Here is a 56,646-nt window from a genome sequence, read left to right as displayed (position 1 = left end):
AAGGCACGGAGCTGTTGAACGCTTTTTTCCGCAGCGGGCTAAACTGCACGGTACTGGCGTTAACCCTGAATACCTGCGCCTATACCACTGAAATTTTCGCCGGCGCGATCCGCTCAGTACCCGCCGGAGAAATTGAAGCGGCGCGGGCCTACGGCTTCTCGTCAGTCAAACTGTATCGCTGCATTATTCTGCCTTCCGCGCTGCGGATTGCACTGCCGGCCTACAGTAACGAAGTGATCCTCATGCTGCACTCTACCGCGCTGGCGTTTACCGCTACGGTACCGGATCTGCTGAAAATCGCCCGCGATATCAACTCGGCCACCTATCAGCCGTTCACCGCGTTTGGCATCGCCGCGGTGCTCTATTTAATTATCTCGTATGTGCTGATTAGCTTGTTCCGTAAAGCGGAAAAGCGCTGGTTGCAGCATATCAAACCTTCTTCGACGCATTGAGAACGCCATGTCCGACAATAAATTAAACGTTATCGATCTGCATAAACGCTATGGGGAACACGAGGTGCTGAAGGGCGTCTCGCTGCAGGCGAAAGCCGGGGACGTTATCAGCATCATCGGTTCATCGGGTTCCGGAAAAAGTACCTTTTTGCGCTGTATTAACTTCCTTGAAAAACCGAGCGAAGGCACGATCGTCGTCAGCGGCCAAAATATTGGTCTGGTACGGGATAAAGACGGCCAGCTGAAGGTGGCCGACAAGAACCAGTTGCGCCTGCTGCGCACCCGGTTGACCATGGTGTTTCAGCATTTCAATCTGTGGAGCCACATGACGGTGCTGGAGAACGTCATGGAGGCGCCGATTCAGGTGCTGGGCTTAAGCAAACAGGAAGCGCGCGAACGGGCGGTGAAATACCTGGCCAAGGTCGGGATAGACGAACGTCAGCAGGCGAAATATCCGGTGCATCTTTCCGGTGGCCAGCAGCAGCGTGTCTCTATTGCCCGCGCGCTGGCGATGGAACCGGAAGTGCTGCTGTTTGATGAGCCGACCTCCGCGCTGGATCCGGAACTGGTGGGCGAAGTGTTACGCATTATGCAGCAGCTGGCGGAAGAGGGAAAAACCATGGTGGTGGTGACCCATGAAATGGGCTTTGCCCGCCACGTCTCTTCACATGTCATTTTTCTGCATCAGGGTAAAATTGAAGAAGAAGGGCATCCGGATGCGCTGTTTGGCGCGCCGAAAAGCCCGCGCCTGCAGCAGTTTCTGAAAGGTTCGCTGAAATAATCGGCTCATCCGGCGTCTGCGGACGCCGGATGAGCTTCCCGCTCCAGCCGATAGATCCAGTCATCGTAATCGACGCCGTTCAGATGATAGGCTTTCTCCAGCACCTGGGTGCGCACAAAGCCTTGCTTCTCCAGCAGGCGCGATGAGCCACGGTTTTCACCCAGCACCCAGGCATTGATGGCCTGCACCCCCAGGGTGGTGAAACCATACTCGCAGACCGCCCGCAGCGCTTCGCTGGCATAGCCTTTTCCCTGAGCCTGAGGCAGCAGCGCGTAGCCGACGTCAGCTTCGTGCGGATTTTTCGGGCTGATGCGGAGCCCAATATCGCCCAGCGCCTCGCCGAATTTATCGCGCAATACAAACACCCCGGGATCGGCACAGCGACTGACGAAGACGCTGCGCAGCGCCTCCTCGCTTAACACCTCCCCCATAAAACGCATCACCTGCGGATCCTGGCGCAGGCGCAGAAAAAAGGGCCAGTCATCGGTAACAAAGCGGGTAAGCGAAAGGCGTGGTGTGGTGATGGTCGTCATAAAGCAGTCAATACGCAGAAAGAAAAGCCTACCTTAGCACTTTGCTTTGCCAGGTAACACCGGCGAACCGGCCGGCTGGCGGTGAATTCAGGCGATTAAGGGCGCTGGTTGTCCTGAATATGGCGATGCTGCAGCGCCAGGGTGAGGCCATCAAGGCGTGGAGCATGAGCCAGCAGAATGGAATCAGAGGAGCCAATGCTCCCCTGTGTCAGCCATTAACTCAGCACATCCTTTAGCGCTTCGTCCAGATCGTACCAGCGGAAGGCGAAGCCGGCGGCCTCCAGACGCTTTGGCAGCGCGCGCTGGCCGCCGAGCACCAGGACGGCGGATTCCCCCATCAACAGGCGGATAGCGGCGGCGGGAACGCGGAAAATCGCCGGTCGATGGAGCGCATGACCCAGCGCATGGGCGAACTGCTCGTTATGCACCGGGTAGGGAGAAACCATATTGAACGGACCGCGCAGATCGTTATCCAGCAGCCACAGAATGCCGTTAACCATATCGTCGATATGGATCCAGGCCAGGTACTGTCTGCCATTGCCGATAGGCCCGCCGAGGCCGAGCTTAAAGGCGGGTGTCATTTTGCCGAGAATACCGCCCCGCGGAGCCAGTACCACGCCGGTGCGCAGCAGGCAGACGCGGGTGCGCTCGCTTTGCGCTTCGCAGGCAATTTGCTCCCAGCGGGCGCACAGCTTATGGGTAAACTCATTGTGCGGTGGCTCTTCTTCGGTCACCACCACCTCGCCGAGGTCGCCATAGTAGCCGATGGCAGACCCGCTGATCAGCACGGAGGGAGGGGTGTCGCTGGCGTGGATCAGGCCCACCAGCCGCTGCGTGAGATCCCAGCGGCTATGGCACAAGCGTTGTTTCTGCTCGGCCGTCCAGCGTTTATCAGCGATGGGTTCACCCGCCAGGTTGATGACGGCATCAATATCATTGAGGTGGTGATGGCCCTCGAAATCGCGCCACAGGGTGACGCGCGGATCGAGACGGGCGCGGGCGGTATCCGGATGTCGCGTGGAGACCGTGACGCTATGCCCGAGCTCCAGCAATCTGGGTATCAGATGTCGGCCAATCAGGCCGGTACCACCAGTAAGCAGGATCTTCATACCACCTCCCTGACATGGTTAGCGACGCCAGCTCATGGTCATGGACACCGAGTCGGCATAGCGCAGCGCATGAAGTTTATCAATCTCCACTTCAGCATATGTGACCCAGTGATGTTCGCATGCGATATTCAGCACATCCTGAGTTAATTTTTCCAGCAGCGAAAAACGGCCATTCTCAAGATGGCTGATTATGCGCTTGGTAATGGTGCGATAGTTCAGCGCATCATTGATGTCCTCGCTGTCGCGCGCTTTATCGGCAGGGTAGTGAATGGCTACATTCACTACCACGTCCTGGCGGTTGGCGATCTCTTCCTCTTTAATACCAATAAAAGTCCGCAGGCGCAGGTTCTTAATACGAATAATGGCGTCTGGTTGAGACATTGCAGGCTTCCTCCGTGGTGTAAGTCCTGCAATCATACAACAAAGCGCGACGGGCGAGCAGGGGGTTAATAAAGCTGAATTTTTAACATCGCTTCCGCCGTTGCCGGCCGCTGCTTAATGCGCTCATACCAGTTGTGCACCGCCGGATAGTTCGCCAGATCGATACGCTGTCGGACATGGCAGTTCACCCAGGGCCAGGCGGCGATGTCGGCGATACTGTAGTGGTCGCCGCCAAGCCACGGGCTGCATCCCAGACGCTGATTTAGCACCCCATACAGTCGTTGGGTTTCCACCTGAAAACGTTCAATAGCGTAGGGCACGGTTTGCGGCGCGGAGTGGGAAAAATGTTGATTTTGCCCCAGCATCGGCCCCAGCCCGCCGACCTGCCAGAACAGCCACTGCAGCGTGACGTAGCGTTCCCGCAGCTCGCCGCTCAGCAGCTTACCGCTTTTTTCCGCCAGATAGAGCAGGATGGCGCCTGACTCGAAAACGCTCAACGGCGCCCCGCCGTCAGCAGGCATGTGGTCGACGATAGCCGGAACTTTATTATTCGGCGAAATCGCCAGAAACTGCGGATGAAATTGTTCCCCTTTGCCGATATCGACCCGAATTAGCCGATAGGCTAGCTCCGCCTCTTCGAGGAACAGGGTGATTTTGTGGCCGTTTGGGGTGGGTGCATAGTAAAGATCGATCATAATATTTCCCGCCGTCGTGGGTCGCAAACTGTTCGAGTATAGGTGAAGCTGCGCCACCCGGGAGAAATTCCGCAAGCGACCCGGCAGCCAGGCGACGAGTCGTCCGCGCTCGAGCAGTGACATCGCCTGTAAGACAGGCTATGTTGGCTTATTGTCCTGTCTACCACCCTTGAGGAAGCTATGAGCCAGCCTGTCATTACCCTGTGGTCCGATGCCGATTTTTTCTCACCGTACGTGATGTCTGTCTATGTCGCTCTGCAGGAAAAAAGCCTGCCTTTTACCCTTAAAACCGTCGACCTGAACCGCGGCGAACATCTGCAGGCGGGCTGGACAGGCTATGCCGCCACCCGTCGCGTACCGCTGCTGGAGGTTGATGATTTCGCGCTAAGTGAGTCTTCGGCGATTACCGAGTATCTGGATGAGCGTTTTGCGCCGCCGGAGTGGGAGCGCATCTACCCGCATGATCTGCAAAAACGAGCCCGCGCCCGGCAGATCCAGGCCTGGCTGCGCAGCGATCTGATGCCAATTCGTGAAGAGCGATCCACCGCCGTGGTGTTTGACGGGGCGAAAATGCCGGACCTCAGCGAGGCCGGCAGGCAATCTGCGGAAAAGCTGTTTGCCACCGCCACCACGCTACTGGCCCACGGCGGGCAAAATTTATTTGGCGAATGGTCTATTGCCGACGCAGACCTGGCGCTGATGCTCAATCGCCTGGTTCTCAATGGCGATAAGGTACCGGAGGCGCTGGCTGATTATGCGTCTTTCCAGTGGCAGCGGGCCTCAATCCAGCGTTACGTGGCACTTTCCGCCAAACGCTGAGGCTGATAACCCGCCGCGCTTCCGCTATCATAGAGGCATCGTAACCAGTGGAGATGGAACCTATGAAGCTGATGTTTGCCTCCGATATTCATGGTTCGCTGCCCGCCACGGAACGCGTGCTTGAACGGTTCGCGCAAAGCGGCGCCAGGTGGCTGATCATACTCGGCGATGTGCTCAATCACGGTCCGCGCAACGCGCTGCCTGAGGGGTATGCGCCGGGTGAGGTGGCGGAGCGGTTGAACAGCGTGGCGGAACGCATTGTTGCCGTTCGCGGCAACTGCGACAGCGAAGTGGATCAGATGCTGCTTCGTTTTCCAATCACCGCGCCCTGGCAGCAGGTGCTTAGCGAACGCTATCGCCTGTTTCTGACCCACGGGCATCTCTATAGTCCGGATAATCTGCCGCCGCTGGCCGCTGGCGATGTCCTGGCATATGGCCATACTCATATACCGGTCGCGGAAAAACGCGGCGCAATTTACCTCTTTAATCCCGGCTCAGTGAGTATCCCGAAAGGGGGATATTCCGCCAGCTATGGGCTGCTGGATCAGGGGCGGCTGCAGGTTTTAGCACTCAATGATAATCAGGTTATTGCAGAGGTTGCAATTTACCCGTAATTTAGCCCTCAATCATAAAGACGCGCCGCGAGAGCGCATTTAAAGTAAGGTTTCCTGATGGCGGAACAGAATCATTTGGCAAGCACAGAATGGGTCGATATTGTTAATGAAAACAATGAGGTGATAGCACAGTCCAGCCGCGAGCAAATGCGCGCGCAGTGCCTGCGCCACCGGGCGACCTATATCGTCGTTCATGACGGAATGGGGAAAATTCTGGTGCAGCGACGCACCGAGACAAAAGACTTTCATCCGGGCATGCTGGATGCCACCGCTGGCGGCGTCGTGCAGGCTGATGAGCAGCTGCTGGAATCGGCCCGTCGCGAGGCGGAAGAGGAGTTAGGCATCGCCGGGGTGCCGTTTGCCGATCACGGCCAGTTTTATTACGAAGACAAATTCTGCCGCGTCTGGGGAAGTCTGTTCAGCTGCGTCTCCCACGGGCCGTTCGCCCTGCAGGAAGAAGAGGTCAGCGAGGTGTGCTGGTTAACGCCGGAAGAGATCACCGCCCGCTGCGATGAGTTCACGCCGGACTCCCTGAAAGCGCTGGCGCTGTGGATGACCCGCAACGCCGGTAATGAGTATGATGATGCGGAAGAGAGCGAGCGCGAATAAAGATCGCAAACGCGCGACAGCAATCGTCGCTCGCCTCCTGACGACAAAAAGGCAGCCATTCGGCTGCCTTTTGCTTTGACCACAGCGGCAGATTACTTCTGCTGCTGAGCCGATTGGATCGCGGTCAGTGCGATGGTATAGACGATATCGTCTACCAGCGCGCCACGGGACAGGTCGTTGACCGGCTTGCGCATACCCTGCAGCATCGGCCCGATGGAGATCAGGTCGGCAGAGCGCTGTACCGCTTTGTACGTGGTGTTACCGGTGTTCAGATCCGGGAAGATGAACACGGTCGCGCGGCCAGCTACCGGTGAGTTCGGCGCTTTGGACTTCGCTACGTCAGCCATTACCGCGGCGTCATACTGCAGCGGGCCGTCGATCATCAGGTCAGGACGTTTTTCCTGCGCCAGACGGGTCGCTTCGCGGACTTTCTCGACATCGCTACCCGCGCCGGAGGTACCGGTGGAGTAGGAGAGCATCGCCACGCGCGGTTCGATGCCGAAGGCAATCGCGGATTCAGCGGACTGAATAGCGATTTCCGCCAGCTGCTCGGCGGTCGGGTCCGGGTTGATCGCGCAGTCGCCGTAAACGTAAACCTGTTCCGGTAGCAGCATGAAGAACACGGAGGAGACCAGCGAGCTGCCCGGCGCGGTTTTGATCAGCTGCAGCGGCGGACGAATGGTGTTGGCAGTGGTGTGAACCGCGCCGGATACCAGACCGTCGACTTCGTCCTGTTCCAGCATCAGGGTGCCGAGAACCACGTTGTCTTCCAGCTGCTCACGCGCGACCGCTTCGGTCATGCCTTTGTTCTTACGCAGTTCGACCAGGCGACCCACATAGCTTTCGCGAACCACTTCCGGATCGACGATTTCAATGCCGGCGCCAAGCTCAACGCCCTGGGCCGCGGCTACGCGGTTGATCTCATCCGGGTTACCCAGCAGGACGCAGGTGGCGATCCCGCGTTCGGCACAAATCGCCGCCGCTTTCACGGTACGCGGTTCGTCGCCTTCCGGCAGAACGACACGTTTGCCGGCTTTGCGCGCCAGCTCGGTCAGCTGGTAGCGGAAGGCTGGCGGAGAGAGACGGCGGCTGCGCTCGGAGGTCGCGGTCAGCGATTCGATCCAGTCGGCGTTGATGTAGTTGGCCACGTATTCCTGAACTTTCTCGATACGCTCGTGATCGTCAACCGGTACTTCGAGGTTAAAGCTCTGCAGGCTCAGGGAGGTCTGCCAGGTGTTGGTGTTGACCATGAATACCGGCAGGCCGGTCGCGAAAGCGCGTTCACACAGCTTGCTGATGCGCGCGTCCATTTCATAGCCGCCGGTCAGCAGAATGGCGCCGATTTCCACGCCGTTCATTGCCGCCAGGCAGGCCGCAACCAGCACGTCAGGACGGTCTGCGGAGGTAACCAGCAGAGAACCAGGGCGGAAGTGTTCCAGCATGTGCGGGATGCTGCGCGCGCAGAAAGTCACGGATTTCACGCGGCGGGTATTGATATCGCCTTCGTTGATGATGGTCGCATTCAGATGGTGCGCCATGTCGATCGCGCGGGTCGCGATCAGATCGAAGCTCCATGGCACTGCGCCCAGCACCGGCAGCGTGCTGCCTTTCTGCAGCTGAGCCGGGTCAATCTTCACGATTTTTGCTTTCGACGAGTCGTCGAAAATTTCCGACAGGTCAGGACGGGTACGGCCCTGATCGTCGACAGGGGCATTCAGTTTGTTGACGATAACGCCGGTGATGCTGGTATTTTTGGCGCCGCCAAAGCTGTTACGGGTCAGTTCGATACGCTCGTTCAGCTGTTCTGGCGTGTCGGTGCCCTGAGACATCACGAAGACGATTTCAGCGTTCAGCGTTTTGGCGATTTCAAAGTTCAGCGCCTGGGCGAACTGATGCTTACGGGTCGGTACCAGGCCTTCCACCAGCACCACTTCCGCGTCCTGAGTATTCGCGTGGTAGTTGGCAATGATCTCTTCCATCAGCACATCTTTCTGATTGCTGGAGAGCAGAGACTCAACATGGCTCATCTTCAGCGGTTCAGCGGCGGTGGTGGTGGAGGAGCTGGCGCGAACGATGGTGGTGGTCTGGTCTGGGGCATCGCCACCGGAACGCGGCTGGGCGATAGGTTTAAAGACGCTCAGACGAACGCCTTTGCGTTCCATAGCGCGGATCACACCGAGGCTGACGCTGGTCAGACCTACGCTGGTACCGGTAGGAATTAACATGATAGTACGGGACACGGTATATCCTCTTTCGTTACCGCCAGTATCAGGCGGGATACAAAACAGCACCGCCAGCTATCCGTCATATTTCAAGTTGCACGTGCGTTGGCTCTACTTGCTCACCCCGGTGGCGTACGCGCTGTACGCGGCCGGGGTTTTGCTGTGTCGCCGCCTTCCTGCAGCTCGAATTATTGCGGGTCAGGGCTGGCGATGTGGAATTATGCGGTCAGACGGCTGGCGTCTTGCGCGATGACCAGCTCTTCGTTGGTCGGGATAACCACGGCAGGACGGGTGCCTTCTTTGTTGATGAAGCCAGACTTGCCGAAGCGGGCAGCAAGGTTACGCTCATGGTCAACTTCAAAGCCCAGTACGCCCAGTTTGCCCAGCGACAGCTCACGCACCATCGCGGCGTTTTCACCGATACCACCGGTGAAAATAACGGCGTCAAGACGGCCGTCCATCAGCGCGGTGTAGGAACCGATGTATTTCGCCAGGCGGTGGCAGTAAACGTCCATTGCGCGTTTAGCGTCGGCTTTTTCCTGATAGTTGTCTTCCACGTAGCGGCAGTCGCTGGTGACTTCGGTCAGACCCAGCAGGCCGGACTCTTTGGTCAGCATTTTGTTGATCGCGTCAACGCTCATGCCCAGGGTGTCGTGCAGATGGAAGATGATGGCCGGATCGATGTCACCGGAGCGGGTACCCATCACCAGGCCTTCCAGCGGGGTCAGACCCATGGAGGTGTCAACGCATTTACCGTTACGGATAGCGGAAACAGAACCACCGTTGCCGAGGTGGCAGGTGATGATGTTCAGCTCTTCCACCGGCTTGTTGAGGATCTTAGCGGCTTCCTGAGTCACGTAGAAGTGGCTGGTGCCGTGCGCGCCGTAACGACGAACGCCGTGCTCTTTGTACAGGCTGTACGGCAGGGCGTAGAGATAGGATTCTTCCGGCATGGTCTGATGGAACGCCGTATCGAATACAGCCACGTTTTTGTCTTTCAGGTGCGGGAAGGATTTCAGCGCTTCAGCGATGCCGATCAGGTGTGCCGGGTTGTGCAGCGGTGCGAAAGACGCGGCGTCTTTAATACCCTGAATTACGGACTCGTCGATCACCACGGAGCTGGTGTATTTTTCACCGCCGTGTACGATACGGTGGCCGATTGCGGTCAGCTGAGCAGACAGTTCTGGTTTTTGTGCCAGAATAGTGTTAACGATAAAGTTCAGCGCTTCACTGTGCGCGGCGCCCGCGCCTAACTCGGCTTCTTGTTTGCTGCCGTCCATTTTCCATTTGATACGGGCTTCCGGCAGGTGGAAGCATTCCGCTAAACCGGACAGATATTCGTCGCCGTTCACGGCGTCAAGGATAGCAAATTTCAGAGAGGAGCTACCGCAGTTCAGAACCAGTACTAACTTACTCGACATGGAAGTACCTTTTTATGATACGTGGCTAAAAAAACGTCAGTGTGTCATTAGCGTAGCGCAGGATGACCTCGACATTTATGATTAACATCATGCCTTGTTCTGTTTTCGGGCACGATGAGAGAAGTACATTTGATTTTATGCCATTTTGCATAATTTTCAGCCAATGGCAGAATATGCGATAATTTGACTAGCCTGGCAAAGAGTCTAACCGCCCTTTCAGGCGGGCACAGGATACCTGATTGCGGCATCCTTTGCCAAAATCTTTTGAACGATGTCATGCATAGTTGGTGTTTTGCACGAATTTTTTAAGTTTTATATGTAAAGTTGAGGTAAAGCCATGTCGACCCCTGAGAAACGCCCCGTTAGCTTCTTTAGCTTGTTCAACCGCGGGCAGCATTACGCAAAGACCTGGCCTCTCGACAAGCGCCTCGCGCCGGTGTTTATTGAAAACCGCATTATTCGTGCCACCCGCTATGCCATCCGCATCATGCCGCCAATCGCCATTTTTACCCTCTGCTGGCAGATAGCTCTTGGCGGCCAGCTGGGCCCCGCCGTCGCTACCGCGCTGTTTGCGCTGAGCCTGCCGATGCAGGGACTCTGGTGGTTGGGTAAGCGTTCGGTGACGCCGCTGCCGCCCTCCATTCTTAACTGGTTCTATGAAGTGCGCGGTAAACTGCAGGAGGCGGGGCAGGCGCTGGCACCGGTCGAAGGCAAGCCCGATTATCAGGCGCTGGCTGACACGCTTAAGCGCGCCTTCAAACAACTGGATAAAACTTTCCTTGATGATTTGTAATTCACTACGGAAAACGCATATAAAAGAAGGCGCATGATTTATGCGCCTTCTTTATTTCACGCCCTACCGTGCTACAGGAGTCACAACATGGAAATGACCAATGCGCAGCGTCTGATTTTATCCAATCAGTACAAAATGATGACGATGCTCGACCCGGATAATGCGGAACGCTACCGTCGTCTGCAAACCATCATAGAGCGTGGGTATGGGCTACAGATGCGTGAACTGGACCGCGAGTTTGGCCAGTTGACGGAAGAAACCTGCCGTACCGTTATTGATATCATGGAGATGTACCACGCGCTGCACGTCTCCTGGACCAACCTGAAAGACGCGGCGGGTATCGATGAACGCCGGGTCACCTTCCTCGGGTTTGATGCCGCCACCGAAGCGCGTTATCTCGGCTATGTGCGTTTTATGGTCAACGTTGAAGGCCGCTACAGCCATTTTGACGCCGGTACCCATGGCTTTAACTCGCAGACCCCGATGTGGGAGAAATATCAGCGGATGCTGAGCGTCTGGCACGCTTGCCCGCGCCAGTATCATCTGAGCAGTAATGAAATTAATCAAATTATCAACGCCTGAGGGAGGTGCCCGTGCAGTGTAAAGGTTTCCTGTTCGATTTAGACGGGACGCTGGTGGATTCCTTGCCGGTGGTGGAGCGTTCATGGTGCAAGTGGGGGGATCGTTTCGCCATTGACCATGATGAAATTCTCAGTTTTATTCACGGCAAGCAGGCCATTACCTCCATTCGCCATTTTATGCCGGGGCGCAGCGAGGAGGATATCCAGGCCGAATTTCGCTACCTCGAGCAGATAGAAGCCACTGATATTGAGGGTATCGTCGCGCTGCCGGGGGCATTAGCCCTGCTGAATACGCTCAATGAGGCCGGGATCCCGTGGGCGATTGTCACCTCCGGCTCGATTCCGGTTGCCCACGCGCGTCACCGCGCGGCGGGCCTGCCGATGCCTGAGGTGTTCGTCACCGCCGAGCAGGTGAAACACGGCAAACCGGCGCCGGACGCCTATCTGCTGGGCGCCGAGCGGCTGGGTCTGCCTGCCGGGGAGTGCGCGGTGGTGGAAGATGCGCCGGCGGGGCTCCTCTCCGGACTGGCGGCCGGCTGTCGCACTATCGCGGTCAACGTGCCCGCCGATGCCCCTCGCCTGGATGAAGCCGACCTCGTGCTGAGCAGCCTGGAAGATCTGGTGGTTGAACGCCAGACTGACGGCGTGGTAAATGTGCGTCTTAAAGCGTAAACCCATGATTTCGCCCCGCGTCGTCGGGGCTTTTTTATGCCACTATGTCGACTCCCACTTGTGACAAGGAAACGTTGTGAACGGTGAATTGATTTGGGTTTTATCCCTCCTGGCCATCGCGGTTGTGCTGTTTGCTACCGGCAAGGTGCGCATGGATGCTATCGCCCTGATGGTCATTGTCGCCTTTGTCCTCAGCGGAACGCTGACGTTAAATGAAGCTTTTTCCGGATTCAGCGATCCTAACGTGATCCTGATTGCCGCCCTGTTTATTATCGGCGATGGCCTGGTGCGCACCGGAGTCGCCACCAAAATGGGGGCATGGCTGGTGAGCGTAGCGGGGAACAGCGAAACCAAAATGCTGATCTACCTGATGCTCACCGTCGCCGGTCTGGGCGCGTTTATGAGCTCCACCGGGGTGGTCGCCATTTTCATCCCGGTGGTACTTAGCGTCTCGGCGCGGATGAATACCTCGCCATCGCGGCTGATGATGCCGCTGAGCTTCGCCGGGCTTATCAGCGGGATGATGACCCTGGTGGCGACGCCGCCCAACCTGGTGGTCAACAGTGAATTGCTGCGCGAGGGACTGCACGGCTTCAGCTTTTTCAGCGTCACGCCGATTGGCCTGGTGGTGCTGATCCTGGGCATCGTCTATATGCTGGCGGTGCGCTTTATGCTGAAGACGGATAATGGCGACTCCGCACGCGATGGGCGAAAAAGAAGCACCTTCCGCGATTTGATCCGCGAATATCACCTCACCGGCCGCGCTCGCCGGCTGGCCATCCGCCCGGGTTCGCCGATGATCGGTCAGCGGCTGGATGATTTAAAGCTGCGTGAGCGCTACTGCGCCAACGTGATCGGCGTTGAACGCTGGCGGCGGTTCCGCCGGGTAATTGTCAACGTCAACGGGGTATCGGAATTTCGCGCCCGCGACGTCCTGCTGATCGATATGTCCGCCTCCGATGTCGATTTACGCCAGTTCTGCGGCGAGCAAATGCTTGAGCCGATGGTATTGCGCGGCGAGTATTTTGCCGATCAGGCGCTGGATGTGGGGATGGCGGAGGTGGCGCTGATCCCGGATTCAGAGATGATTGGCAAAACGGTGCGTGAGATAGCCTTCCGCACCCGGTTTGGTCTCAATATCGTCGGCATGAAGCGCGATGGCAAAGCGATGGATGGTTCGGTGGTCGATGAGCCGCTGCAGCTCGGCGATATCCTGCTGGTGGTCGGCAACTGGCGGCAAATTGCCCTGCTGGCGAAGCGCGGCCGGGATTTCGTGGTACTCAATATGCCGGTTGAGGTCGATGACGCTTCGCCGGCCCACAGCCAGGCTCCGCATGCGATTTTCTGCCTGGTGCTGATGGTAGCCCTGATGCTCACCGATGAAATTCCCAACCCGATTGCCGCGATTATCGCCTGTCTGCTGATGGGCAAATTCCGCTGCATCAATGCCGAAAGCGCCTACAAGGCGATCCACTGGCCGAGCATTATTTTGATTGTTGGGATGATGCCGTTTGCCCTGGCGCTGCAAAAAACCGGCGGGGTGGATCTGGTGGTGAAGGGACTGATGGATGTCGCCGGAGGCGAGGGGCCTTATCTGATGCTCGGCTGCCTGTTCGTGATGTGCGCGGCGATTGGGCTGTTTATCTCAAACACCGCCACGGCGGTGCTGATGGCGCCTATTGCCTTAGCGGCGGCGAAGTCAATGGGCGTCTCACCCTATCCTTTTGCCATGGTGGTGGCGATGGCGGCTTCGGCGGCGTTTATGACCCCGGTCTCCTCGCCGGTTAACACCCTGGTGCTTGGCCCGGGCAAGTACTCATTTAGCGATTTTGTCAAAATAGGCGTGCCCTTTACCATACTGGTGATGGTGGTCTGCGTCCTGCTGATCCCGGTACTGTTTCCGTTTTAAGATATTCTGGCCGGGTAGAGCACAACCGCCGCCCGGTCAGAATCTTACAGCGGCGAATCCTGGCTAATTTCGTCCAGCGACAGCTGGAAGCTTGGGACGAACACCTGCATAAAGTAATCCATCTCCGCGCTGCGCCGCGATGCCAGGGTCTTTTCCAGCCGACCTTTGGCCAGCAGAAATTCGTTATTGCCTGCAGACAGCTCTTCGAGGCACTTCAGGTAAGCGCAGAGGGCGTCAGCCTGTTTGACGATCGACTGCTCTTCCTCACTGTAGTGATGCTCATCAATCAGCGGCTCGAAAATATCGCGCAGCTCGTCAGGGACCATATCCACCAGCTTTTGCTGAGCAATTTTTTCAATCGCCTTATATTCCTGGGCAATCTGCGAATTGAAATATTTCACCGGAGTAGGGAGATCGCCAGTTAGTACTTCCGAGGCGTCATGGTACATCGCCAGCAGGGCGATACGCTCGGCGTTGACCTGGCCGCCAAATTTGCGGTTTTTAATCGCCGCCAGCGCATGGGCGACCATCGCCACCTGCAGACTGTGTTCGGAGACATTTTCGGTGCGCACGTTGCGCATCAGCGGCCAGCGGTTAATCAGTTTCAGGCGGGAGAGGTGGGCAAAGAAATGACTCTGACTCATAGGGACCCTTAATCAGTGACAACATCGGGTTCCATTGTGCGCAGGGATCGCCGCCGGATGCAAATGCCGGCGGCGGCGCGATTAAAGCTGATGGTAGCCGGAGAGGAAGCGGCCAAAGCGGGAGATAGCCATCTCCAGGTCGTCTTCGCGCGGCAGGGTCACGATGCGTACGTGATCCGGCCACGGCCAGTTAAAGGCGGTGCCCTGCACCAGCAGGACTTTCTCCTGCAGCAGGAAGTCGAGCACCATTTTCTGGTCGTCATGAATATTGAAGCGTTTGGCATCGATTTTCGGGAACATATACAGCGCGCCTTTTGGCTTCACGCAGGAGACGCCCGGAATATCGTTGATAAGCTCCCAGGCGCGGTTGCGTTGTTCATACAGGCGTCCGCCGGGGATGATGAATTCGCTGATGCTCTGATAGCCGCCCAGCGCCGTCTGGATAGCATGCTGGGCCGGCACGTTGGCGCAAAGACGCATTGAAGCCAGCATCTCCAGCCCTTCGATATAGCCCTTCGCGTGTTTTTTCGGGCCATTCAACACCATCCAGCCCTGACGGAAGCCGGCAACGCGGTAGGTTTTCGACAATCCGTTAAAGGTCACCGTCAGCAGGTCCGGCGCCAGGGCGGCAATAGAGTGATGCTGGGCTTCGTCGTAGAGGATCTTGTCGTAAATTTCATCGGCGAAAATGATCAGATTATGCTGACGAGCGATCTCCACGATCTCCTGCAGCAATTCTTTGGAATAGACCGCGCCGGTGGGGTTGTTAGGGTTAATGATCACGATCCCGCGGGTGCGCGGTGTGATTTTTGCGCGGATGTCGTCCAGATCCGGAAACCAGTCAGAGGATTCGTCACACAGATAGTGCACCGCTTTGCCGCTGGAAAGCGACACCGCCGCCGTCCACAGCGGGTAGTCCGGGGCGGGAACCAGCATCTCATCGCCGCTGTTTAACAGCGCCTGCATCGCCTGCACAATCAGCTCGGACACGCCGTTGCCGATATAGATGTCTTCCACCGTGACATCGCGCATACCCCGGGCCTGGTAATGCTGCATGATAGCTTTACGCGCCGAGTACAATCCTTTCGAATCGCAGTAACCCTGGGCGGTAGGCAAATTGCGGATGACGTCGACGAGGATCTCGTCAGGGGCCTCGAAGCCGAATGGCGCCGGGTTGCCGATGTTCAGTTTCAGAACCTTATTGCCTTCTTCTTCAAGACGTTTGGCTTCTTTCAGAACCGGGCCGCGGATGTCATAACAGACGTTCTCTAACTTGCTGGATTTTTCGATGGGGGACATGAATCTTGACCTTTTAGCTGTTATCGCCACTCCCTGCCGTGGAAGTCAGCACGGAACAATGTACTCCCCCTCCCCGCTGTTTTGAAGGCTTTGCAGGAGAAGATTTTGCTAACGCCGGATTTTAAGTGCAATTGATTTATCTACCGATTGCGGATTTGGTCTGTAGCTTATGCCTTTTTATGTCGATTTTTTGGTCTTAAATATAGATTTAATAGCGATTTTGCCATCATTTATCTCGTTTGTTTGCCCGGTAATATGGGGAGGGAGAAGGGGGAGTCGCTAAAAAACGCTATCCTGCATACAAGCGCGATTGGCTTGTAATTTTGATGTTAAATAATTTTAATAAAAAACAGCGTGCGACCACATTATTATTATTTTTAGCGGGTAATAATCTGAGGTTTGTTAATTAATATAAAATGTTGAAAAAAATTTAAAATTGTCTCAGTTAATCCTTATTAAGGCTTATAAAAAGGAGGGGGATAGGTTAGAATATCACCGTTAATATCCGTGTTAACCGCCAAGAACTGCGGTTGCATTGAGAATTAATATATTGTTATTACAGGATTTTATTGTTCCTTTTCTGCCGGAAAGCTACGCCAGAAGAGCGATTTTCTCAGCATCACTGACCGGGTTCCCGCGGCGACGTATGGCGCCTGGCTGGTCGTGGTAATAAATAATAATGAGAAATACGAACAATATATTACTCCGCAGTTCTGCGCATTTGCCCAGACGAGTACTTTGGCATGTAATAACGTTCGTCCAGTTGTTTATCCGCCGTCAGACGGTGAGCACGAGGCTCAGGGAATAGCCGGAAACCTGGCGTAAAGCATCAACAAGGCAGGTCAGCGTTAGCCACCTGTAAGTGAAGAAAGATGATTAATACAACTCGTCCCATACTCAACCTCGATCTCGATCTGCTGCGTACCTTTGTCGCGGTCGCTGATTTGAACACTTTTGCCGCCGCCGCCGCCGCAGTGTGTCGTACTCAGTCCGCGGTCAGTCAGCAAATGCAACGCCTGGAACAGCTGGTGGGCAAAGAGCTTTTCGCCCGCCACGGCCGCAATAAGCTGCTGACCGAGCAGGGGATCCAGCTGCTGGGCTATGCCCGCAAAATTCTCCGTTTTAACGATGAAGCCTGTATGTCGCTGATGTATGGCAGCCTGCAGGGGGCTCTGAGCATCGGTGCGTCAGAAGAAACGGCTGACACCATCCTGCCGTTTTTGTTAAACCGCATCGGCTGTTTCTATCCCAGAATGACGTTGGAGATCAAAGTTCACCCCCATGCCGCCATCATGGAGATGCTGGCCGAGGGGCTGGTCGATCTGGCGTTGACCACCCATCAGCCTCCCGGCTTTACCTCTTTCACCCTGAGAACATCACCTACTCTCTGGTATTGTGCAGCGGAATATGTGCTGGCGAAGGGGGAATCTATCCCCCTGATCCTGCTCGAAGAGCCAAGTCCATTCCGCCAGGATATTATCGCCGCGCTGGAAACTGCTCGCGTCAGTTGGCATCTGGCCCACGGAGCTTCCTCGCTATCGGGCGTGAAAGCGGCGGTGAAGGCCGGGCTGGGCGTGACGGCGCGCCCGGTCGAAATGATGAGCCCGGATCTACGCGTGGCTGGCATCAGTGAGGGGTTACCGGCGTTGCCGGACACCCGGTACGTCGTCAGCTGCAATCCGCGGACGGTGAGCGAACTGCCGCAGGCGATTTTTCAGTCTCTGAGCCAGGAGATCCATCCCTGGGAAACGGGCACAGCACTTACTCCGGAAGAGGGAGGGAATACCTTGGTTTTGTAAGGGTATTCTTGCTAACAAAGATCACAAAAACTGGTAACAGAATGTAAGTGCCCAAAAAGAGCCTCAGGAGTTGGTTTCCCGCCTGGCGGCTCTTTTTTTTGCACTCTTATTGATGTTTTGAATCTTTTTTGTATTTCTTTGCAGAAAAATCAGCGTATTGGCGTGACAAGGCGCTCAGCTTGTCGACTTTTCCCTGCACTTTCAACACTTCCTGCTAATGTTAAAAAACCGGATGGATTGTTGCCGATTTCCTGGGGTAATTAACAAAACCGTGTCGCAGATCAAGAAAATACCCCTCTTTGGGGGGAGGAATCGAGGCTAAATCCTGTCAAAATAGAAGGGATTTTTGATTTACGACGGAAACGGACACGATTCAACAACACTAAAACCGAACAGTATGCAAGGTTATTTCGCAGAAAAGGGCATTTAATGTTAATGAAAAGATTCCAATGTAAATTAATGTTATGAAAACTTTTGTTAAAGTTGACAAAAGGTTAAAGAAAGGGGTAAAAAGCCACGGCATCTGGGCTTCTCACATCGACCAGGGACGCTTTTTTGCACGGTTATTTTTTATTCCTCCCGTGAAACGCTGTGGCGTTCATCTGCCAATAAGAGCAGAGGGTTTTGGCGCTACACTTTTTTGGTTAAGCAATGCGTATGTCAACATCCACTGAAGTCATCGCTCATCATTGGGCATTCGCTATATTTCTCATCATCGCTATCGGCCTGTGCTGCCTCATGCTCGTCGGCGGCTGGTACCTTGGCGGTCGCGCGCGCGCGCGTAGTAAAAACACGCCGTTTGAATCGGGGATCGACTCCGTCGGTTCGGCCCGCTTACGTCTTTCTGCGAAGTTTTATCTGGTTGCCATGTTCTTCGTTATCTTCGACGTGGAAGCCCTGTATCTCTACGCATGGTCGACCTCTATCCGCGAGAGCGGCTGGGTCGGCTTTGTGGAAGCCGCAATTTTCATTTTAGTGCTACTGGCTGGTCTGGTTTATCTCGTTCGCATCGGCGCACTGGACTGGACGCCTGCGCGTTCCCGTCGCACGCTGGTTAACCCGGAAACAGACAGTCCCACTAACCGTCATATGCAGTAAAAGCGAGGCAATAAGATGGATTATACGCTCACCCGCATAGATCCTAACGGTGAGAACGACCGTTACCCCCTGCAGAAACAGGAGATCGTTACCGATCCTCTGGAGCAGGAAGTCAATAAAAGCGTGTATATGGGGAAACTCGAACACGCGCTGCATGACATGGTGAACTGGGGCCGTAAGAACTCAATTTGGCCGTACAACTTCGGCCTTTCTTGCTGTTATGTGGAAATGGTGACGTCATTCACTGCGGTGCATGACGTTGCGCGTTTTGGGGCAGAAGTTCTGCGCGCCTCTCCGCGTCAGGCGGACCTGATGGTGGTCGCGGGAACATGCTTTACCAAAATGGCGCCGGTTATTCAGCGTCTCTACGATCAGATGCTGGAGCCGAAGTGGGTGATCTCCATGGGCGCCTGCGCCAACTCAGGCGGGATGTACGACATCTATTCCGTCGTCCAGGGCGTGGATAAATTCATTCCGGTCGATGTGTACATCCCGGGCTGCCCGCCGCGTCCGGAGGCCTATATGCAGGCGCTGATGCTGCTGCAGGAGTCCATTGGTAAAGAACGTCGTCCGCTCTCATGGGTGGTTGGCGATCAGGGCGTTTATCGCGCCAATATGCAGTCGGAACGCGAGCGTAAACGCGGCGAACGTATTGCAGTGACCAATCTGCGGACGCCGGACGAGATTTAATTTGCGCCTGCGGGCGGGAGAACCACTTCGCAAATCAATCTACAACAGCGCGAAGTCTCGCCGGCAGTCACCACGGACCTTTTGCAATGGTGAACAATATGACCGATTTAACCGCGCATGACGCCGCACCAGCCTGGCAAACCCGCGATCACCTTGATGACCCGGTGATTGGCGAACTGCGCAACCGCTTTGGGCCGGATGCCTTTACCGTTCAGCCAACCCGTACCGGCGTACCGGTGGTATGGGTGAAGCGTGAACAGCTGCTGGAGGTGGGTGATTTCCTGAAGAAATTGCCGAAGCCTTACGTGATGCTGTTTGACCTGCACGGCATGGACGAACGTCTGCGCACGCACCGCGATGGCCTGCCCGCCGCGGATTTTTCCGTTTTCTATCACCTGATCTCCATCGATCGCAACCGCGACATCATGCTCAAGGTGGCGCTGTCGGAAAACGATCTGCATCTGCCGACCTTCACCAAACTGTTCCCCAACGCCAACTGGTATGAGCGTGAAACCTGGGAAATGTTTGGCATTACCTTCGATGGTCACCCGAACCTGCGTCGCATCATGATGCCGCCGACCTGGGAAGGTCACCCGCTGCGTAAAGATTATCCGGCGCGCGCCACCGAGTTCGACCCGTTTGAGCTGACCAAAGCCAAACAGGATCTGGAGATGGAGGCGCTGACCTTTAAACCGGAAGAGTGGGGCATGAAGCGCGGCACCGACAACGAGGACTTCATGTTCCTCAACCTCGGTCCGAACCACCCATCGGCGCATGGTGCGTTCCGCATTATTCTGCAACTGGACGGCGAAGAGATCGTCGACTGCGTACCGGATATCGGTTATCACCACCGCGGCGCCGAGAAGATGGGCGAGCGTCAGTCCTGGCACAGCTACATCCCGTATACCGACCGTATTGAATATCTCGGCGGCTGCGTCAACGAGATGCCGTACGTGCTGGCGGTGGAAAAACTGGCTGGGATCACCGTACCGGATCGCGTGAACGTGATCCGCGTGATGCTCTCCGAGCTGTTCCGCATCAACAGCCACCTGCTGTATATCTCGACCTTTATTCAGGACGTCGGCGCGATGACGCCGGTCTTCTTCGCCTTTACCGATCGGCAGAAAATTTACGATCTGGTGGAAGCGATTACCGGGTTCCGTATGCACCCGGCGTGGTTCCGCATCGGCGGCGTCGCGCACGATCTGCCGCGTGGCTGGGATCGCCTGCTGCGTGAGTTCCTCGAGTGGATGCCGAAGCGTCTGGACTCCTATGAGAAGGCCGCCTTGCGCAACACCATTCTGAAAGGCCGTTCCGTCGGCGTGGCAGCCTATACCGCCAAAGAGGCGCTGGAGTGGGGCACCACCGGCGCAGGCCTGCGCGCCACCGGTATCGACTTCGACGTGCGTAAATGGCGTCCTTACTCTGGCTATGAAAACTTCGACTTCGAAGTCCCGACCGGGGGGGGCGTCTCTGACTGCTACACCCGCGTGATGCTGAAAGTAGAAGAGCTGCGCCAGAGTCTGCGCATTCTTCAGCAGTGCCTCGATAACATGCCGGAAGGCCCGTTCAAAGCGGATCACCCGCTGACCACGCCGCCCCCGAAAGAGCGCACGCTGCAGCATATCGAAACCCTGATCACCCACTTCCTACAGGTATCGTGGGGCCCGGTGATGCCGGCCAACGAATCTTTCCAGATGATTGAGGCGACCAAAGGGATCAACAGTTACTACCTGACCAGCGACGGCAGCACCATGAGCTACCGTACCCGCGTGCGTACGCCGAGCTTTGCGCACCTGCAGCAGATCCCGTCGGCGATCCGCGGCAGCCTGGTATCCGACCTGATCGTCTATCTGGGTAGTATCGATTTTGTTATGTCAGACGTGGACCGCTAATTATGCACGAGAATCAACAACCACAAACCGAGGCTTTTGAGCTGAGTGCGGCAGAGCGTGAGGCTATTGAGCACGAGAAGCACCACTACGAAGACCCGCGTGCGGCGTCCATCGAAGCGCTGAAAATCGTTCAGAAACAGCGCGGCTGGGTGCCGGATGGCGCGATCTACGCTATCGCCGATGTGCTGGGGATCCCGGCCAGCGACGTGGAAGGCGTGGCGACGTTCTACAGCCAGATTTTCCGCCAGCCGGTTGGCCGTCACGTGATCCGCTACTGCGACAGCGTGGTATGCCACATCACCGGCTATCAGGGTATTCAGGCCGCCATTGAGAAGAAACTGAATATCAAGCCGGGGCAGACCACCTTTGATGGCCGCTTTACCCTGCTGCCGACCTGCTGCCTGGGTAACTGCGACAAGGGACCGACCATGATGATTGATGAGGATACTCACAGCCATCTGACGCCGGAGGCAATTCCTGACCTGCTGGAGCAGTACAAATGAAAACCGTAATTCGTACTGCGGAAACGCATCCGCTCACCTGGCGCCTGCGCGACGACAAGCAGCCGGTGTGGCTGGACGAGTATCGCAGTAAAAATGGCTATGAAGGGGCGCGTAAAGCCCTGACCGGGATGGCCCCGGATGAGATTGTCACGGCGGTAAAAGACGCTGGCCTGAAAGGGCGCGGCGGCGCGGGCTTCTCCACTGGTCTGAAGTGGAGCCTGATGCCGAAAGACGAATCCATGAACATCCGTTACCTGCTGTGTAACGCCGATGAAATGGAGCCGGGCACCTATAAAGACCGCCTGCTGATGGAGCAGCTGCCGCACCTGCTGGTGGAAGGCATGCTGATCTCCGCGTTTGCGCTGAAAGCGTACCGCGGCTACATCTTCCTGCGCGGGGAATATATTGAAGCGGCCCAGCATCTGCGTCGCGCGATTGCTGAAGCCACCGAAGCGGGTCTGTTGGGGAAAAACATCCTCGGCACCGGGTTTGACTTCGAGCTGTTCGTGCACACCGGGGCAGGGCGCTATATCTGCGGCGAAGAGACGGCGCTGATCAACTCTCTGGAAGGCCGCCGCGCCAACCCGCGATCCAAGCCGCCGTTCCCGGCGAGCTCCGGCGTCTGGGGCAAGCCGACCTGCGTCAACAACGTAGAAACCCTGTGCAACGTGCCAGCGATCCTCGCCAACGGCGTCGAGTGGTACCAGAACATTTCCACCAGCAAAGATGCTGGCACCAAGCTGATGGGCTTCTCCGGTCGGGTGAAGAATCCGGGCGTCTGGGAGCTGCCGTTCGGCACCACTGCCCGCGAGATCCTCGAAGATTACGCCGGCGGTATGCGCGATGGCCTGAAGTTTAAAGCCTGGCAACCGGGCGGAGCAGGGACCGACTTCCTCACCGAAGCGCACCTCGATCTGCCGATGGAATTCGAAAGCATTGGTAAAGCGGGCAGCCGTCTGGGCACCTCGCTGGCGATGGCCGTTGACCACGAGATCAACATGGTCTCGCTGGTGCGCAACCTTGAAGAGTTCTTTGCCCGCGAGTCCTGCGGCTGGTGTACGCCGTGCCGCGATGGTCTGCCGTGGAGCGTGAAGATCCTGCGCGCCCTGGAGCGCGGCGAAGGCCAGCCTGGCGATATCGAAACCCTTGAGCAACTGTGTCGATTCCTGGGCCCGGGTAAAACCTTCTGCGCGCACGCGCCGGGCGCGGTCGAGCCGCTACAGAGCGCGATTAAATATTTCCGCGAAGAATTCGAGGCTGGCATTAAGCAGCAGTTCAGCAATACCCATGCAATCAACGGGATTCAGCCGAACCTGCTTAAGACGCGCTGGTAATCTAAAGGTTTTTTATTTTTGGAAGCACGCAAATGGCTACGATTCATGTAGACGGCAAAGAATACGAGGTCAACGGGGCGGACAACCTGCTAGAGGCTTGTCTCTCTCTTGGTCTTGATATTCCCTACTTTTGCTGGCACCCGGCGCTAGGGAGCGTCGGTGCTTGCCGCCAGTGTGCGGTGAAGCAATATCAGAACGCGGAAGACACGCGTGGTCGCCTGGTGATGTCCTGTATGACTCCGGCATCCGACGGCACCTTTATTTCTATCGACGACAGCGAAGCGAAGCAGTTCCGCGAAAGCGTGGTGGAGTGGTTGATGACTAACCATCCGCACGACTGCCCGGTCTGCGAAGAGGGCGGCAACTGCCACCTGCAGGATATGACGGTGATGACCGGTCATAGCTTCCGCCGCTATCGTTTCACCAAGCGTACCCACCGCAATCAGGATCTGGGGCCGTTTATTTCGCACGAAATGAACCGCTGCATCGCCTGCTACCGCTGCGTGCGCTACTACAAAGATTATGCCGACGGCACCGATCTGGGCGTCTATGGCGCGCACGACAACGTCTACTTCGGCCGTCCGGAAGATGGCACCCTGGAGAGCGAGTTCTCCGGCAACCTGGTGGAAGTCTGCCCGACCGGCGTTTTCACCGACAAAACCCACTCCGAGCGCTATAACCGTAAGTGGGACATGCAGTTTGCGCCGAGCATCTGCCAGCAGTGTTCCATCGGCTGTAACATCAGCCCGGGCGAACGCTATGGCGAGTTGCGTCGTATCGAAAACCGCTATAACGGTACCGTGAACCGCTACTTCCTCTGCGACCGCGGTCGTTTCGGCTATGGCTACGTGAACCTGAAAGACCGTCCGCGTCAGCCGGTGCAGCGCCGCGGCGACGATCTGATCACCCTTAACGCCGAGCAGGCGATGCAGGGGGCGGCGGATATCCTGCGCCAGTCGAAGAAAGTGATCGGCATCGGCTCCCCGCGCGCCAGCATTGAAAGCAACTTCGCGCTGCGCGAGCTGGTGGGCGCCGACAACTTCTATACCGGCATCGCCAAAGGCGAACAAGCGCGCCTGCAGATGATGCTGAAAGTGCTGCGCGAGGGCGGGATCCACACGCCAAGCCTGCGCGATATCGAATCCTACGACGCGGTACTGGTGCTGGGCGAAGACATTACCCAGACCGGCGCGCGCGTGGCCCTGGCGGTACGCCAGGCAGTGAAAGGGAAAGCACGCGAAATGGCGGCGGCGCAGAAAGTGGCCGACTGGCAGATCGCTGCGATCCTCAACATCGGCCAGCGCGCCAAGCACCCGCTATTCGTCACTAACGTCGATGACACCCGCCTGGATGACATCGCGGCGTGGACCTACCGCGCGCCGGTGGAAGATCAGGCGCGTCTCGGCTTTGCTATTGCCCATGCGCTGGACGACAGCGCGCCGGCAGTTGACGGCCTGAGCCAGGACCTGCAGGGTAAAGTCGACGTTATCGTTCAGGCGCTGGCCGGGGCGAAAAAACCGCTGATCATCTCCGGGACCAACGCCGGCAGCATGGAGATCATCCAGGCCGCCGCTAACGTGGCGAAAGCTCTGAAAGGCCGCGGCGCCGATGTCGGGGTGACCATGGTCGCCCGGGCGGTTAACAGCGTCGGACTGGGCATGATCGGCGGCGGCTCGCTTGAAGAGGCGCTGGACGAACTGGAAAGCGGCGCCGCAGACGCGGTTATCGTGCTGGAAAACGACCTTCACCGTCATGCTTCCGCCGCGCGCGTTGACGCTGCGCTGGCGAAAGCGCCGCTGGTGATGGTGGTGGATCATCAGCGCACCGCGATTATGGACAAAGCGCACCTGGTGCTCTCCGCGGCAAGCTTTGCGGAAAGCGACGGTACCGTGGTGAACAACGAAGGTCGCGCCCAGCGTTTCTTCCAGGTTTACGATCCGGCTTACTACGACGCGAAAACCGTAATGCTGGAAAGCTGGCGCTGGCTGCATTCGCTGCACAGCACCGTCAACAACCGTCAGGTTGACTGGACTCAGCTGGACCACGTCATTGATGCGGCGATTGCCGCGCTGCCGCAGCTGGCGGGCATTAAAGACGCCGCGCCGGATGCGACCTTCCGCATCCGCGGCCAGAAGCTGGCGCGTGAACCGCACCGCTACAGCGGCCGCACGGCGATGCGCGCTAACATCAGCGTGCACGAGCCGCGTCAGCCGCAGGATAAAGACACGATGTTCGCCTTCTCCATGGAAGGGAACAACCAGCCGTCCGCCCCGCGTTCGCAGATCCCGTTCGCCTGGGCGCCGGGCTGGAACTCCCCGCAGGCATGGAACAAGTTCCAGGATGAAGTGGGCGGGAAACTGCGCCACGGCGATCCGGGCGTTCGTCTGTTTGAAGCGTCCGCCAGCGGACTGGAGTACTTCACGGCGGTGCCGGCCAGCTTCCAGGCGGAAGAGGGCAAATGGCGAATTGCGCCGTACTACCATCTGTTCGGCAGCGATGAGCTGTCTCAGCGCGCGCCGGTGTTCCAGAGCCGGATGCCTGAGCCGTACATCAAGCTGAACCCGGCGGATGCCGCGAAGCTTGGCGTCAACCCAGGGGCAATGCTCTCCTTTAGCGTGGAAGGCCAGACCCTGCGTCTGCCGCTGGTTATCTCTGAAGGCCTGACCGCGGGACAGGTTGGCTTACCGATGGGCATGCCGGGCATTGCGCCGGTGCTGACCGGATCGCGTATTGATTCACTGCAGGAGGCGAAAGCATGAGCTGGTTAACGCCGGATCTTATCGACATTCTGTTAAGCATCCTGAAGGCCGTGGTCATTCTGCTGGTGGTTGTCACCTGCGGCGCGTTCATGAGCTTCGGCGAGCGTCGTCTGCTCGGCTTGTTCCAGAACCGCTACGGACCTAACCGCGTCGGCTGGGGCGGTTCGCTGCAGCTGGTCGCCGACATGATCAAGATGTTCTTTAAAGAGGACTGGATCCCGCGCTTCTCCGATCGCGTGATCTTTACTCTGGCGCCGGTTATCGCCTTTACCTCGCTGCTGCTGGCCTTCGCTATCGTGCCGGTTAGCCCGACGTGGGTGGTGGCCGACCTGAACATCGGCATCCTCTTCTTCCTGATGATGGCAGGCCTGGCGGTCTACGCGGTGCTGTTCGCCGGTTGGTCGAGCAATAACAAATACTCGCTGCTGGGGGCGATGCGTGCTTCCGCGCAGACCCTGAGCTACGAGGTATTTCTCGGTCTCTCCCTGATGGGCGTGGTGGCGCAGGCGGGGTCATTCAATATGACCGATATCGTCAACAACCAGGCGCATCTGTGGAACGTTATCCCGCAGTTCTTCGGCTTCGTGACTTTCGCCATCGCCGGCGTGGCGGTGTGTCACCGTCACCCGTTCGACCAGCCGGAAGCGGAGCAGGAACTGGCCGATGGTTACCACATTGAATATTCCGGCATGAAATTCGGTCTGTTCTTCGTCGGGGAATACATCGGTATCGTCACCGTTTCAGCGCTGATCGTCACGCTGTTCTTCGGCGGCTGGAATGGCCCGTGGTTACCTCCTTTCATCTGGTTCGCGCTGAAAACCGCGTTCTTCATGATGATGTTCATTTTGATCCGCGCATCATTACCGCGTCCGCGCTATGACCAGGTAATGTCCTTTGGCTGGAAGGTATGCCTGCCGTTAACGCTGGTCAACTTGTTGGTAACGGCGGCTGTCATTCTCTGGCAGGCGCAATAAGGGGTGAATTGAACATGACCTTAAAAGAATTATTGGTGGGGTTCGGCACCCAGGTCCGTAGTATCTGGATGATTGGCCTGCATGCCTTCGCCAAACGTGAAACCCGGATGTATCCGGAAGAGCCGGTCTACCTGCCGCCGCGCTATCGCGGCCGCATCGTGCTGACCCGCGATCCGGACGGTGCAGAGCGCTGCGTCGCCTGTAACCTGTGTGCGGTAGCCTGCCCGGTGGGCTGTATCTCGCTGCAGAAAGCAGAGACGGTAGACGGCCGCTGGTATCCGGAGTTCTTCCGCATCAACTTCTCACGCTGCATCTTCTGCGGCCTGTGCGAAGAAGCGTGCCCGACCACGGCGATCCAGTTGACCCCGGACTTCGAGCTGGGTGAATACAAGCGTCAGGATCTGGTGTACGAAAAAAAGGATCTGCTGATTTCCGGTCCGGGCAAATACCCGGAATATAACTTCTACCGGATGGCGGGTATGGCAATCGACGGCAAAGATAAGGGCGAAGCGGAAAATGAAGCTAAGCCAATCGACGTCAAGAGCCTGTTACCGTAAGGAGAGGGGCAATGGAATTCGCTTTTTATATCTGTGGCCTGATAGCCATCCTCGCAACCTTGCGGGTCGTCACCCACACCAATCCGGTGCATGCGCTGCTGTACCTGATTATTTCGCTGCTGGCGATTGCCGGGGTGTTCTTCTCGCTGGGCGCGTACTTCGCCGGAGCGCTGGAAATCATCGTCTACGCCGGGGCCATTATGGTGCTGTTCGTCTTCGTGGTGATGATGCTCAACCTGGGCGGCACCGAGATCGAACAGGAGCGCAAGTGGCTGCAGCCGGGGATCTGGATTGGCCCGGCCATCCTCTCCGCGGTGCTGCTGGTGGTTATCGTTTACGCCATCCTGGGCATTAACGACCAGGGTATCGACGGTGCGGCGATTAACGCCAAAGAAGTGGGCATTGCGCTGTTTGGGCCGTACGTCCTGGCGGTGGAGCTGGCCTCCATGCTGCTGCTGGCGGGCCTGGTGGTTGCCTTCCACATTGGCCGCGAAGAGCGCGCCGGCGAGGTGCTGAGCAACCGTCTGAACGACAGCGACAAACGAAAAACGGAGGAACACGCATGATCCCCTTAACACATGGACTGATCCTCGCGGCCATCCTGTTTGTGCTTGGTCTGACGGGGCTGGTGATCCGCCGCAATCTGCTGTTTATGTTGATTAGCCTGGAAATCATGATTAACGCCGCCGCGCTGGCCTTTGTGGTGGCGGGTAGCTACTGGGGTCAGGCAGATGGTCAGATAATGTATATCCTCGCCATCAGCCTCGCGGCTGCGGAAGCGAGTATCGGCCTGGCGCTGCTGCTGCAGCTCCATCGTCGCCGCCAGAACCTGAACATCGATTCAGTAAGTGAGTTGCGTGGATGAACATGCTTGCCTTAACCATTCTTTTGCCATTGATTGGCTTTGTGCTGCTGGCCTTCTCCCGCGGGCGCTGGTCGGAAAATCTTTCCGCCACCGTTGGCATGGGCTCGGTAGGCCTGGCGGCGCTGGTCACCGCGTACGTTGGCGTCGACTTTTTCGCTAACGGCAAACAGGCGGTCAGCGTGCCGCTGTGGACCTGGATGTCGGTCGGTGATTTCAACATCGGCTTCAACCTGGTGTTGGACGGCCTGTCGCTGACCATGCTCTCCGTAGTTACCGGCGTCGGCTTCCTGATCCACATGTTCGCCTCCTGGTACATGCGCGGTGAAGAGGGATATTCCCGCTTCTTCGCCTATACCAACCTGTTTATCGCCAGCATGGTGGTTCTGGTACTGGCCGATAACCTGCTGCTGATGTACCTCGGTTGGGAAGGCGTGGGCCTCTGTTCTTACCTGCTGATCGGTTTCTACTACACCGATCCGAAGAACGGCGCCGCAGCGATGAAAGCGTTTGTGGTGACCCGCGTCGGCGACGTGTTCCTCGCCTTCGCGCTGTTCATTCTTTATAACGAACTGGGCACCCTGAACTTCCGCGAAATGGTGGAGCTGGCGCCGCAGCACTTCGCTAACGGCAGCACCACGCTGCAGTGGGCGACGCTGATGCTGCTTGGCGGCGCGGTCGGTAAATCCGCCCAGCTGCCGCTGCAAACGTGGCTTGCCGATGCGATGGCGGGTCCGACGCCGGTCTCTGCGCTGATCCACGCTGCGACCATGGTCACCGCGGGCGTCTATCTGATCGCCCGTACCCACGGCCTGTTCCTGATGACGCCGGAAGTGCTGCATCTGGTCGGTATCGTCGGGGCGGTCACCCTGGTGTTGGCGGGCTTCGCCGCGCTGGTGCAGACCGATATCAAACGCGTTCTCGCCTACTCTACCATGAGCCAGATTGGCTACATGTTCCTCGCGCTGGGCGTGCAGGCATGGGACGCGGCGATTTTCCACCTGATGACTCACGCGTTCTTTAAAGCGCTGCTGTTCCTGTCGTCTGGTTCGGTCATTCTGGCCTGCCATCACGAACAGAACATCTTCAAGATGGGCGGCCTGCGCAAATCGATTCCGCTGGTATACGTCTGCTTCCTGGTGGGGGGCGCGGCGCTGTCCGCACTGCCGCTTATCACCGCAGGCTTCTTCAGTAAGGATGAGATTCTGGCAGGCGCGATGGCCAATGGCCATATCAATCTGATGGTGGCAGGCCTGGTCGGCGCCTTTATGACCTCGCTGTACACCTTCCGGATGATTTTCATCGTATTCCACGGTAAAGAGCAAATTCACGCGCACGCAGGGAAGGGGATTACCCATCATCTGCCGCTGATTGTGCTGCTGGTACTATCCACCTTCGTTGGCGCGCTGATTGTGCCGCCGCTGGAAGGCGTACTGCCGCAGACCACTGAGCTCGCCCACGGTAGCGTGATGACGCTGGAGATTGCCTCCGGGATCATCGCCATTGCCGGGATTCTGATCGCTGCATGGCTGTGGCTGGGCAAACGCACGCTGGTGACCTCCATCGCCAACAGTGCGCCTGGCCGCTTCTTCGGTACCTGGTGGTTCCATGCCTGGGGCTTCGACTGGTTATACGACAAGGTGTTCGTAAAACCATTCCTCGGTATTGCCTGGCTGCTGAAACGCGATCCGCTGAACTCGTTGATGAATATCCCGGCGATCCTTTCCCGCTTCGCAGGCAAAGGCCTGCTGGTGAGCGAGAACGGTTATCTGCGCTGGTATGTGGCTTCAATGAGCATCGGCGCGGTGGTGGTGCTGGCGCTGCTGATGGTATTGCGTTGATTTGATCGCGCGGTTTTGCCCGGTGGCGCTTCGCTTACCGGGCCTACGAGACCGTAGGTCGGGTAAGCGAAGCGCCACCCGACACAACAAACCGCACTCAAACGTGAATGTAGTCGAATTCGTTGAAAATCGGTCCTGAACGGGACTTTAACAAGGAATAAAAATCGCCATGTTACTACCCTGGCTAATATTAATTCCCTTTATCGGCGGCTTCCTGTGCTGGCAGACCGAACGCTTTGGCGTGAAAGTGCCGCGCTGGATCGCGCTGATTACCATGGGACTGACGCTGGTGCTTGGCCTGCAGCTGTGGATGCAGGGCGGCTATTCTCTGACGCAATCCGCGGGTATTCCGCAATGGCAGTCGGAATTCGTGCTGCCGTGGATCCCACGCTTCGGCATTAGCATCCATCTGGCGATCGACGGCCTGTCGCTGCTGATGGTGGTGCTGACCGGTCTCCTCGGCGTGCTGGCGGTGCTCTGTTCGTGGCGTGAAATCGAAAAATACCAGGGCTTCTTCCACCTCAACCTGATGTGGATCCTGGGCGGCGTTATCGGCGTGTTCCTCGCCATCGACATGTTCCTGTTCTTCTTCTTCTGGGAAATGATGTTGGTGCCGATGTACTTCCTGATCGCGCTGTGGGGCCACAAAGCCTCGGACGGTAAAACGCGTATCACAGCGGCGACCAAGTTCTTCATCTATACCCAGGCGAGCGGTCTGGTGATGCTGATTGCCATTCTGGCGCTGGCCTTCGTCCACTTCAACGCCACCGGCGTGTGGACCTTCAACTATGAAGATCTGCTGAAAACCCCAATGTCTCACGGCGTGGAATACCTGCTGATGCTCGGCTTCTTCATCGCCTTCGCGGTGAAAATGCCGGTGGTGCCGCTGCACGGCTGGCTGCCGGACGCTCACTCCCAGGCGCCGACCGCCGGCTCTGTCGACCTCGCGGGGATCCTGCTGAAAACCGCCGCCTACGGTCTGCTGCGCTTTGCGCTGCCGCTGTTCCCGAATGCCTCCGCCGAGTTTGCGCCCATCGCCATGTGGCTGGGCGTGATTGGTATCTTCTACGGCGCGTGGATGGCCTTCGCCCAGACCGATATTAAACGCCTGATCGCCTACACCTCCGTGTCCCACATGGGCTTCGTGCTGATTGCTATCTACACCGGCAGCCAGCTGGCCTATCAGGGAGCGGTGATCCAGATGATTGCTCACGGTCTGTCCGCGGCGGGTCTGTTCATTCTGTGCGGCCAGCTGTACGAACGTCTGCACACCCGCGATATGCGCCAGATGGGCGGCTTGTGGAGCAAAATTAAATGGCTGCCGGCGATGTCGATGTTCTTCGCTGTCGCCACCCTGGGGATGCCGGGCACCGGTAACTTCGTCGGCGAATTTATGATCCTGTTCGGCAGCTATAAAGTGGTGCCGACGATCACCGTCATCTCCACCTTTGGTCTGGTATTCGCGTCCGTTTACTCGCTGTCGATGTTACATCGCGCTTACTTCGGTAAAGCGAAGAGCGAAGTGGCGGCGAAAGAGTTGCCGGGGATGTCCCTGCGTGAACTGTCTATCATCCTGCTGCTGGTGGTGCTGCTGGTGCTGTTGGGCTTCTTCCCGCAGCCGATCCTCGACACCTCGCATGCTGCGATGAGCAACATTCAGCAGTGGTTTGTTAATTCTGTTTCTACTACAAGGCCGTAATTCGCCATGACAATAACTCCACAACAACTGATCGCACTGCTACCGCTGCTGATCGTCGGCTTGACGGTGGTGGTTGTGATGCTCTCCATTGCGTGGCGACGCAATCATTTTCTCAATGCCACGCTGTCGGTTCTTGGACTTAACGCCGCGCTGGTCTCGCTCTGGTTCGTCGGCCAGAACGGGGCGATGGACGTCACGCCGCTGATCCGCGTTGACGGCTACGCCATGCTTTACACCGGTCTGGTGCTACTGGCGAGCCTCGCGACCTGTACTTTCGCCTACCCGTGGCTTGAGGGTTACAAGGACAACAAAGAAGAGTTCTACCTGCTGGTGCTGATCGCCGCCCTGGGCGGCATTCTGCTGGCCGGTGCGAATCATCTGGCGGCGCTGTTCCTCGGTATTGAGCTGATTTCGCTGCCGCTGTTCGGCCTGGTTGGTTACGCCTTCCGCCAGAAGCGTTCGCTGGAAGCGAGCATCAAATACACCATCCTCTCCGCGGCAGCTTCGTCCTTCCTGCTGTTCGGTATGGCGCTGGTGTATGCGAACTCCGGCAACCTGTCCTTCCTCGCGCTGGGCAAAAGCCTGGCGGACAACATGCTGCACGAGCCGCTGCTGCTGGCGGGTCTTGGCCTGATGATTGTCGGTCTTGGCTTTAAACTGTCGCTGGTGCCGTTCCACCTGTGGACGCCGGACGTTTACCAGGGGGCGCCTGCGCCGGTCTCCACCTTCCTGGCGACCGCCAGCAAGATCGCTATCTTCGGCGTAGTGATGCGTCTGTTCCTGTACATGCCGGTGGGCAACAGCGAAGCGGTACGTGTGGTGCTGGGCCTGATCGCCTTCGCCTCTATCATCTTCGGTAACCTGATGGCGCTGAGCCAGACCAACATTAAGCGCCTGCTCGGTTACTCTTCCATCTCCCATCTCGGCTATCTGCTGGTGGCGCTGATTGCCCTGCAGAGCGGTGAAATGTCGATGGAAGCCGTGGGCGTTTACCTGGCCGGTTACCTGTTCAGCAGCCTCGGCGCGTTCGGCGTGGTCAGCCTGATGTCCAGCCCGTACCGCGGCCCGGATGCTGACTCGCTGTTCTCCTACCGCGGCCTGTTCTGGCACCGTCCGATCCTGTCGGCTGTGATGACGGTGATGATGCTCTCCCTGGCCGGCATCCCGATGACCCTCGGCTTTATCGGTAAGTTCTACGTGCTGGCCGTCGGTGTGCATGCGCATCTGTGGTGGCTGGTTGCCGCGGTGGTTGTCGGCTCGGCGATCGGTCTCTACTACTACCTGCGCGTGGCCGTCAGCCTGTACCTGAGCGCGCCGGAGCAGCTGAATCGCGATGCGCCGTCAAACTGGCAGTACAGCGCCGGCGGTATCGTGGTGCTGATCTCCGCGCTGCTGGTGCTGGTGCTCGGTATCTGGCCGCAGCCGCTGATTAGCATCGTGCAGCTGGCGACGCCGCTGATGTAAGTTGATTGACTCAATAAAAAACCGCCGGGATGGCGGTTTTTTTATGCCCGGATTTTACGCCATCTTGTAGACCATAAAGTCTTCCGCCAGCAGCGTGTTAGGGAAAATCTCCCGGCATTCCGCCAGCATACGCAGACAGCCTTCGGCATCGTAGCGCGAGCTAAAGTGGGTGGCGATCAGCGTACCGACCCCCGCTTCTTTGGCAAGCGCCGCGGTCTGCTGACTGGAAGAGTGGCCGCGGCTATTGGCTTTCTCCGCCATCGCCTGCTCAAGGGTGGTTTCGTGGACCATTACATCCGCCCCGCGAGCCATCTCCAGCGCCTGCGGGCAGGGGGCGGTATCGCCGAAGATGGCCAGCGTTTTACCCGGGGTCGCAGGTCCCAGATAGCGGCTGCCGTCGATGACCCGGCCATCTGCCAGCTCGACGCGCTGTCCGCGCTTGAGTTGATGGAACAGCGGCCCGGGAGGTACGCCATCGGCAATCAGCTGGGCGGCGTCGAGGGTGCCGGGCTTGTCATGCTGCGCAATGCGATACCCATAGCACTCCACCGGATGGCTGAGCGGATACGCGGTGACCCGATAGCCCTCTTCGTCGAACACCAGACCAGGGCCGACTTCGATGATGGTGAGCGGATAGTCGGTCCACGAACCGCTCAGGCGCAGCGCGGTCTCTACAAACTCTTTGAGTCCTTTTGGCCCGTAGAGGGTGAGGGGCAGGGAGTTTCCCTGCATCGAGCGGCTGCACAGCAGGCCGGGCAGGCCGAACAGGTGGTCGCCGTGCAGATGGGTAATAAAAATCTTATTCAGTTTGCCGGGATGGTAGGGCGTGTGAAGAAACTGATGCTGGGTCCCTTCGCCGCAGTCAAACAACCACATTTCGGCGCGGGTCGGCTGTTGCAAATTCAGTATTATCGACGTCATATTACGCGTGCGGGTCGGCACCCCGGCGGATGTCCCCAAAAAAGTTAATTCCATCGTCCAGTGTCCTCAGGGCGAGTCGCAAAGTATCAGTATATCAATAAGGAGCAGCAGATGATGACCTGGCAGGATCTCCACCATAGTGAACTCACCGTTCCCCTGCTGTATGCGCTGCTGAAATTGCGCAGTGAAGTCTTTGTCGTAGAGCAGCAGTGCGTCTATCAGGATGTCGACGGCGATGATTTGGTTGGTGAAAATCGCCATCTGCTCGGCTGGCGCGATGGCGAACTGGTGGCCTACGCGCGGATCCTCAAAAGCGAAGAGGAGTTTGCGCCGGTGGTGATTGGCCGGGTCATCGTCAGCCCCGCCGCCCGTGGTGCGAAGCTCGGCTATCAGCTGATGGAGCAGGCGCTGGCCAGCTGTCAGCAGCACTGGCCGCAAAAGGCGATTTACCTCGGGGCGCAGGCGCACCTGCAATCCTTTTACGCCCACTTCGGTTTTACGCCGGTGACCGAGGTCTATGATGAGGATGGCATCCCCCACATTGGCATGGCGCGAGAAAAGCGCGCTGTCTGACTCCTCTGCACCCTCGTCCACGCGCAGCTCTGGCCCGGCGAGCGGGTAAGATAAAACCCGCTCCCTCATCATGGGTACTGCTATTCCGTCGTCGAACCCCTTATAATGTGGGGTTTTACTACCGTGGAGGTTTGCGTGCTGTCTGTTTCCACTGCGCTGGCCCGTTTGCAAGACGGCCTGGGCGAGTCATTTCCAGACTCGCCCGGCACGCGAATTATCGATGTTGCCTTTCCGCTGAATGATGCCTTCGATCCGCTACTATGGTGCGGCCAGCAGGCGCAATGGCCGCAGTTTTACTGGCAGCAGCGCAATGGCGATGAGGAACTGGCGACGCTGGGGGCGGTAAAAACCTTTACCTCGCTCGACGCGGCGAACCGCTTTTTACGCCAGTCCGGCCGGCAGGATCTGCGTATCTGCGGCCTGAATGCGTTTGAACCGCAGCAGGGCAGCCTGGCGCTGCCGCGTCTGGAGTGGCGCCGGTGCGGCGGCAGGGCCGTGCTGCGGCTGGTGCTGCATAGTGATATCTCCCTGCGTGAGGATGCCGCGACGGCCCGCGCGTTTCTCGCCAGCCTGACAACCACTCAGGCGACTCCCGGCGCCATACCGCCGTTGCTGAGCGAGCGCCACTCATCCGACTATCCTCAATGGCAGGCAATGATTGCGCGGGCGGCTAAGGCGATCAGCGCCGGTGAAATGGATAAAGTAGTGCTGGCGCGGGCAACCGACCTGCAGTTTGCCGCCCCGCTGGACGCCGTGAGCATCATGGCGGCTAGCCGGCGCAGCAATCTTAACTGTTTTCATTTCCTGATGGCGTTCAATGCCCGGCAGGCATTTTTCGGCTCCACGCCGGAACGGCTGTGGCGCCGGCGCGGCGCGCTGCTGCGCACCGAAGCGCTGGCGGGGACCGTCGCGAACCATCAGGAAGACGCGAAGGCGCAGCAACTGGCCGACTGGTTGATGAAAGACGACAAAAACCAGCGGGAAAACATGCTGGTGGTAGAGGATATCTGCCAGCGCCTGCAGAGTGAGGCCTCGACGCTGGACGTCCTGCCGCCGCAGGTGGTGAGGCTGCGTAAGGTGCAGCATCTCCGACGCTGCATCTGGACCGAGCTGGCGGCGCCTGACGACAGCCGCTGTCTGCTGCAGCTGCAGCCCACCGCCGCGGTGGCCGGCCTGCCGCGCCGGGCGGCGCTGGCGTTCATTCAGCGTCATGAACCGTTTTCCCGCGAATGGTACGCCGGGTCCGCCGGGTATCTGTCACTGGCGCAAAGCGAGTTTTGCGTGGCGCTGCGTTCGGCGAAAGTGAACCACGACACCCTGCGGCTGTATGCCGGGGCGGGGATCGTCAGCGGCTCTGATGCACAGCAGGAGTGGCAGGAGATTGACAACAAAGCGGCCGGGCTGCGCTCGCTGCTGTGTCCATAAAGCTTGAATGACGATGCATATCAAAACGACGTCACTTTGCCTTATCTATACTTAGCATCAATATTTGATACCGGACAATTTCATGTCAGTAAGCGCATTTAACCGACGCTGGGCGGCGGTGATCCTGGAAGTTTTAACGCGCCATGGCGTGCAGCATATCTGCATCGCGCCGGGCTCACGCTCGACACCCTTAACCCTGGCGGCGGCGGAAAACCGCGCCTTTATCCATCATACCCATTTCGACGAACGCGGCCTCGGCCACCTGGCGCTCGGACTGGCGAAGGCCAGCCGGCAGCCGGTGGCGGTGATAGTCACCTCCGGGACCGCCACCGCAAACCTCTATCCGGCGCTGATTGAGGCAGGGCTCACCGGTGAAAAGCTGATCCTGTTAACCGCCGACCGTCCGCCGGAGCTGATCGACTGCGGCGCGAACCAGGCTATCCGCCAGCCGGGGATGTTTGCCTCCCATCCTGCGCAGACGATTTCTTTGCCGCGTCCCTCGCAGGATATTCCTGCCCGCTGGCTGGTCTCAACCATCGACCAGGCGCTGGGGGCGCTGCACGCCGGCGGGGTGCATATTAACTGTCCGTTCGCTGAACCGCTGTATGGTGATATGGATGAGACCGGCGTGGAGTGGCAGCAGCAGCTCGGCAAGTGGTGGCAGAGCGACAAACCCTGGCTGCGCCAGGCGCTGCAGTTAGAGAGCGAGAAGCAGCGCGACTGGTTCTTCTGGCGACAAAAACGCGGCGTCGTCGTGGCGGGCAGAATGAGCGCCGCGGAAGGGAAAAAGGTCGCTGAGTGGGCGCAGACCCTCGGCTGGCCGCTGATCGGCGATGTCCTGTCGCAGACCGGGCAGCCGCTGCCGTGCGCCGACCTGTGGCTGGGCAACGGCAAAGCGGTCAGCGAGCTGGCGCAGGCGCAGATCGTCGTGCAACTCGGCAGCAGCCTGACCGGCAAACGCGTGCTCCAGTGGCAGGCGACCTGCGAGCCGGATGAATACTGGCTGGTGGATAATCTGCCCGGTCGCCTCGACCCGGCGCAGCACCGCGGTCGCCGTCTGCTCTCAAGCGTTGAGCGCTGGCTCGAATTACATCCGGCGGAGAAACGCCAGCCGTGGGCGACGGTGATCCCACAGCTTGCCGGGCAGGCGTGGCAGGCTGCGGTCGCCAGCAATGAGCCTTTTGGCGAAGCGCAGCTGGCGCAGCGTATTCGGCGCTATCTGCCGGAGCAGGGCCAATTGTTTGTTGGCAACAGCCTGGTGGTGCGCCTGATCGACGCCCTGGCGCAGCTACCGGCCGGGTATCCGGTCTACAGCAACCGCGGCGCCAGCGGTATCGATGGCCTGATCGCCACTGCGGCCGGCGTGCAGCGCGCCAGCGCCCGACCGACGCTGGCCATCGTTGGCGATCTCTCCGCGCTCTACGATCTCAACTCGCTGGCCCTGCTGCGCCAGGCGTCGGCGCCGCTGGTGCTGATCGTGGTGAATAACAACGGCGGGCAGATTTTTTCTATGCTGCCGACGCCGCAGGACGAACGCCGTCAGTTCTATTTAATGCCGCAGGACGTGGATTTCAGCCACGCGGCGGCGATGTTCGGCCTGGCCTATCATCGCCCTGATGACTGGCCGTCGCTGGATGAGGCGCTGGCCGGCGCCTGGCGCAGGGCGGGGGCGACGGTGATTGAGCTGGCGGTCAATGAGACCGACGGCGCGCAGACCCTTCAGCAGCTGCTGGCGCAGGTAAGTCGCCTGTGATCCTCAGCGCTGCTGTCGACAACGGCCAGCCGGGCTATCCCTGGCTGGTGTTTCTGCACGGTTTTTCCGGCGACCGCAACGAGTGGCGGAAAGTGGGCGACGCCTTTCCCGCCTGGCCGCGGCTGTACCTCGATCTGCCGGGGCACGGCGGCTCCGCGGATATCGCGGTGCAGGACTTTGCCGGGGTCAATACTCTGCTGCAGTCTACGCTTAATAGTTACAACATACATAAGTATTGGCTGATCGGCTACTCGCTGGGCGGCCGGGTGGCAATGAACTTCGCCAGCCAGCCGCGCGCAGGCATGCGCGGGCTGATCGTTGAAGGCGGCCATCCGGGCCTGCAGGATGTAGAGGCGCGGCAGGTGCGGCGCAGCAATGACCGCGCCTGGGCGGAACGTTTTCACCGCGAGCCGCTTGAGCAGGTCTTTGCCGACTGGTATCAGCAGCCGGTCTTCGCTTCGCTGAATGCCGCGCAGCGTGAGTCATTGGTCGCCTTACGCAGCCGGAACAACGGCGCGACGCTGGCGGCGATGCTGCAGGCAACCTCCCTTGCCGCGCAGGCCGATCTGCGCGCGTCTCTGCAGGCGCGCGATTTTCCTTTTCACTACCTGTGCGGCGAGCGCGACGCGAAGTTTCGCGCCATCGCGCAGACGCTCGCGGCGGATCTCCATCTTATTCACCATGCCGGACACAACGCGCACCGGGACAACCCGGCGGCGGTGATTGCCTGTCTGGCGCAGATTCTGGCAAGTTAACTGAAGGACATTCTATGATCTCTCTTGATGAAGCAATGCTCTACGCCCCCGTTGAATGGCACGATTGCTCCGAAGGCTATACCGATATTCGCTATCACAAATCGACTGACGGGATTGCCAAAATCACCATTAATCGTCCGCAGGTGCGCAACGCCTTCCGCCCGCTGACCGTCAAAGAGATGATCCAGGCGCTGGCGGATGCCCGCTATGACGACAATATCGGCGTCATCGTGCTGACCGGTGAAGGTGAGAAAGCCTTCTGCGCCGGCGGCGACCAGAAAGTCCGCGGCGACTACGGCGGCTATCAGGACGACTCCGGCGTTCATCATCTTAACGTGCTCGACTTCCAGCGTCAGATCCGCACCTGCCCGAAACCGGTGGTCGCGATGGTGGCCGGCTACTCTATCGGCGGCGGTCACGTGCTGCATATGATGTGCGATCTGACTATCGCGGCGGAAAACGCCATCTTCGGCCAGACCGGGCCAAAAGTCGGCTCTTTCGACGGCGGCTGGGGCGCCTCCTATATGGCGCGGATCGTCGGGCAGAAAAAAGCGCGCGAAATCTGGTTCCTGTGCCGCCAGTATGACGCTCAGCAGGCGCTGGACATGGGGCTGGTGAATACCGTGGTACCGCTGGCGGATCTGGAAAAAGAGACCGTGCGCTGGTGTCGTGAAATGCTGCAGAACAGCCCGATGGCCTTGCGCTGCCTGAAAGCGGCGCTGAACGCCGACTGCGACGGCCAGGCTGGTCTGCAGGAGCTGGCGGGCAACGCCACCATGCTGTTCTATATGACGGAAGAGGGGCAGGAAGGACGCAACGCCTTCAACCAGAAACGTCAGCCGGACTTCAGCAAATTTAAACGGAATCCATAATGCGCGTTTCGCAGGTTTACCGCTGGCAGATACCGATGGACGCGGGCGTGGTGCTGCGCGAGCGGCGGTTAAAAACCCGCGACGGGCTGTTCATCCGCCTGCAGGAGGGGGAACGCGAAGGCTGGGGCGAAATTTCTCCCCTGCCGGGATTCAGTGTCGAGACGCTGGAAGAGGCGCAAATGGCGCTGTTAGCGTGGGCACAGGCCTGGCGCGACGGCGCCGAGCCGCCGCTTCCCACGCAGCCCTCCGTCGCGTTTGGCATCAGCTGCGCGCAGGCGGAGCTTGGCGGCGAACTACCGCAGGCCGCGGATTATCGCGCGGCGCCGCTCTGCTCCGGCGATCCGGATGAGCTATTCGCCAGACTGGCGGCGATGCCCGGCGAGAAGGTCGCTAAGGTCAAAGTTGGCCTCTGGGAGGCGGTCCGCGACGGTATGGTGGTGAATCTGCTGCTGGAGGCGATCCCCGACCTGCAGCTGCGGCTCGATGCCAACCGCGCCTGGACGCCGCTCAAAGCGCAACAGTTCGCCAAATACGTTAATCCGGCGTACCGCCAGCGCATTGCTTTTCTTGAAGAACCTTGCAAAACGCGGGAGGATTCTCGGGCCTTTAGCCGCGAGACAGGGATCGCTATCGCCTGGGATGAAAGCCTGCGCGAGGCGGATTTCCGCTTTGTCGCTGAGCCGGGCGTGCGCGCGGTGGTGATCAAACCGACGCTAACCGGCAGTTTGCAGAAGGTGCAGCAACAGGTCGCCGCGGCGCATGCGCTGGGGTTGAGCGTAGTGATCAGCTCGTCGATCGAGTCCAGTCTCGGCTTAACCCAGCTGGCCCGGATTGCCGCCTGGCTGACGCCGCAGACTATTCCTGGGCTGGATACGCTGTCGCTGATGGGCGCCCAGCTGGTACGGCCGTGGCCCGAAAGTGCGCTGCCGGTGCTCAACATTGATGCGCTGGAGCCGCTGCTGTGACCTTTAACGACTGGCCCTGGCGGCACTGGCGTCAGCGGCGCGGAGAGGCCCTCGCCTTACGTCTGAATAACCAGCCGCTGACCTGGCGGGAGCTATGCGCGCGGGTTGACGCGCTGGCGTCTGGTTTTGCCGCGCAGGGCGTAATGGAAGGGCAGGGCGTGGCGCTCCGGGCCTATAACCAGCCGGAAACTCTGCTGGCATGGCTGGCGCTGCTACAGTGCGGGGCGCGGGTGCTGCCGCTGAATCCGCAGCTGCCAGCGGTGTTGCTGCAGGAACTGCTGCCTGCGTTAACCGTACAGCATCAACTGGTGCTTAACGGTGATACGCTGCCGGGGAATTTACCGGCGTTAACTCTGCAGGCGGCAGAAGGCGCTTGTGCCGTTTGTTGGCATGGCGATCGGTTGGTGTCGATGACGTTGACCTCCGGTTCAACCGGCCTGCCGAAAGCGGCGGTACATAGCGCCAACGCCCATCTGGCCAGCGCGGCTGGCGTGCTGGCGCTGATGCCGTTTGCCGCAGGAGATGACTGGCTGCTGTCGCTGCCGTTGTTCCATGTCTCCGGTCAGGGGATCGTCTGGCGCTGGCTGCTGGCCGGCGCGCGACTCACGGTACGTGACAAACAGCCGCTGGCGCAGATGCTGCACGGCTGTACCCATGCTTCGCTGGTGCCGACTCAGCTATGGCGCCTGCTGAATGATGATGCTGCGGTTTCCCTCAAGGCGGTGCTGCTCGGCGGCGCGTCGATCCCGGTCGAATTGACTGAACGGGCGCGAAAGCAGGGCATACGCAGCTTCTGCGGCTATGGCCTCACCGAATTCGCCTCCACCGTGTGTGCCAAAGAGGCCGACGGCGCTGCGGATGTTGGCGAAGCGCTGCCGGGGCGAGAGGTGAAAATTGTCGCCGGCGAGATCTGGCTGCGGGCGTCGAGTATGGCCGCAGGCTACTGGCGGGATGGTCAATTGTTGTCATTAACCAACAATGAAGGTTGGTTCGCGACGCGCGATCGCGGAGCATTGCATAACGGTCGGCTGACGGTTGTTGGGCGACTGGATAACCTCTTTTTTAGCGGTGGAGAAGGTATTCAACCGGAAGAGGTCGAGCGTGTGATACTCGCCCATCCACAGGTACAGCAGGTGTTTATCGTGCCGCTGGATGATGCGGAATACGGCCAGCGCCCGGTAGCGGTGGTGGAATGCGATGACGGCTGCGAGTTGAGCGCGCTGGCGGCATGGAGCGCTGAGCGGTTAGCGCGTTTTCAGCAGCCGGTGCGTTGGCTGCGGTTGCCGGAAACGTTAAAAAACGGCGGGATTAAGATTTCGCGCCGGGCGCTGTGCGAGTGGGTCAGGCAGCAGACGCATGCGACCGTATCGTAGCCACCCGCATTATCCCGCGGCATAACGCCGGGTGGGTTGAACGCGATATGCTGGACTAAAGTAGCCCTTTCAGGCTGAGAGTAACGCGGGTGGCGGCATTAAGATCGTAGTTTTTGAGATCTTCGGCTTTGACCCAGGCGTAATTGTCAAACTCCTCGTTGATCGTCACATCGCGATTGGCGCTCACGCAGTCGAAGATGAGATAGATCATGTAGATCGTTTCCTGATGCCCGTCGGGGTAGGTTTTGACGCGGGTATCGTCGCGAAAGCACCATGGCGCGATATGGGTAAGGATGAGTTTTTCGCCGAGCTCTTCGCGTATTTCCCGCCGCAGCGCCTCTTCAATACGTTCCCCTGGCTCCACGCCGCCGCCGGATAAGGCCCATTGCCCGGGAAAAACCCCGCGGTCGGCGGCCATTTTGCAAAGCAGATAATGGCCTTCATTCTCGATCAGCGGGCAAACAATCGTCCTGTGGCGCATGGGTTTTCTCCTGCAGAGGGATGGGGCGGTATGCTGGTGAAATAGTTTGCGAGCCGCCTCGGTAAACTGCAAGCGAAATACAGTTCAGGTCTTGTTGAGTGCTACGTTAAGCGAAAATGATTGTATGGAGCACCGCCATGGAAAGGGCGACGAATTCCCCCCACGATGCTGTATTTAAACACCTGCTGTCGCATCGGGCGACGGCCAGGGATTTTCTGGACATTCACCTTCCCGCACCGCTGCGCGCGTTATGTAACCTGAACACGCTGCGGCTGGAGTCCGGGAGCTTTATCGACGACGAACTGCGGGCGAGTCATTCCGATATCCTTTACTCGCTGCAAACGCAGGCGGGGGAGGGCTATATCTATCTGTTGCTAGAGCACCAAAGCTCGGCGGACCGCCATATGGCATTTCGCCTGATGCGCTATGCGATAGCCGCGATGCAGCGTCATCTGGATAAAGGGCATACGCAGCTGCCGCTGGTTATCCCGCTGCTGTTTTATCATGGTCGCGTTTCTCCCTGGCCTTACCCGATGTGCTGGCTGGCAGGCTTTGCCGATCCGGACATCGCGCGGCGGATCTATGGTGAAGATTTTCCCTTAATTGATATCACTAGCACCCCGGACGATGAAATCATGCGCCACCGGCGCGTGGCGATGCTGGAGCTGCTGCAGAAGCATATTCGCCAGCGGGATTTGATGGACCTGCATGAGCAGCTGGTCAGGCTCCTGGCGCTGGGATACACTAGCCGCAGGCAGCTTAAGACGCTGTTGCACTATTTATTACAGGCAGGAAACGCCGCCGATCCGGTTGCTTTTTTGCGCCATCTTGCGCAAAACGTCCCCCGGCGGCCGCATAAGGAGACGCTAATGAATATTGCCCAGTTTCTGGAACAACGCGGCCATCAGCAAGGATTAAAGCAAGGTCTTGAACAAGGTCTACAGCAAGGTATCGAACAAGGTATCGAGCAAGGTGAGCAGCAGACCGCGGAGCGTATCGCCCGGGCGATGCTTGCTAACGGACTCGACCTGTCGCTGGTGGCGAAACTGACCGGCCTCGCCCCGGAATGTCTGGCCCGGCTGCAGCATTAATTATTCCCTTATCCACCCGCGCCGCGCCGATCGTGCGGCGCCAGCTCTCTGTTTTCGTCAATGTGTCAGCGTTAATCATAATAAACATGAATATTACTGGCGTTGAATAGGCTGTTCGTGGTTCTGGCAACGCTCGATGCCGTAAAAATACGCAACTGGTTACACTCTTGTGAAAATTCATTTCGCCAGGTCATTGATTCCTGATGGGTGCGCAGTAGAATTTTCAGGTTTTTCGGGACTTCTTTGATTTTAATTTTCTGGATAGAGTAAATAATGAAAAAAAGCATTTTTATGGCGCTGGCGGGCGTGATGATGGTTTCTTCGGCGGCCCATGCGATTAGCGTTACCGGTGAAGCCGGCGAGCATTACACCAACCTTGGCGTCGGCTTCGGCACCGAGTCCACCGGCCTGGCCGTTTCGGGTAACTGGCTGCACAGCGATAACGACGGCGACGCCGCGGGTTTAGGCCTGGGACTCAATATTCCGCTGGGGCCGTTCCTCGCGACCGTGGGTGGTAAAGGTATTTACACCAATCCGAAACAGGGCGATGAAGGTTATGCGGCCGCGGTCGGCGGCGGCCTGCAGTGGAAAATCGGCGACAGCTTCCGCCTGTACGGCGATTATTACTACTCTCCGGATTCGCTCTCCAGCGGCATTGATAGCTACCAGGAAGCCAACGTCGGCGCCAGCTGGACCATTATGCGTCCGCTTAGCATCCAGGCCGGCTACCGTTACCTGAACCTGGCGGGCAAAGATGGCAACCGCGATAACACCATCGCCGACGGCCCATACATCGGCGCCAGCGCCAGCTTCTAATCTCTTCCGGCGCGGCATCTTCTTGCTGCGCCAGATTTTCCTCCTCGTCAGCATCCCGCTTTGCGTTATAGTATTTCTCACCTGGCAGGCAAGGAGTGAGCAATGTTGAATGTGGAAATGCTGTCCACCGGCGATGAAGTGTTGCATGGTCAAATCGTTGATACCAATGCGGCATGGCTGGCGGATTTCTTTTTTAATCAGGGTTTACCGTTAACGCGCCGCAATACCGTTGGCGACGATCTCGATGCGCTGGTGGCGATTCTGCGCGAACGCAGCGAACAGGCGGATGTGCTGATCGTCAACGGCGGCCTCGGCCCAACCAGCGACGACCTGAGCGCGCTGGCCGCCGCCACTGCGAAAGGCGAGGGGCTTATTTTGCATCCGGAGTGGCTGGAAACCATGACCCGCTTTTTTGCCGAGCGCGGCAGGCCGATGGCGGAAAGCAACCGTAAGCAGGCGGAAATCCCGGCCAGCGCCGAGATGATCAACAACCCGGTCGGTACGGCCTGTGGCTTTGCCATCCAGCTCAACCGCTGCCTGATGTTTTTCACTCCCGGGGTCCCCTCTGAATTTAAGGTGATGGTCGAGCAGGAAATTTTACCGCGCCTGCGCCAGCGCTTTACGCTGCCGGACCCGCCGGTATGCCTGCGTATGACCACCTTTGGCCGCTCGGAGAGCGAGCTGGCGCAAAGTCTTAATCCGCTGACGCTGCCTCCGGGCGTGGTGATGGGTTACCGTTCGTCGATGCCGATCATTGAACTCAAGCTAACCGGACCGGCCAACCAGCGTGACGCCATGCTGGCCCTGTGGCCGGAGGTGCGTAAGGTGGCTGGCGACAGCCTGATTTTCGAAGGCACGGAAGGGTTACCGGCGCAGATCGCCCGCTGTCTGCAGGAGCGGCAGCTGAGCCTGACGCTCAGCGAGCAGTTTACCAGCGGCCTGCTGGCGCTCCAGCTGTCCCGTGCCGGCGCGCCGCTGCTGGCCAGCGAAGTCGTTCCGGCGCAGGAGGAGACGCTGGCGCAGGCGGCCCGCTGGGCGGCCGAGCGGCGCATAAACCATTTTGCCGGCCTGGCCCTGGCGGTGAGCGGTCAGGAAAACGATCATCTTAACGTGGCCCTGGCCACCCCGGACGGCACCTTCGCGCTGCGGGTGAAGTTTAGCGCCACCCGCCACAGCCTGGCGGTACGCCAGGAAGTCTGCGCTATGATGGCGTTAAACATGCTGCGTCGCTGGCTGAATGGTCAACCACTGGCCAGCGAACATGGCTGGATTAACGTGGTGGATTCCCTCTCGCTGTAAATCATTCCCCCCGGCGCACCGTATCCTCGGGGCGTCGGTCGTCCAACCTGTTGTACTCCTCTGAAAAAATTCTGTGCGTTAAGTCGCAATTTTCTGCTGCGAACGGTCCAGTATACGGGAAAACGATTGCCCCGCGATGTCGCTCACACTTTACCGCCCGGACAATCGCAACACTGATTCCAGTATTCAGGATTGGAGTCCAGTATGTTGGAATCAACGAAAGTCCCGGCGCTGACCCGCGCGATTGAGATCCTCAATTTAATTGGCCGCATCGGCCCCTGCAGCGCGGCGACGATAATAGCGGAGCTGGGGATCCCGAAAAGCACGGTGTATCTGCTGCTGGGCGAGCTGAAAAAGCAGCGCTTCATCAGTATGGATAATCAGGATAACTACTGCCTGTGGACCAAGCTGGTGGAGCTGGCCGGGCAGGCGCTGAGCAAAATGGACCTGCGCGAGCTGGCGCGGCCGCGCCTCACCCGGCTGATGGATGAGTGCGGCCTGCTTTGTCATCTGGGCATTATCGATCAGGGTAACGCCTACTACATTCTGAAAATTGAGTCTCCCGCCACCATCAGCGTGCGCTCGCATGAGGGTAAGAGCCTGTCGCTTTACCGCTCCGGGATCGGCAAATGTTTGCTGGCCTGGCAGCCCGCCAGCGTTCAGGCGTCGATTATCGAAGACCTACAGTGGGAGCGGGCCACGCCAACGACCATCACCGATGCTCAACAGCTGCGGGAGGAGCTGGGGCGGATCCGCGCCCGGGGCTGGAGCTTTGATAATGGCGAGGACTATCCGGATGTGCGCTGCGTGGCTGCCCCGGTATTTAACGCCAATAACGACCTGACCGCCGCCATCTCGGTGGTGGGTACCCGTCTGCAAATCAATGAAGACAATCGCGATTACCTGGCTGGTAAGGCGATTGCCTGCGCGAAAGATATTTCACGTCTGCTGGGGTGGAAAAGCCCCTTCGAACAACTCGCCTCATCATAAGGAGAACATCATGACCCTACCGAAAATTAAACACGTCCGCGCCTGGTTCATCGGCGGCGCCACAGCAGAGCAGGGCGCCGGCGGCGGCGATTACCATGACCAGGGGGATAACCACTGGATTGACGATCATATCGCCACCCCGATGAGCAAATATAAACAGTATGAGCAGTCCCGGCAGTCGTTTGGCATCAACGTGCTGGGGACGCTGATTGTGGAAGTGGAAGCCGACAACGGACAGACCGGCTTTGCGGTGTCGACGGCCGGGGAGATGGGCTGCTTTATCGTCGAAAAACATCTCAACCGCTTTATCGAAGGCAAATGCGTCAGCGATATCAAACTGATCCATGACCAGATGCTTAACGCCACCCTTTACTACGCGGGATCCGGCGGCCTGGTGATGAATACCATCTCCTGTGTCGACCTGGCGCTGTGGGACCTGTTCGGGAAAGTGGTTGGCCTGCCGGTCTACAAACTGTTGGGTGGGGCGGTGCGCGACGAAATCCAGTTCTATGCCACCGGCGCACGTCCGGACCTGGCGCAGGAGATGGGCTTTATCGGCGGCAAAATGCCTACCCACTGGGGGCCGCACGATGGCGACGCCGGGATCCGCAAAGACGTCGCCATGGTGGCGGATATGCGCGAAAAATGCGGCCCGGATTTCTGGTTAATGCTGGACTGCTGGATGAGCCAGGACGTTAACTATGCCACCAAACTTGCCCATGCCTGCGCCCCTTATAACCTCAAGTGGATCGAAGAGTGCCTGCCGCCTCAGCAGTATGAAGGCTATCGCGAGCTGAAGCGCCAGGCGCCGGCCGGGATGATGGTGACCAGCGGCGAGCACCACGGCACGCTGCAGTCCTTCCGCACCCTGTCGGAAACCGGCATCGATATTATGCAGCCCGACGTCGGCTGGTGCGGCGGCTTAACCACCCTGGTGGAGATCGCGGCCATCGCCAAAGCGCGCGGGCAGCTGGTAGTGCCCCACGGCTCGTCGGTTTACTCACACCATGCGGTGATCACCTTCACCAACACGCCGTTCAGCGAGTTTCTGATGACCAGTCCGGACTGCGCCACGCTGCGCCCGCAGTTCGACCCGATCCTGCTCGGCGAGCCGGTGCCGGAGAGAGGGCGCATTCATAAATCGGTCCTGGATAAACCCGGCTTTGGCGTCGAGCTCAATCGCGACTGCAACCTGAAGCGTCCTTATCAACACTGATTGCGTCAGGCCGCCCGGCGGCCCGCGCCTGAGGATATTATGATGAGCAACACTCTGCTGGAGAGCGTGGTGAAGAAAAAACGCGCCCGCTTAATCCCCTTTATGCTGGCGCTGTACGTGCTGGCGTTTCTTGACCGTTCTAATATCGGTTTCGCCAAAGAGACCTACCAGCTGGATACCGGACTCAGCAATGAGGCCTACGCGCTGGGGGCCGGTATCTTCTTTGTGGTCTATGCCTTCCTCGGGGTGCCGGCCAATCTGCTGATGCGCAAATTTGGCGCCAGGCGATGGATCGGCTGCACCACGCTGCTGTGGGGCGTGCTGTCGGCGGCGATGGCGTGGGCGGATACGGAAGCGAAATTCCTGCTGGTACGTACCCTGCTGGGCGCGGCGGAGGCGGGCTTCTTTCCCGGAATGATCTACCTCACTTCACAGTGGTTTCCCCAGCAAAACCGCGCCAGCATTATGGGGCTGTTTTATATGGGCGCGCCGCTGGCCCTGACGCTGGGATCGCCTTTATCCGGTGCGCTGCTGGAGATGCATGGATTTATGGGCCATCCCGGCTGGTTCTGGATGTTTGTCATTGAAGGCCTGCTCGCCGTCGCCGCGGGAGCGTTCACCTTCTTCTGGCTGGACGATTCGCCGCAGCATGCCCGCTTCCTGAGCGCAGCGGAGAAACAGGCGCTGATAAGCGAGCTGGCGCGCGAGGAGGAGAAAAAGATTGCCTCGCGCCTGTCCGATGCGCTGCGTAACGGACGGGTCTGGCAGCTGGCGCTGATTTATCTGACCATTCAGGTGGCGGTCTATGGTCTGATTTTCTTCCTGCCCACCCAGGTTGCTGCGCTGCTGGGCACCAAAGTCGGCTTCGTTGCCTCGGTGGTGACGGCCATCCCGTGGGTGGCGGCGCTGTTTGGCACCTGGCTTATCCCTCGCTACTCCGATCGCACCGGCGAGCGGCGCAATATTGCCGCCCTGACGCTGCTGGCGGCGGCGGTCGGGATTGCGGTGTCCGGACTGGTGGCGCCGGTGCTGGCTATCATCGCGCTGTGCGTGGCGGCGGTCGGGGTGATAGCCGTGCAGCCGGTCTTCTGGACGATGCCGACGCAGCTGCTGTCCGGCACGGCGCTGGCCGCAGGGATTGGCTTTGTTAACCTGTTTGGCGCCATCGGTGGTTTTCTGGCGCCGATCGTGCGCGTGCAGGCCGAAACGTTGTTCGCCAGCAGCGCCGCCGGACTGTTAACCCTGGCCGGCGTCGCCATTGTCGGGGTGGTCATTATCTTTTCATTGAGCCTTACCCGCGCGGTACCCCAGCGCGGCAGCGTACAGCATTGAATAAAGGAATCGCTATGAACGCACTGTTATCTAACCCCTTCAAACGGGGATTATTACGCGGTGAGACGCAAATCGGCCTGTGGCTGAGCTCCACCTCATCCTACATGGCGGAGATCGCTGCGACGTCGGGATACGACTGGCTGCTGATCGACGGCGAGCATGCCCCGAACACCATTCAGGACCTTTATCATCAGCTGCAGGCGATTGCCCCCTATGCCAGCCAGCCGGTCATTCGCCCGGTCGAGGGCAACCGCAGCCTGATAAAACAGGTGCTGGATATTGGCGCCAGAACCTTGCTGGTACCGATGGTCGATACCGCCGAGCAGGCTCGGGAGGTGGTCTCAGCGACCCGTTATCCCCCCATCGGGAGCCGCGGCGTTGGCGCCGGCGTGGCGAGAGCGGCGCGCTGGGGAAGGGTGGAGAATTATATGGCGGAGGCGAATGACGAACTTTGTCTGCTGATTCAGGTCGAGAGCCGAACCGCGCTGGAGAACCTGGACGCTATTCTCGAGGTGGACGGCATTGACGGGGTGTTTATCGGTCCGGCGGATCTCTCCGCCTCGCTGGGCTACCCGGACGATGCCGGTCACCCTGACGTGCAGCGGGTGATCGAGCAGAGCATCCGGCGCATTCGCGCGGCGGGGAAAGCGGCCGGATTTCTGGCGGTCGACCCGGCGATGGCGGAAAAATGTCTTGCCTGGGGGGCCAACTTTGTCGCCGTCGGGGTGGATACCATGCTGTATACCCAGGCGCTGGACCGCCGGCTGGCGATGTTTAAATCTGCCAGCGCCCAGCCGCAAGAGAAAACGAGCTATTGACGGCACAGGCTGGCGCTGGGCTCAGACGAGCGCCTGCGCCAGCACCGTCAGCGGATGCTCGCAGCGTTTGCTGGTGGACATCTCAATCTGCCATTTGCAGGTCTCGCAGTCGGTGACGACGAGGTCGGCCCCGCTCTCCTCAATCTGACGGAACAGCGGGGCGCCGATAGCCTGGGATACCGCGTAATTCTCAGTTTTAAACCCGTAGGTGCCTGCGATGCCGCAGCACTGGGAATCCAGCACCTCCAGCTGCAGGCCGGGGATCAGCCGCAGCAGCTCGAGGGTATACAGCGACCAGCCCATCTTTTCCATATGACACGGGGTGTGATAGACCACCTTCAGCGGCAGCGGGCGCAGCGGTAGCGTCCTGCCGGCAGCCAGCTGTTTCCAGATCCAGCGGGTGGCAAGCTCGACCCGATCGCGAAGATCGCTGTTATCGACATCGAGGAGATGGGGGTATTCATCACGTAGCGTAAAGGCGCAGGTCGAGGAGGTGGCAATGATCGGTAGCGTGTTTTCCCGCATCGCGGCGACGTTGCTCTGCGCCTGCTTACGCGCCTTGTCGAAAAAACCGTTGGCGATCAGCGGTACGCCGCAGCATTTTTCTTTTGATAACAACTGCACCCCGGTACCCAGCGCGTTGACGACGCGAATCAGATCTTTACCCAACTGTGGATGGTTATAGTTGACGTAGCAGCCATGAAAGAAAGCCACCTGTTCGCTGTACTGCTTCTGACGGGCGGCGAGCTGGCGGTAAGCGCGGCGGAAGGTGCCGAAACCATATTTCGGCAGCGTACGCCGGTGATCGATGTTGAGCGTCGCGTCGAGCAGACGGCGCACCGGTTTTAAGCCGGTGGCGGCGTTGACCAGGGGGGCAAAGGGGGTGGAAAGGGTACCCATCAGGTCGGTATGGCTGAGGATGGCGTCGCGCAGGGTCGGCTTTTGCTGGCCGTACTGTGCCCGGGCGCGTTGAATGATATCGCCAATTTTCACATCCGACGGGCAGGCGACCTCGCAGCGCTTGCAGTTAATGCAGTACTTCAGCGCCTCGTCGTACAGCGCGCCATCCTTCAGACGCAGGCGTTCGCCGTCCGGCCCCGCTTGTTTCGGGCCGGGATAGCGCGGATTGACCCGACTTACCGGGCAGGTGGTGGTACAGACCGTGCACTTAATGCAGCTTTCAAAACGGGTATCGTTCATGGCCGGCCTCCGGCAAGGGCGTGGATCTGTCTGGCGGCGTGCAGCGCGGTAACGGCGCAGACGCCGCCGCCACAGCCGAGCTGAATGGCATCGAACCCGCCGAGCAATGAGCCGATGGCGAACAGATTATGGAACGGCTGCCCGCCCAGCAGGGGGCGCAGCAGGGCATCGGTTTTCACGCCGAAGCGCTGCCACGGTTGTGAGGCGAAGAAATCGCGCTGGTACCAGCTTTCCCGTGGCAGAGTCTGGTGAAGGTCGAGGCCGAGGATCGGCTCGCGCACGCTATCGCGAGTGGCGACAAGACCGTTGCTGAAAAAGCTGCCGCTGGCCAGCACGGTAAAGCGCGGACGCAGCGCAATATCGCCGTGATTGCGCGTCCAGACCGCCTCGACGGCGTTCTGTCGATGGCTGATTTTCACCACCTCATCGCCTGCGAGCCAGGCGCCGCCCTCGCGAATGAACTGGCGTTGCAGCTGAGAATGCAAACGCATCCCGGGAACCGAAGGCGGCAGCGTCGGCAGCAGGCGCAGCGGGCAGGGTAGACGCGCCTGCAGCCAGTGGTACAGGCGATCGTCGGCGAGGCCAAAACAGGCGGGCATGATCAGCAGGTCATACTGCTGCGCCAGCGGTAGCAGCGCTGCATGCAGGGCCGGCCACATATTCTCATCATCCAGGACGCGGGCGATATTGGCGGCGCGAAACTCGGTCGGGTTGTCACGCAGCACATCCAGCAGCGGTAACTCGATTTCCACCGCCGCGGCGGTAACTCCGTGTTGACCGAGCGCGGCGGCGGCGAGATGCGGCTGAAAATCAGCAAAGCCGCTGATCCCCACCAGACAGGCGCCCTGCGACGGCAGGGGCGCGACAGGCACCTCAAGGGGCGACAGCCATGCCGGGCGCAACGTCCCCAGCGGCGTTACCCGCCGGTGCGGCCGGCGCGCATCGCCCTGCATCACCGCGCCGCAGGCGGCCAGCAGGGCTTCGGTCTGTGTCGCGTATTTGAGTACCGCCTCGGCGCCGAGCCGGGAATAAGGGTGTTCAGGAAGCTGTTCAGCGAGCTGCTGCAGACCTTGTGCGACGTCAGTGACGTGATCGCCGTTGGGCAGCGCCGAGAGCAGGTCTAACGACGCGGAGGAAAAATGCAGCGCGCTCTGCCCGCGGCTGATGATGACGCTGCGCAGGCCGTGCTGATTCAGGGCCAGCCCGCACAGCAGGCCGGCGAGCCCGCCGCCGATAATCGCGCAATCAAACTTCATCCCGGTGCTCCTGTGGCAATCCGCACAGGCCGAGGTAGACCCAGCGGGTGAATTCGCTTTCGCGCAGCGCATCGCCCCAGGCGATGGGTTGCACGCCCTTCCAGCGTTCATTGAGAAATTCCGAGAGCTGGGTTAACGACTGCGCGGGCGTGGTGACGTTAAAGCGCTGCAGCAGTCCGGCAGCGCGGCAGGCGCAGAGTTCCCCCTGACAGGTCCCCATGCCAATCCGGGTGCGGCGGCGCAGGTCGAGCAGGGTGTTGACCGCCAGGTTTTCCACCGCGTATTTCACTTCACCGGCAGTGACGGCTTCACATTCGCAGACCAGGCTACGGTGCTGGCGGCTGTCGCCAAGCCAGGACGGGGTGCGATCGCCGTGACGGTAGACGGCCGAGCCGCGCAGCGGGGTGGGGAGGGAGATAATCTTTTGCAGGGTACTTTCCGTTGGCTCCTGTGAACCGGGCAGCGGGGCTTCGGCCGTGGTACAGGGGGTGGTGTTTCCCAGCTTACGACAGACGGCGTCGGTGGCCCACTCGGCCATCAGGCGATAGGTCATCAGCTTGCCGCCGGTGATAGTAATGAAGCCTTCCATACCGTCACGCTGGGCATGGTCGAGCAGGACGATGCCGCGGCTGACGCCGCGCCCGCTGGGATCGTTATCGCTGGCCACCAGCGGGCGGACGCCGGAGTAGGCGCGGAGGATCCGGGTGCGGCCCATGACCGGCGCCAGCTTTTCCCCTTCGCGCAGCAGGGTATCGACCTCCGCCGCTGTTACCCGGTTGTCGTCAATTTCGTCATAAGGAATATGCATTGAGGTAGTGCCGATCAGCGAGATGGTATCGCCGGGCACCAGAATATCGGCGTCGGCCGGCTTACGGCAGCGGTTGATCACCAGGTTGTTAATCCGATGATCGAGGATCAGCAGCGATCCCTTCGCCGGGAACATGGTGATGCGCAGGTCGGCATATTCCGCAATACGCTGTCCCCAGATCCCGGCGGCGTTAACCACCATCCCGGCGTACAGAGTGCGGGCCTGGTGAAGTTGGCGGTCGTATACCTGGACGCCGCAGACGCGATCGCCCCGGCGCAGCAGGCCTGTTACTTCGCAGCCGGTAAGGATCTGCGCGCCGTGTTCGCGGGCGTCGAGCATATTGGCTGCGGTGAGGCGAAACGGGTCGATGGTACCGTCCGGGACCTGCACCGCGCCCAGCAGCGTCGGGTTGACGGCGGGCTCCCGGCGCAGCGCTTCCTGCGGCGAGAGCGGCGTGGCCTCTATGCCAGCCTGCTGACAGGCGTCGATAAAGGTTTGCTGCCATGCCAGGTCATCTTCAGGCAGGGTGATAAACAGCCCATTGGTCGGTTCAATACAGTGGCGGGCGATGCGGCGCAGGATGCGGTTCTCACTGATGCATTCGCGGGCGGATTCGTTGTCGGTCACCGCGTAGCGGGCGCCGCTGTGCAGCAGTCCATGATTCCGGCCGGTCGCCCCGGTGGCGATATCATGGCGCTCAATGAGCAGCGTTCGTAATCCGCGCCGGGCGCAGTCGCGGGCGATACCGGCGCCGGTTGCTCCGCCGCCGATGATAATGACCTCGCTATCAAGACGTCCCGTCATCTTCAGCTCCTCTGCTTTCGTTTAACGCCATTTAGCCACAATTAGTAAGGTTATTGTTTGATTTCGAGCATATTCGCGCGTTATTTGAGCGTGTTATGTGATTTCGTGCTCACATTGGAACGTTTTGTCATATTTCTGTAACAAATTGTGCGATGTTTCACAGTATCAACTCTACGTATTGCCTACCATCGCGACCATATTTGAAGTTGGTGATTAATCTGGGATTTTGTCGTGACGTCAGTAGAAAACAGCAAGGGCCACGGAGGCTGATATGTTAAGTATTTTTAAACCCGCCGCGCATAAAGCGCGTTTGCCAGCAGCGGAGATTGACCCGCTATATCGCCGATTACGCTGGCAGATTTTTATTGGCATCTTTTTTGGTTATGCCGCCTACTATTTGGTTCGTAAGAACTTTGCCCTGGCGATGCCTTATCTTATCGAGCAGGGGTTCTCTCGTGGCGACCTCGGCTTCGCCCTTTCCGGTATCTCCATCGCCTATGGATTTTCGAAATTCATCATGGGATCGGTCTCTGACCGCTCGAATCCGCGCATTTTCCTGCCGGCTGGCTTGATCCTCGCCGCGCTGGTGATGCTGGTGATGGGCTTCGTGCCGTGGGCGACGTCCAGCATCATGATAATGTTCGTGCTGCTGTTCCTCTGCGGCTGGTTCCAGGGGATGGGCTGGCCGCCGTGCGGCCGGACCATGGTGCACTGGTGGTCGCAGAAAGAGCGCGGCGGGATTGTCTCGGTGTGGAACTGCGCGCATAACGTCGGCGGCGGCATTCCGCCGCTGCTGTTCCTGTTAGGGATGGCGTGGTTTAACGACTGGCACGCGGCGCTGTATATGCCGGCATTCGGCGCCATTCTGCTGGCGATTTTCGCCTTCGCAATGATGCGCGACACCCCGCAGTCCTGCGGTCTGCCGCCGATTGAAGAATATAAAAACGACTACCCGGACGATTACAGCGAAAAGCACGAAGAAGAGCTGACGGCGAAGCAGATCTTTATGCAGTACATTCTGCCGAACAAGCTGCTGTGGTACATCGCTATCGCTAACGTCTTCGTTTATCTGCTGCGCTACGGCATTCTCGACTGGTCGCCGACCTACCTGAAAGAAGTTAAACACTTCGCGCTGGATAAATCCTCCTGGGCTTATTTCCTGTACGAGTACGCGGGGATCCCGGGCACGCTGCTGTGCGGTTGGATGTCGGACAAAGTGTTTAAAGGCAACCGCGGCGCCACCGGCGTGTTCTTTATGACCCTGGTGACCATCGCCACTGTCGTTTACTGGCTGAACCCGCCGGGTAATCCGGGCGTCGATATGGCCTGTATGATCATCATTGGCTTCCTGATCTACGGCCCGGTGATGCTGATTGGTCTGCATGCCCTCGAGCTGGCGCCGAAAAAAGCCGCCGGGACCGCCGCGGGCTTCACCGGCCTGTTCGGCTATCTTGGCGGTTCCGTGGCCGCGAGCGCTATCGTCGGCTACACCGTCGATTTCTTCGGCTGGGACGGCGGCTTTATGGTGATGATCGGCGGCAGCGTGCTGGCGGTTATCCTGCTGGTTATCGTGATGCTCGGTGAACGTCGCCATCACCAACAGCTGAAACAAGCCTAAGGAGCGGCGATGAAAATGAAACTTACCGCGCTGATGAGCGGAATCATTCTGTCCAGTTCGGCGCTGTGCTTCAGTGCGACAGCGGCTGATAAAATGGTCATCGCCCACCGCGGCGCCAGCGGGTATCTGCCGGAACATACCCTGCCGGCGAAAGCGATGGCTTACGCTCAGGGGGCGGATTACCTTGAGCAAGACCTGGTGATGACCAAAGACGACCGGCTGGTGGTGTTACACGACCACTATCTCGATCGGGTGACTGACGTTGCGCAGCGTTTCCCGCAGCGGGCGCGTAAAGATGGCCGTTTCTACGCCATCGACTTTACCCTGGCCGAGATTAAATCGCTGAAGTTTACCGAAGGTTTTGAGCCGAAAAATGGTAAGAACGTGCAAACCTATCCCGGTCGATTCCCGATGGGCAAATCCGATTTCCGTATTCATACCTTTGAAGAGGAGATTGAGTTTGTCCAGGGGCTGAACCATTCCACCGGCAAAAACATCGGTATCTACCCGGAAATCAAAGCGCCGTGGTTCCACCACCAGGAAGGCAAAGATATTGCCGCCAGCACATTGAAGGTGCTGAAGGAATATGGCTATACCAGCAAGCAGGATAAGGTTTATCTGCAGTGCTTTGACGCCAACGAGCTCAAACGCATTAAAAATGAGCTGGAGCCGAAGATGGGGATGGATCTCAATCTGGTGCAGCTCATCGCCTATACCGACTGGAATGAAACCCAGCAGAAACAGGCCGATGGTAAGTGGGTGAACTACAGCTATGACTGGATGTTCAAGCCAGGGGCGATGGCGCAGATTGCGCAGTACGCGGACGGTATCGGCCCGGATTACCATATGCTGGTAGCGGAAGGCTCGAAGCCGGGGGCGGTGAAGCTGACGGCGATGGTGAAAGAGGCGCATGCCAGCCATCTGCAGGTGCATCCGTACACCGTGCGCGCGGATCAGTTGCCGGAGTACGCGACTAACGTTAATCAGCTCTATGACGTGCTGTATAACCAGGCGGGCGTCGACGGCTTATTTACCGATTTCCCGGATAAAGCGGTGCAGTTCCTGGACGCGAAACGCTAAAAAGCCGGGTGGCGGCTACGCCTTACCAGGCGTACGAACTGCGGTTTTGTTGACACTGTTCTCGGCGTGCAACGATTTCGACCCGGGAATAACGTTTGTTCTATGTTATTTCCTGGAAGATTGCGCTCCCGATATTTCTTCTGCGTTATGCCTTTCATAGCGCAGGGAGCGCACAGGGGGAGGCCAGTCGC

53 protein-coding genes (1 of these 53 only partly in view) are annotated in these 56,646 nt (G+C 58.8%); 40 read left to right on the top strand and 13 right to left on the bottom strand.

What is annotated here, in order from left to right; genetic code table 11:
• Both hisM and hisP read left to right on the top strand, forming a co-directional pair.
• Positions 1 to 452, top strand: partial view of a histidine ABC transporter permease HisM gene (hisM, locus tag HMPREF3140_RS00750; RefSeq protein WP_002913207.1) — the 3' portion only. The gene continues 265 nt to the left of window position 1, outside the view; 452 of the gene's 717 nt are visible here — the last part of the coding sequence; the start codon falls outside the window, past its left edge; its stop codon occupies positions 450 to 452.
• A gap of 7 nt (positions 453 to 459) precedes the next feature.
• Positions 460 to 1,233 carry a histidine ABC transporter ATP-binding protein HisP gene (hisP, locus tag HMPREF3140_RS00745; RefSeq protein WP_002913206.1) on the top strand — a complete coding sequence of 258 codons (774 nt, stop codon included), beginning with the start codon at positions 460 to 462 and terminating at the stop codon, positions 1,231 to 1,233.
• Between the two features lie 5 nt (positions 1,234 to 1,238).
• Here the strand turns inward: hisP and HMPREF3140_RS00740 are convergent, their stop codons facing one another.
• Complete coding sequence (locus tag HMPREF3140_RS00740; protein ID WP_004140943.1) at positions 1,239 to 1,766, bottom strand: GNAT family N-acetyltransferase; 528 nt, start codon at positions 1,764 to 1,766, stop codon at positions 1,239 to 1,241.
• 119 nt (positions 1,767 to 1,885) lie between these two features.
• Here HMPREF3140_RS00740 and HMPREF3140_RS28520 point away from each other — a divergent pair, with 119 nt between their 5' ends.
• Positions 1,886 to 2,002 carry a hypothetical protein gene (locus HMPREF3140_RS28520; RefSeq protein WP_014343361.1) on the top strand — a complete coding sequence of 39 codons (117 nt, stop codon included), beginning with the start codon at positions 1,886 to 1,888 and terminating at the stop codon, positions 2,000 to 2,002.
• Here the strand turns inward: HMPREF3140_RS28520 and HMPREF3140_RS00730 are convergent.
• The 3 genes from HMPREF3140_RS00730 to yfcG form a co-directional block, all read right to left on the bottom strand.
• Complete coding sequence (locus HMPREF3140_RS00730) at positions 1,982 to 2,875, bottom strand: TIGR01777 family oxidoreductase (protein WP_002913203.1); 894 nt, start codon at positions 2,873 to 2,875, stop codon at positions 1,982 to 1,984. The two genes, HMPREF3140_RS28520 and HMPREF3140_RS00730, sit on opposite strands and share 21 nt — an antisense overlap.
• 18 nt (positions 2,876 to 2,893) lie before the next feature.
• The gene (gene folX / locus HMPREF3140_RS00725) at positions 2,894 to 3,256 is read right to left on the bottom strand and encodes a dihydroneopterin triphosphate 2'-epimerase (RefSeq protein WP_002913200.1); all 363 of its coding nucleotides are present in this window, start codon (positions 3,254 to 3,256) and stop codon (positions 2,894 to 2,896) included.
• Positions 3,257 to 3,321: 65 nt separating this feature from the next.
• Positions 3,322 to 3,951 carry a GSH-dependent disulfide bond oxidoreductase gene (yfcG, locus tag HMPREF3140_RS00720; RefSeq protein ID WP_004174988.1) on the bottom strand — a complete coding sequence of 210 codons (630 nt, stop codon included), beginning with the start codon at positions 3,949 to 3,951 and terminating at the stop codon, positions 3,322 to 3,324.
• A gap of 180 nt (positions 3,952 to 4,131) precedes the next feature.
• Here yfcG and yfcF point away from each other — a divergent pair, with 180 nt between their 5' ends.
• The 3 genes from yfcF to yfcD all read left to right on the top strand — a co-directional run bounded on the left by yfcF (position 4,132) and on the right by yfcD (position 5,993).
• Positions 4,132 to 4,770: a glutathione transferase gene (gene yfcF / locus HMPREF3140_RS00715; protein WP_004180746.1), complete on the top strand. Its 639-nt coding sequence runs from the start codon at positions 4,132 to 4,134 to the stop codon at positions 4,768 to 4,770.
• A gap of 62 nt (positions 4,771 to 4,832) precedes the next feature.
• A complete protein-coding gene (gene yfcE, locus HMPREF3140_RS00710) occupies positions 4,833 to 5,384 on the top strand; it encodes a phosphodiesterase (RefSeq protein ID WP_004899586.1) in 552 nt (183 codons plus the stop codon).
• Between the two features lie 57 nt (positions 5,385 to 5,441).
• Complete coding sequence (gene yfcD / locus HMPREF3140_RS00705) at positions 5,442 to 5,993, top strand: NUDIX hydrolase YfcD (protein ID WP_002913197.1); 552 nt, start codon at positions 5,442 to 5,444, stop codon at positions 5,991 to 5,993.
• Positions 5,994 to 6,085: 92 nt separating this feature from the next.
• On the opposite strand, the gene pta is transcribed toward yfcD, so the two are convergent.
• Together pta and ackA are read right to left on the bottom strand one after the other, a co-directional pair.
• Entirely contained in the window at positions 6,086 to 8,233 is a 2,148-nt protein-coding gene (gene pta, locus HMPREF3140_RS00700; RefSeq protein WP_002913196.1) for a phosphate acetyltransferase, read from the bottom strand.
• 200 nt (positions 8,234 to 8,433) lie between these two features.
• Positions 8,434 to 9,636: an acetate kinase gene (gene ackA, locus HMPREF3140_RS00695; RefSeq protein ID WP_002913195.1), complete on the bottom strand. Its 1,203-nt coding sequence runs from the start codon at positions 9,634 to 9,636 to the stop codon at positions 8,434 to 8,436.
• A 337-nt stretch (positions 9,637 to 9,973) separates the two neighbouring features.
• Here ackA and yfbV point away from each other — a divergent pair, with 337 nt between their 5' ends.
• The 4 genes from yfbV to HMPREF3140_RS00675 all read left to right on the top strand — a co-directional run bounded on the left by yfbV (position 9,974) and on the right by HMPREF3140_RS00675 (position 13,591).
• A complete protein-coding gene (yfbV, locus tag HMPREF3140_RS00690) occupies positions 9,974 to 10,429 on the top strand; it encodes a terminus macrodomain insulation protein YfbV (RefSeq protein ID WP_002913194.1) in 456 nt (151 codons plus the stop codon).
• Between the two features lie 87 nt (positions 10,430 to 10,516).
• Positions 10,517 to 11,011 carry a YfbU family protein gene (locus tag HMPREF3140_RS00685; protein ID WP_002913193.1) on the top strand — a complete coding sequence of 165 codons (495 nt, stop codon included), beginning with the start codon at positions 10,517 to 10,519 and terminating at the stop codon, positions 11,009 to 11,011.
• Positions 11,012 to 11,022: 11 nt separating this feature from the next.
• Complete coding sequence (locus HMPREF3140_RS00680) at positions 11,023 to 11,682, top strand: sugar phosphatase (RefSeq protein WP_004174996.1); 660 nt, start codon at positions 11,023 to 11,025, stop codon at positions 11,680 to 11,682.
• 76 nt (positions 11,683 to 11,758) lie between these two features.
• The gene (locus HMPREF3140_RS00675) at positions 11,759 to 13,591 is read left to right on the top strand and encodes an SLC13 family permease (RefSeq protein WP_004180741.1); all 1,833 of its coding nucleotides are present in this window, start codon (positions 11,759 to 11,761) and stop codon (positions 13,589 to 13,591) included.
• A 44-nt stretch (positions 13,592 to 13,635) separates the two neighbouring features.
• Here HMPREF3140_RS00675 and yfbR read toward each other — a convergent pair whose 3' ends face one another.
• On the bottom strand, positions 13,636 to 14,235 hold the full coding sequence (yfbR, locus tag HMPREF3140_RS00670) for a 5'-deoxynucleotidase (RefSeq protein ID WP_002913188.1): 600 nt from the start codon (positions 14,233 to 14,235) through the stop codon (positions 13,636 to 13,638).
• Between the two features lie 81 nt (positions 14,236 to 14,316).
• The gene (gene alaA, locus HMPREF3140_RS00665) at positions 14,317 to 15,534 is read right to left on the bottom strand and encodes an alanine transaminase AlaA (protein ID WP_002913185.1); all 1,218 of its coding nucleotides are present in this window, start codon (positions 15,532 to 15,534) and stop codon (positions 14,317 to 14,319) included.
• An 872-nt stretch (positions 15,535 to 16,406) separates the two neighbouring features.
• On the opposite strand from alaA, the gene HMPREF3140_RS00660 reads away from it, so the two are divergent.
• The 14 genes from HMPREF3140_RS00660 (at position 16,407) to nuoN (ending at position 33,009) form a co-directional block, all read left to right on the top strand.
• Complete coding sequence (locus tag HMPREF3140_RS00660) at positions 16,407 to 17,333, top strand: LysR family transcriptional regulator (protein ID WP_002913183.1); 927 nt, start codon at positions 16,407 to 16,409, stop codon at positions 17,331 to 17,333.
• A 651-nt stretch (positions 17,334 to 17,984) separates the two neighbouring features.
• A complete protein-coding gene (nuoA, locus tag HMPREF3140_RS00650; RefSeq protein ID WP_002913181.1) occupies positions 17,985 to 18,431 on the top strand; it encodes an NADH-quinone oxidoreductase subunit NuoA in 447 nt (148 codons plus the stop codon).
• Between the two features lie 15 nt (positions 18,432 to 18,446).
• On the top strand, positions 18,447 to 19,121 hold the full coding sequence (nuoB, locus tag HMPREF3140_RS00645; RefSeq protein WP_002913178.1) for an NADH-quinone oxidoreductase subunit NuoB: 675 nt from the start codon (positions 18,447 to 18,449) through the stop codon (positions 19,119 to 19,121).
• 86 nt (positions 19,122 to 19,207) lie between these two features.
• Positions 19,208 to 21,016: an NADH-quinone oxidoreductase subunit C/D gene (gene nuoC / locus HMPREF3140_RS00640; protein ID WP_002913162.1), complete on the top strand. Its 1,809-nt coding sequence runs from the start codon at positions 19,208 to 19,210 to the stop codon at positions 21,014 to 21,016.
• Positions 21,017 to 21,018: 2 nt separating this feature from the next.
• A complete protein-coding gene (gene nuoE / locus HMPREF3140_RS00635) occupies positions 21,019 to 21,519 on the top strand; it encodes an NADH-quinone oxidoreductase subunit NuoE (protein WP_002913160.1) in 501 nt (166 codons plus the stop codon).
• The gene (nuoF, locus tag HMPREF3140_RS00630) at positions 21,516 to 22,853 is read left to right on the top strand and encodes an NADH-quinone oxidoreductase subunit NuoF (RefSeq protein WP_002913158.1); all 1,338 of its coding nucleotides are present in this window, start codon (positions 21,516 to 21,518) and stop codon (positions 22,851 to 22,853) included. The genes nuoE and nuoF overlap by 4 nt, the downstream gene beginning before the upstream one ends.
• Before the next feature lie 32 nt (positions 22,854 to 22,885).
• Positions 22,886 to 25,612, top strand: coding sequence for an NADH-quinone oxidoreductase subunit NuoG (nuoG, locus tag HMPREF3140_RS00625; protein WP_004149179.1), 2,727 nt, complete (start codon positions 22,886 to 22,888; stop codon positions 25,610 to 25,612).
• Complete coding sequence (gene nuoH / locus HMPREF3140_RS00620; protein WP_002913156.1) at positions 25,609 to 26,586, top strand: NADH-quinone oxidoreductase subunit NuoH; 978 nt, start codon at positions 25,609 to 25,611, stop codon at positions 26,584 to 26,586. The genes nuoG and nuoH overlap by 4 nt, the downstream gene beginning before the upstream one ends.
• A gap of 14 nt (positions 26,587 to 26,600) precedes the next feature.
• Positions 26,601 to 27,143, top strand: coding sequence for an NADH-quinone oxidoreductase subunit NuoI (gene nuoI / locus HMPREF3140_RS00615; protein ID WP_032412008.1), 543 nt, complete (start codon positions 26,601 to 26,603; stop codon positions 27,141 to 27,143).
• A gap of 11 nt (positions 27,144 to 27,154) precedes the next feature.
• Entirely contained in the window at positions 27,155 to 27,709 is a 555-nt protein-coding gene (gene nuoJ, locus HMPREF3140_RS00610) for an NADH-quinone oxidoreductase subunit J (protein WP_002913150.1), read from the top strand.
• The gene (gene nuoK, locus HMPREF3140_RS00605) at positions 27,706 to 28,008 is read left to right on the top strand and encodes an NADH-quinone oxidoreductase subunit NuoK (RefSeq protein ID WP_002913148.1); all 303 of its coding nucleotides are present in this window, start codon (positions 27,706 to 27,708) and stop codon (positions 28,006 to 28,008) included. The genes nuoJ and nuoK overlap by 4 nt, the downstream gene beginning before the upstream one ends.
• Positions 28,005 to 29,846, top strand: coding sequence for an NADH-quinone oxidoreductase subunit L (gene nuoL, locus HMPREF3140_RS00600; protein WP_004140895.1), 1,842 nt, complete (start codon positions 28,005 to 28,007; stop codon positions 29,844 to 29,846). Before nuoK ends, nuoL begins: the two co-directional genes overlap by 4 nt.
• Positions 29,847 to 30,015: 169 nt before the next feature.
• Positions 30,016 to 31,545, top strand: a complete 1,530-nt coding sequence (gene nuoM / locus HMPREF3140_RS00595; protein WP_002913146.1) for an NADH-quinone oxidoreductase subunit M — start codon at positions 30,016 to 30,018, stop codon at positions 31,543 to 31,545.
• Positions 31,546 to 31,551: 6 nt separating this feature from the next.
• Entirely contained in the window at positions 31,552 to 33,009 is a 1,458-nt protein-coding gene (gene nuoN / locus HMPREF3140_RS00590; protein ID WP_004151107.1) for an NADH-quinone oxidoreductase subunit NuoN, read from the top strand.
• A 54-nt stretch (positions 33,010 to 33,063) separates the two neighbouring features.
• Here nuoN and rnz read toward each other — a convergent pair whose 3' ends face one another.
• A complete protein-coding gene (gene rnz, locus HMPREF3140_RS00585; protein ID WP_004214593.1) occupies positions 33,064 to 33,984 on the bottom strand; it encodes a ribonuclease Z in 921 nt (306 codons plus the stop codon).
• A gap of 57 nt (positions 33,985 to 34,041) precedes the next feature.
• Here rnz and HMPREF3140_RS00580 point away from each other — a divergent pair, with 57 nt between their 5' ends.
• From HMPREF3140_RS00580 to menE, 7 genes are all read left to right on the top strand, one after another.
• Positions 34,042 to 34,503, top strand: coding sequence for a GNAT family N-acetyltransferase (locus HMPREF3140_RS00580; RefSeq protein ID WP_032412006.1), 462 nt, complete (start codon positions 34,042 to 34,044; stop codon positions 34,501 to 34,503).
• Positions 34,504 to 34,638: 135 nt separating this feature from the next.
• Complete coding sequence (menF, locus tag HMPREF3140_RS00575; RefSeq protein WP_032412004.1) at positions 34,639 to 35,928, top strand: isochorismate synthase MenF; 1,290 nt, start codon at positions 34,639 to 34,641, stop codon at positions 35,926 to 35,928.
• A gap of 82 nt (positions 35,929 to 36,010) precedes the next feature.
• Positions 36,011 to 37,681 carry a 2-succinyl-5-enolpyruvyl-6-hydroxy-3-cyclohexene-1-carboxylic-acid synthase gene (gene menD, locus HMPREF3140_RS00570; protein ID WP_032412002.1) on the top strand — a complete coding sequence of 557 codons (1,671 nt, stop codon included), beginning with the start codon at positions 36,011 to 36,013 and terminating at the stop codon, positions 37,679 to 37,681.
• Positions 37,678 to 38,436, top strand: a complete 759-nt coding sequence (menH, locus tag HMPREF3140_RS00565; protein ID WP_032412000.1) for a 2-succinyl-6-hydroxy-2,4-cyclohexadiene-1-carboxylate synthase — start codon at positions 37,678 to 37,680, stop codon at positions 38,434 to 38,436. The genes menD and menH overlap by 4 nt, the downstream gene beginning before the upstream one ends.
• A gap of 14 nt (positions 38,437 to 38,450) precedes the next feature.
• Positions 38,451 to 39,308, top strand: a complete 858-nt coding sequence (gene menB, locus HMPREF3140_RS00560; RefSeq protein WP_002913098.1) for a 1,4-dihydroxy-2-naphthoyl-CoA synthase — start codon at positions 38,451 to 38,453, stop codon at positions 39,306 to 39,308.
• Positions 39,308 to 40,273, top strand: a complete 966-nt coding sequence (gene menC / locus HMPREF3140_RS00555) for an o-succinylbenzoate synthase (RefSeq protein WP_015958755.1) — start codon at positions 39,308 to 39,310, stop codon at positions 40,271 to 40,273. The genes menB and menC overlap by 1 nt, the downstream gene beginning before the upstream one ends.
• A complete protein-coding gene (gene menE, locus HMPREF3140_RS00550) occupies positions 40,270 to 41,646 on the top strand; it encodes an o-succinylbenzoate--CoA ligase (protein ID WP_002913076.1) in 1,377 nt (458 codons plus the stop codon). The genes menC and menE overlap by 4 nt, the downstream gene beginning before the upstream one ends.
• Before the next feature lie 55 nt (positions 41,647 to 41,701).
• On the opposite strand, the gene nudI is transcribed toward menE, so the two are convergent.
• Positions 41,702 to 42,127, bottom strand: coding sequence for a nucleoside triphosphatase NudI (nudI, locus tag HMPREF3140_RS00545; protein ID WP_032411998.1), 426 nt, complete (start codon positions 42,125 to 42,127; stop codon positions 41,702 to 41,704).
• Positions 42,128 to 42,264: 137 nt separating this feature from the next.
• Between nudI and HMPREF3140_RS00540 the strand changes: the two genes are divergently transcribed.
• The 7 genes from HMPREF3140_RS00540 to yfaU all read left to right on the top strand — a co-directional run bounded on the left by HMPREF3140_RS00540 (position 42,265) and on the right by yfaU (position 49,689).
• Positions 42,265 to 43,218 (top strand): Rpn family recombination-promoting nuclease/putative transposase, encoded by a 954-nt coding sequence (locus HMPREF3140_RS00540; RefSeq protein WP_023285389.1) that lies wholly within the window; start codon positions 42,265 to 42,267, stop codon positions 43,216 to 43,218.
• A 273-nt stretch (positions 43,219 to 43,491) separates the two neighbouring features.
• A complete protein-coding gene (locus HMPREF3140_RS00525) occupies positions 43,492 to 44,034 on the top strand; it encodes a YfaZ family outer membrane protein (RefSeq protein ID WP_002913070.1) in 543 nt (180 codons plus the stop codon).
• Positions 44,035 to 44,136: 102 nt separating this feature from the next.
• Complete coding sequence (locus HMPREF3140_RS00520) at positions 44,137 to 45,333, top strand: nicotinamide mononucleotide deamidase-related protein YfaY (protein WP_032411996.1); 1,197 nt, start codon at positions 44,137 to 44,139, stop codon at positions 45,331 to 45,333.
• Between the two features lie 204 nt (positions 45,334 to 45,537).
• A complete protein-coding gene (locus tag HMPREF3140_RS00515) occupies positions 45,538 to 46,323 on the top strand; it encodes an IclR family transcriptional regulator (protein ID WP_002913046.1) in 786 nt (261 codons plus the stop codon).
• 10 nt (positions 46,324 to 46,333) lie between these two features.
• On the top strand, positions 46,334 to 47,539 hold the full coding sequence (gene rhmD, locus HMPREF3140_RS00510; protein WP_021313288.1) for an L-rhamnonate dehydratase: 1,206 nt from the start codon (positions 46,334 to 46,336) through the stop codon (positions 47,537 to 47,539).
• A gap of 42 nt (positions 47,540 to 47,581) precedes the next feature.
• Entirely contained in the window at positions 47,582 to 48,871 is a 1,290-nt protein-coding gene (locus tag HMPREF3140_RS00505) for an MFS transporter (protein WP_070552795.1), read from the top strand.
• Positions 48,872 to 48,885: 14 nt separating this feature from the next.
• Entirely contained in the window at positions 48,886 to 49,689 is an 804-nt protein-coding gene (gene yfaU / locus HMPREF3140_RS00500) for a 2-keto-3-deoxy-L-rhamnonate aldolase (RefSeq protein WP_002913043.1), read from the top strand.
• A 21-nt stretch (positions 49,690 to 49,710) separates the two neighbouring features.
• Here the strand turns inward: yfaU and glpC are convergent, their stop codons facing one another.
• From glpC to glpA, 3 genes are read right to left on the bottom strand one after another with little or no spacing between them, the layout of a single operon-like run.
• Positions 49,711 to 50,889: an anaerobic glycerol-3-phosphate dehydrogenase subunit GlpC gene (gene glpC / locus HMPREF3140_RS00495; RefSeq protein WP_002913041.1), complete on the bottom strand. Its 1,179-nt coding sequence runs from the start codon at positions 50,887 to 50,889 to the stop codon at positions 49,711 to 49,713.
• Entirely contained in the window at positions 50,886 to 52,145 is a 1,260-nt protein-coding gene (glpB, locus tag HMPREF3140_RS00490; RefSeq protein ID WP_004899550.1) for a glycerol-3-phosphate dehydrogenase subunit GlpB, read from the bottom strand. The genes glpC and glpB overlap by 4 nt, the downstream gene beginning before the upstream one ends.
• A complete protein-coding gene (gene glpA / locus HMPREF3140_RS00485; protein ID WP_004214634.1) occupies positions 52,135 to 53,757 on the bottom strand; it encodes an anaerobic glycerol-3-phosphate dehydrogenase subunit A in 1,623 nt (540 codons plus the stop codon). Before glpA ends, glpB begins: the two co-directional genes overlap by 11 nt.
• Before the next feature lie 271 nt (positions 53,758 to 54,028).
• Between glpA and glpT the strand changes: the two genes are divergently transcribed.
• A complete protein-coding gene (gene glpT, locus HMPREF3140_RS00480; RefSeq protein ID WP_002913019.1) occupies positions 54,029 to 55,375 on the top strand; it encodes a glycerol-3-phosphate transporter in 1,347 nt (448 codons plus the stop codon).
• Positions 55,376 to 55,384: 9 nt separating this feature from the next.
• Positions 55,385 to 56,455 (top strand): glycerophosphodiester phosphodiesterase, encoded by a 1,071-nt coding sequence (glpQ, locus tag HMPREF3140_RS00475; RefSeq protein ID WP_032411993.1) that lies wholly within the window; start codon positions 55,385 to 55,387, stop codon positions 56,453 to 56,455.
• The last annotated feature ends 191 nt before the right edge of the window (positions 56,456 to 56,646 follow it).

The organism is Klebsiella sp. HMSC16A12, assembly GCF_001808265.1.
GTDB lineage: Bacteria > Pseudomonadota > Gammaproteobacteria > Enterobacterales > Enterobacteriaceae > Klebsiella > Klebsiella pneumoniae.
The sequence above is the reverse complement of the archived record's forward strand: the minus strand, read 5'-3'. Positions and strand labels throughout refer to the sequence as shown.

Bases quoted from the DNA above. Each gene is read 5' to 3' on its own strand.
- hisP (WP_002913206.1), top strand. From the start codon at position 460: ATGTCCGACAATAAATTAAACGTTATCGATCTGCATAAACGCTATGGG.
- HMPREF3140_RS00740 (WP_004140943.1), bottom strand. From the start codon at position 1,766: ATGACGACCATCACCACACCACGCCTTTCGCTTACCCGCTTTGTTACC.
- HMPREF3140_RS28520 (WP_014343361.1), top strand. From the start codon at position 1,886: ATGGCGATGCTGCAGCGCCAGGGTGAGGCCATCAAGGCGTGGAGCATG.
- HMPREF3140_RS00730 (WP_002913203.1), bottom strand. From the start codon at position 2,875: ATGAAGATCCTGCTTACTGGTGGTACCGGCCTGATTGGCCGACATCTG.
- folX (WP_002913200.1), bottom strand. From the start codon at position 3,256: ATGTCTCAACCAGACGCCATTATTCGTATTAAGAACCTGCGCCTGCGG.
- yfcG (WP_004174988.1), bottom strand. From the start codon at position 3,951: ATGATCGATCTTTACTATGCACCCACCCCAAACGGCCACAAAATCACC.
- yfcF (WP_004180746.1), top strand. From the start codon at position 4,132: ATGAGCCAGCCTGTCATTACCCTGTGGTCCGATGCCGATTTTTTCTCA.
- yfcE (WP_004899586.1), top strand. From the start codon at position 4,833: ATGAAGCTGATGTTTGCCTCCGATATTCATGGTTCGCTGCCCGCCACG.
- yfcD (WP_002913197.1), top strand. From the start codon at position 5,442: ATGGCGGAACAGAATCATTTGGCAAGCACAGAATGGGTCGATATTGTT.
- ackA (WP_002913195.1), bottom strand. From the start codon at position 9,636: ATGTCGAGTAAGTTAGTACTGGTTCTGAACTGCGGTAGCTCCTCTCTG.
- yfbV (WP_002913194.1), top strand. From the start codon at position 9,974: ATGTCGACCCCTGAGAAACGCCCCGTTAGCTTCTTTAGCTTGTTCAAC.
- HMPREF3140_RS00685 (WP_002913193.1), top strand. From the start codon at position 10,517: ATGGAAATGACCAATGCGCAGCGTCTGATTTTATCCAATCAGTACAAA.
- yfbR (WP_002913188.1), bottom strand. From the start codon at position 14,235: ATGAGTCAGAGTCATTTCTTTGCCCACCTCTCCCGCCTGAAACTGATT.
- alaA (WP_002913185.1), bottom strand. From the start codon at position 15,534: ATGTCCCCCATCGAAAAATCCAGCAAGTTAGAGAACGTCTGTTATGAC.
- HMPREF3140_RS00660 (WP_002913183.1), top strand. From the start codon at position 16,407: ATGATTAATACAACTCGTCCCATACTCAACCTCGATCTCGATCTGCTG.
- nuoA (WP_002913181.1), top strand. From the start codon at position 17,985: ATGCGTATGTCAACATCCACTGAAGTCATCGCTCATCATTGGGCATTC.
- nuoB (WP_002913178.1), top strand. From the start codon at position 18,447: ATGGATTATACGCTCACCCGCATAGATCCTAACGGTGAGAACGACCGT.
- nuoC (WP_002913162.1), top strand. From the start codon at position 19,208: ATGGTGAACAATATGACCGATTTAACCGCGCATGACGCCGCACCAGCC.
- nuoE (WP_002913160.1), top strand. From the start codon at position 21,019: ATGCACGAGAATCAACAACCACAAACCGAGGCTTTTGAGCTGAGTGCG.
- nuoF (WP_002913158.1), top strand. From the start codon at position 21,516: ATGAAAACCGTAATTCGTACTGCGGAAACGCATCCGCTCACCTGGCGC.
- nuoG (WP_004149179.1), top strand. From the start codon at position 22,886: ATGGCTACGATTCATGTAGACGGCAAAGAATACGAGGTCAACGGGGCG.
- nuoH (WP_002913156.1), top strand. From the start codon at position 25,609: ATGAGCTGGTTAACGCCGGATCTTATCGACATTCTGTTAAGCATCCTG.
- nuoI (WP_032412008.1), top strand. From the start codon at position 26,601: ATGACCTTAAAAGAATTATTGGTGGGGTTCGGCACCCAGGTCCGTAGT.
- nuoJ (WP_002913150.1), top strand. From the start codon at position 27,155: ATGGAATTCGCTTTTTATATCTGTGGCCTGATAGCCATCCTCGCAACC.
- nuoK (WP_002913148.1), top strand. From the start codon at position 27,706: ATGATCCCCTTAACACATGGACTGATCCTCGCGGCCATCCTGTTTGTG.
- nuoL (WP_004140895.1), top strand. From the start codon at position 28,005: ATGAACATGCTTGCCTTAACCATTCTTTTGCCATTGATTGGCTTTGTG.
- nuoM (WP_002913146.1), top strand. From the start codon at position 30,016: ATGTTACTACCCTGGCTAATATTAATTCCCTTTATCGGCGGCTTCCTG.
- nuoN (WP_004151107.1), top strand. From the start codon at position 31,552: ATGACAATAACTCCACAACAACTGATCGCACTGCTACCGCTGCTGATC.
- rnz (WP_004214593.1), bottom strand. From the start codon at position 33,984: ATGGAATTAACTTTTTTGGGGACATCCGCCGGGGTGCCGACCCGCACG.
- HMPREF3140_RS00580 (WP_032412006.1), top strand. From the start codon at position 34,042: ATGATGACCTGGCAGGATCTCCACCATAGTGAACTCACCGTTCCCCTG.
- menD (WP_032412002.1), top strand. From the start codon at position 36,011: ATGTCAGTAAGCGCATTTAACCGACGCTGGGCGGCGGTGATCCTGGAA.
- menB (WP_002913098.1), top strand. From the start codon at position 38,451: ATGATCTCTCTTGATGAAGCAATGCTCTACGCCCCCGTTGAATGGCAC.
- menC (WP_015958755.1), top strand. From the start codon at position 39,308: ATGCGCGTTTCGCAGGTTTACCGCTGGCAGATACCGATGGACGCGGGC.
- nudI (WP_032411998.1), bottom strand. From the start codon at position 42,127: ATGCGCCACAGGACGATTGTTTGCCCGCTGATCGAGAATGAAGGCCAT.
- HMPREF3140_RS00540 (WP_023285389.1), top strand. From the start codon at position 42,265: ATGGAAAGGGCGACGAATTCCCCCCACGATGCTGTATTTAAACACCTG.
- HMPREF3140_RS00525 (WP_002913070.1), top strand. From the start codon at position 43,492: ATGAAAAAAAGCATTTTTATGGCGCTGGCGGGCGTGATGATGGTTTCT.
- HMPREF3140_RS00520 (WP_032411996.1), top strand. From the start codon at position 44,137: ATGTTGAATGTGGAAATGCTGTCCACCGGCGATGAAGTGTTGCATGGT.
- HMPREF3140_RS00515 (WP_002913046.1), top strand. From the start codon at position 45,538: ATGTTGGAATCAACGAAAGTCCCGGCGCTGACCCGCGCGATTGAGATC.
- rhmD (WP_021313288.1), top strand. From the start codon at position 46,334: ATGACCCTACCGAAAATTAAACACGTCCGCGCCTGGTTCATCGGCGGC.
- HMPREF3140_RS00505 (WP_070552795.1), top strand. From the start codon at position 47,582: ATGAGCAACACTCTGCTGGAGAGCGTGGTGAAGAAAAAACGCGCCCGC.
- yfaU (WP_002913043.1), top strand. From the start codon at position 48,886: ATGAACGCACTGTTATCTAACCCCTTCAAACGGGGATTATTACGCGGT.
- glpC (WP_002913041.1), bottom strand. From the start codon at position 50,889: ATGAACGATACCCGTTTTGAAAGCTGCATTAAGTGCACGGTCTGTACC.
- glpB (WP_004899550.1), bottom strand. From the start codon at position 52,145: ATGAAGTTTGATTGCGCGATTATCGGCGGCGGGCTCGCCGGCCTGCTG.
- glpA (WP_004214634.1), bottom strand. From the start codon at position 53,757: ATGACGGGACGTCTTGATAGCGAGGTCATTATCATCGGCGGCGGAGCA.
- glpT (WP_002913019.1), top strand. From the start codon at position 54,029: ATGTTAAGTATTTTTAAACCCGCCGCGCATAAAGCGCGTTTGCCAGCA.
- glpQ (WP_032411993.1), top strand. From the start codon at position 55,385: ATGAAAATGAAACTTACCGCGCTGATGAGCGGAATCATTCTGTCCAGT.